55 protein-coding genes and 8 tRNA genes (2 of these 63 running past the window's edge) are annotated in these 53,615 nt (G+C 65.5%); 15 read left to right on the top strand and 48 right to left on the bottom strand.

What is annotated here, in order from left to right; genetic code table 11:
- A protein-coding gene (locus ACJ7C5_RS09495) for a flavin reductase family protein (protein WP_088025570.1) crosses the window boundary here: on the top strand, positions 1-77 show its final stretch. It extends 565 nt beyond the left edge of the window; only the last 77 of its 642 coding nucleotides appear in the window; its start codon lies beyond the left edge, outside the window; its stop codon occupies positions 75-77.
- A gap of 10 nt (positions 78-87) precedes the next feature.
- On the opposite strand, the gene ACJ7C5_RS09500 is transcribed toward ACJ7C5_RS09495, so the two are convergent.
- Entirely contained in the window at positions 88-609 is a 522-nt protein-coding gene (locus ACJ7C5_RS09500; protein WP_412703739.1) for a GNAT family N-acetyltransferase, read from the bottom strand.
- 107 nt (positions 610-716) lie between these two features.
- On the opposite strand from ACJ7C5_RS09500, the gene ACJ7C5_RS09505 reads away from it, so the two are divergent.
- Entirely contained in the window at positions 717-1,121 is a 405-nt protein-coding gene (locus ACJ7C5_RS09505; protein WP_412703740.1) for an NUDIX hydrolase, read from the top strand.
- A 72-nt stretch (positions 1,122-1,193) separates the two neighbouring features.
- Here ACJ7C5_RS09505 and ACJ7C5_RS09510 read toward each other — a convergent pair.
- From ACJ7C5_RS09510 to ACJ7C5_RS09520, 3 genes are all read right to left on the bottom strand, one after another.
- Positions 1,194-1,267 (bottom strand) — tRNA-Cys (locus tag ACJ7C5_RS09510).
- 66 nt (positions 1,268-1,333) lie between these two features.
- Positions 1,334-1,409 (bottom strand) — tRNA-Gly (locus ACJ7C5_RS09515).
- A gap of 142 nt (positions 1,410-1,551) precedes the next feature.
- Positions 1,552-1,627: transfer RNA gene (locus tag ACJ7C5_RS09520), tRNA-Gly, on the bottom strand.
- 130 nt (positions 1,628-1,757) lie between these two features.
- Between ACJ7C5_RS09520 and ACJ7C5_RS09525 the strand changes: the two genes are divergently transcribed.
- The 3 genes from ACJ7C5_RS09525 to ACJ7C5_RS09535 all read left to right on the top strand — a co-directional run bounded on the left by ACJ7C5_RS09525 (position 1,758) and on the right by ACJ7C5_RS09535 (position 3,143).
- A complete protein-coding gene (locus ACJ7C5_RS09525) occupies positions 1,758-2,159 on the top strand; it encodes a hypothetical protein (protein WP_412703741.1) in 402 nt (133 codons plus the stop codon).
- Positions 2,152-2,595, top strand: a complete 444-nt coding sequence (locus ACJ7C5_RS09530) for a hypothetical protein (protein WP_412703742.1) — start codon at positions 2,152-2,154, stop codon at positions 2,593-2,595. Before ACJ7C5_RS09525 ends, ACJ7C5_RS09530 begins: the two co-directional genes overlap by 8 nt.
- 107 nt (positions 2,596-2,702) lie before the next feature.
- Complete coding sequence (locus tag ACJ7C5_RS09535) at positions 2,703-3,143, top strand: hypothetical protein (protein ID WP_412703743.1); 441 nt, start codon at positions 2,703-2,705, stop codon at positions 3,141-3,143.
- A 10-nt stretch (positions 3,144-3,153) separates the two neighbouring features.
- On the opposite strand, the gene ACJ7C5_RS09540 is transcribed toward ACJ7C5_RS09535, so the two are convergent.
- Genes ACJ7C5_RS09540 through ACJ7C5_RS09555 form a run of 4 tightly spaced genes read right to left on the bottom strand, consistent with a single transcriptional unit; the run spans position 3,154 to position 7,403 of the window.
- Positions 3,154-4,068 carry an HlyD family secretion protein gene (locus ACJ7C5_RS09540; RefSeq protein ID WP_412703744.1) on the bottom strand — a complete coding sequence of 305 codons (915 nt, stop codon included), beginning with the start codon at positions 4,066-4,068 and terminating at the stop codon, positions 3,154-3,156.
- Complete coding sequence (locus tag ACJ7C5_RS09545) at positions 4,065-4,793, bottom strand: ABC transporter ATP-binding protein (RefSeq protein WP_412703745.1); 729 nt, start codon at positions 4,791-4,793, stop codon at positions 4,065-4,067. Before ACJ7C5_RS09545 ends, ACJ7C5_RS09540 begins: the two co-directional genes overlap by 4 nt.
- Before the next feature lie 10 nt (positions 4,794-4,803).
- Positions 4,804-5,943 (bottom strand): ABC transporter permease, encoded by a 1,140-nt coding sequence (locus ACJ7C5_RS09550; RefSeq protein ID WP_412703746.1) that lies wholly within the window; start codon positions 5,941-5,943, stop codon positions 4,804-4,806.
- Positions 5,940-7,403: an efflux transporter outer membrane subunit gene (locus ACJ7C5_RS09555; RefSeq protein ID WP_412703747.1), complete on the bottom strand. Its 1,464-nt coding sequence runs from the start codon at positions 7,401-7,403 to the stop codon at positions 5,940-5,942. The genes ACJ7C5_RS09550 and ACJ7C5_RS09555 overlap by 4 nt, the downstream gene beginning before the upstream one ends.
- 253 nt (positions 7,404-7,656) lie before the next feature.
- Between ACJ7C5_RS09555 and ACJ7C5_RS09560 the strand changes: the two genes are divergently transcribed.
- The gene (locus ACJ7C5_RS09560) at positions 7,657-7,941 is read left to right on the top strand and encodes a hypothetical protein (RefSeq protein WP_412703748.1); all 285 of its coding nucleotides are present in this window, start codon (positions 7,657-7,659) and stop codon (positions 7,939-7,941) included.
- 67 nt (positions 7,942-8,008) lie between these two features.
- Here the strand turns inward: ACJ7C5_RS09560 and ACJ7C5_RS09565 are convergent.
- The 17 genes from ACJ7C5_RS09565 to ACJ7C5_RS09645 all read right to left on the bottom strand — a co-directional run bounded on the left by ACJ7C5_RS09565 (position 8,009) and on the right by ACJ7C5_RS09645 (position 25,065).
- Positions 8,009-8,084: transfer RNA gene (locus ACJ7C5_RS09565), tRNA-Gly, on the bottom strand.
- 114 nt (positions 8,085-8,198) lie between these two features.
- Complete coding sequence (locus tag ACJ7C5_RS09570) at positions 8,199-9,482, bottom strand: type II toxin-antitoxin system HipA family toxin (RefSeq protein ID WP_412703749.1); 1,284 nt, start codon at positions 9,480-9,482, stop codon at positions 8,199-8,201.
- The gene (locus ACJ7C5_RS09575) at positions 9,475-9,792 is read right to left on the bottom strand and encodes a helix-turn-helix domain-containing protein (RefSeq protein ID WP_412703750.1); all 318 of its coding nucleotides are present in this window, start codon (positions 9,790-9,792) and stop codon (positions 9,475-9,477) included. The genes ACJ7C5_RS09570 and ACJ7C5_RS09575 overlap by 8 nt, the downstream gene beginning before the upstream one ends.
- Before the next feature lie 157 nt (positions 9,793-9,949).
- Positions 9,950-11,056, bottom strand: a complete 1,107-nt coding sequence (locus ACJ7C5_RS09580) for an NAD(P)/FAD-dependent oxidoreductase (protein WP_412703751.1) — start codon at positions 11,054-11,056, stop codon at positions 9,950-9,952.
- 137 nt (positions 11,057-11,193) lie between these two features.
- Positions 11,194-11,269 (bottom strand) — tRNA-Gly (locus ACJ7C5_RS09585).
- 236 nt (positions 11,270-11,505) lie between these two features.
- Positions 11,506-12,132, bottom strand: coding sequence for a CDP-diacylglycerol--glycerol-3-phosphate 3-phosphatidyltransferase (gene pgsA / locus ACJ7C5_RS09590; protein ID WP_012510614.1), 627 nt, complete (start codon positions 12,130-12,132; stop codon positions 11,506-11,508).
- A gap of 18 nt (positions 12,133-12,150) precedes the next feature.
- Positions 12,151-13,995: an excinuclease ABC subunit UvrC gene (gene uvrC / locus ACJ7C5_RS09595; RefSeq protein WP_412703752.1), complete on the bottom strand. Its 1,845-nt coding sequence runs from the start codon at positions 13,993-13,995 to the stop codon at positions 12,151-12,153.
- Positions 13,992-14,990 (bottom strand): NHL repeat-containing protein, encoded by a 999-nt coding sequence (locus tag ACJ7C5_RS09600; RefSeq protein WP_412703753.1) that lies wholly within the window; start codon positions 14,988-14,990, stop codon positions 13,992-13,994. Before ACJ7C5_RS09600 ends, uvrC begins: the two co-directional genes overlap by 4 nt.
- A 410-nt stretch (positions 14,991-15,400) precedes the next feature.
- Positions 15,401-15,889 (bottom strand): low molecular weight protein-tyrosine-phosphatase, encoded by a 489-nt coding sequence (locus tag ACJ7C5_RS09605; protein WP_412703754.1) that lies wholly within the window; start codon positions 15,887-15,889, stop codon positions 15,401-15,403.
- Entirely contained in the window at positions 15,886-16,659 is a 774-nt protein-coding gene (gene kdsB / locus ACJ7C5_RS09610) for a 3-deoxy-manno-octulosonate cytidylyltransferase (protein ID WP_412703755.1), read from the bottom strand. The genes ACJ7C5_RS09605 and kdsB overlap by 4 nt, the downstream gene beginning before the upstream one ends.
- A gap of 74 nt (positions 16,660-16,733) precedes the next feature.
- Positions 16,734-17,753 carry a tetraacyldisaccharide 4'-kinase gene (gene lpxK / locus ACJ7C5_RS09615; RefSeq protein WP_412703756.1) on the bottom strand — a complete coding sequence of 340 codons (1,020 nt, stop codon included), beginning with the start codon at positions 17,751-17,753 and terminating at the stop codon, positions 16,734-16,736.
- Positions 17,753-19,501 (bottom strand): lipid A export permease/ATP-binding protein MsbA, encoded by a 1,749-nt coding sequence (gene msbA / locus ACJ7C5_RS09620; RefSeq protein ID WP_412703757.1) that lies wholly within the window; start codon positions 19,499-19,501, stop codon positions 17,753-17,755. The genes lpxK and msbA overlap by 1 nt, the downstream gene beginning before the upstream one ends.
- The gene (locus tag ACJ7C5_RS09625) at positions 19,498-19,920 is read right to left on the bottom strand and encodes an ExbD/TolR family protein (RefSeq protein ID WP_004152323.1); all 423 of its coding nucleotides are present in this window, start codon (positions 19,918-19,920) and stop codon (positions 19,498-19,500) included. The genes msbA and ACJ7C5_RS09625 overlap by 4 nt, the downstream gene beginning before the upstream one ends.
- A 3-nt stretch (positions 19,921-19,923) precedes the next feature.
- Entirely contained in the window at positions 19,924-20,586 is a 663-nt protein-coding gene (locus ACJ7C5_RS09630) for a MotA/TolQ/ExbB proton channel family protein (protein ID WP_412703758.1), read from the bottom strand.
- A gap of 3 nt (positions 20,587-20,589) precedes the next feature.
- Positions 20,590-22,989, bottom strand: coding sequence for a DNA internalization-related competence protein ComEC/Rec2 (locus ACJ7C5_RS09635; protein ID WP_412703759.1), 2,400 nt, complete (start codon positions 22,987-22,989; stop codon positions 20,590-20,592).
- A gap of 59 nt (positions 22,990-23,048) precedes the next feature.
- Positions 23,049-24,392 (bottom strand): sensor histidine kinase, encoded by a 1,344-nt coding sequence (locus ACJ7C5_RS09640; RefSeq protein WP_094000115.1) that lies wholly within the window; start codon positions 24,390-24,392, stop codon positions 23,049-23,051.
- 1 nt (position 24,393) lies between these two features.
- Complete coding sequence (locus tag ACJ7C5_RS09645) at positions 24,394-25,065, bottom strand: response regulator transcription factor (RefSeq protein ID WP_088025551.1); 672 nt, start codon at positions 25,063-25,065, stop codon at positions 24,394-24,396.
- 145 nt (positions 25,066-25,210) lie between these two features.
- Here ACJ7C5_RS09645 and ACJ7C5_RS09650 point away from each other — a divergent pair, with 145 nt between their 5' ends.
- Positions 25,211-25,978, top strand: coding sequence for a MipA/OmpV family protein (locus ACJ7C5_RS09650; protein WP_412703760.1), 768 nt, complete (start codon positions 25,211-25,213; stop codon positions 25,976-25,978).
- Between the two features lie 30 nt (positions 25,979-26,008).
- Complete coding sequence (locus tag ACJ7C5_RS09655; RefSeq protein WP_019337170.1) at positions 26,009-26,293, top strand: hypothetical protein; 285 nt, start codon at positions 26,009-26,011, stop codon at positions 26,291-26,293.
- Between the two features lie 45 nt (positions 26,294-26,338).
- Here ACJ7C5_RS09655 and ACJ7C5_RS09660 read toward each other — a convergent pair whose 3' ends face one another.
- Entirely contained in the window at positions 26,339-26,479 is a 141-nt protein-coding gene (locus ACJ7C5_RS09660; protein WP_162838403.1) for a hypothetical protein, read from the bottom strand.
- A 182-nt stretch (positions 26,480-26,661) separates the two neighbouring features.
- Here ACJ7C5_RS09660 and ACJ7C5_RS09665 point away from each other — a divergent pair, with 182 nt between their 5' ends.
- Complete coding sequence (locus ACJ7C5_RS09665; protein WP_088025548.1) at positions 26,662-26,994, top strand: hypothetical protein; 333 nt, start codon at positions 26,662-26,664, stop codon at positions 26,992-26,994.
- Between the two features lie 98 nt (positions 26,995-27,092).
- Here the strand turns inward: ACJ7C5_RS09665 and ACJ7C5_RS09670 are convergent.
- The 3 genes from ACJ7C5_RS09670 to uvrB form a co-directional block, all read right to left on the bottom strand.
- Positions 27,093-27,167, bottom strand: a tRNA-Val gene (locus ACJ7C5_RS09670).
- Between the two features lie 98 nt (positions 27,168-27,265).
- Positions 27,266-27,340, bottom strand: a tRNA-Val gene (locus tag ACJ7C5_RS09675).
- A gap of 107 nt (positions 27,341-27,447) precedes the next feature.
- A complete protein-coding gene (gene uvrB / locus ACJ7C5_RS09680; RefSeq protein WP_094000116.1) occupies positions 27,448-29,472 on the bottom strand; it encodes an excinuclease ABC subunit UvrB in 2,025 nt (674 codons plus the stop codon).
- Positions 29,473-29,600: 128 nt separating this feature from the next.
- On the opposite strand from uvrB, the gene ACJ7C5_RS09685 reads away from it, so the two are divergent.
- Positions 29,601-30,125 carry a GspH/FimT family pseudopilin gene (locus ACJ7C5_RS09685; protein WP_412703761.1) on the top strand — a complete coding sequence of 175 codons (525 nt, stop codon included), beginning with the start codon at positions 29,601-29,603 and terminating at the stop codon, positions 30,123-30,125.
- 61 nt (positions 30,126-30,186) lie between these two features.
- Here the strand turns inward: ACJ7C5_RS09685 and ACJ7C5_RS09690 are convergent.
- The 11 genes from ACJ7C5_RS09690 to grxD form a co-directional block, all read right to left on the bottom strand.
- Positions 30,187-30,263, bottom strand: a tRNA-Asn gene (locus tag ACJ7C5_RS09690).
- A gap of 73 nt (positions 30,264-30,336) precedes the next feature.
- The gene (locus tag ACJ7C5_RS09695) at positions 30,337-30,750 is read right to left on the bottom strand and encodes a type IV pilin protein (RefSeq protein ID WP_088025545.1); all 414 of its coding nucleotides are present in this window, start codon (positions 30,748-30,750) and stop codon (positions 30,337-30,339) included.
- 23 nt (positions 30,751-30,773) lie between these two features.
- A complete protein-coding gene (locus ACJ7C5_RS09700; RefSeq protein ID WP_412703762.1) occupies positions 30,774-35,468 on the bottom strand; it encodes a pilus assembly protein in 4,695 nt (1,564 codons plus the stop codon).
- The gene (locus ACJ7C5_RS09705; RefSeq protein ID WP_097049164.1) at positions 35,465-35,956 is read right to left on the bottom strand and encodes a pilus assembly PilX family protein; all 492 of its coding nucleotides are present in this window, start codon (positions 35,954-35,956) and stop codon (positions 35,465-35,467) included. The genes ACJ7C5_RS09700 and ACJ7C5_RS09705 overlap by 4 nt, the downstream gene beginning before the upstream one ends.
- Positions 35,957-35,963: 7 nt before the next feature.
- On the bottom strand, positions 35,964-37,145 hold the full coding sequence (locus tag ACJ7C5_RS09710; RefSeq protein ID WP_125430898.1) for a PilW family protein: 1,182 nt from the start codon (positions 37,143-37,145) through the stop codon (positions 35,964-35,966).
- Complete coding sequence (gene pilV, locus ACJ7C5_RS09715; protein ID WP_049399922.1) at positions 37,145-37,615, bottom strand: type IV pilus modification protein PilV; 471 nt, start codon at positions 37,613-37,615, stop codon at positions 37,145-37,147. Before pilV ends, ACJ7C5_RS09710 begins: the two co-directional genes overlap by 1 nt.
- Positions 37,612-38,127: a GspH/FimT family pseudopilin gene (locus ACJ7C5_RS09720; protein ID WP_088025543.1), complete on the bottom strand. Its 516-nt coding sequence runs from the start codon at positions 38,125-38,127 to the stop codon at positions 37,612-37,614. The genes pilV and ACJ7C5_RS09720 overlap by 4 nt, the downstream gene beginning before the upstream one ends.
- A gap of 161 nt (positions 38,128-38,288) precedes the next feature.
- Positions 38,289-39,677: a nucleotide 5'-monophosphate nucleosidase PpnN gene (gene ppnN / locus ACJ7C5_RS09725; RefSeq protein ID WP_014036604.1), complete on the bottom strand. Its 1,389-nt coding sequence runs from the start codon at positions 39,675-39,677 to the stop codon at positions 38,289-38,291.
- 252 nt (positions 39,678-39,929) lie between these two features.
- A complete protein-coding gene (locus ACJ7C5_RS09730; RefSeq protein WP_412703763.1) occupies positions 39,930-43,151 on the bottom strand; it encodes a TonB-dependent receptor in 3,222 nt (1,073 codons plus the stop codon).
- 232 nt (positions 43,152-43,383) lie between these two features.
- On the bottom strand, positions 43,384-44,160 hold the full coding sequence (locus ACJ7C5_RS09735) for an SDR family NAD(P)-dependent oxidoreductase (protein WP_412703764.1): 777 nt from the start codon (positions 44,158-44,160) through the stop codon (positions 43,384-43,386).
- Complete coding sequence (grxD, locus tag ACJ7C5_RS09740; protein WP_012479674.1) at positions 44,157-44,468, bottom strand: Grx4 family monothiol glutaredoxin; 312 nt, start codon at positions 44,466-44,468, stop codon at positions 44,157-44,159. The genes ACJ7C5_RS09735 and grxD overlap by 4 nt, the downstream gene beginning before the upstream one ends.
- 130 nt (positions 44,469-44,598) lie before the next feature.
- Here grxD and ACJ7C5_RS09745 point away from each other — a divergent pair, with 130 nt between their 5' ends.
- A complete protein-coding gene (locus tag ACJ7C5_RS09745; RefSeq protein WP_088028296.1) occupies positions 44,599-45,177 on the top strand; it encodes a superoxide dismutase in 579 nt (192 codons plus the stop codon).
- 75 nt (positions 45,178-45,252) lie between these two features.
- Here ACJ7C5_RS09745 and ACJ7C5_RS09750 read toward each other — a convergent pair whose 3' ends face one another.
- The 3 genes from ACJ7C5_RS09750 to purE form a co-directional block, all read right to left on the bottom strand.
- Positions 45,253-45,594 carry a carboxymuconolactone decarboxylase family protein gene (locus ACJ7C5_RS09750; RefSeq protein ID WP_004152082.1) on the bottom strand — a complete coding sequence of 114 codons (342 nt, stop codon included), beginning with the start codon at positions 45,592-45,594 and terminating at the stop codon, positions 45,253-45,255.
- Positions 45,595-45,706: 112 nt separating this feature from the next.
- Positions 45,707-46,855, bottom strand: coding sequence for a 5-(carboxyamino)imidazole ribonucleotide synthase (locus ACJ7C5_RS09755; protein ID WP_412703765.1), 1,149 nt, complete (start codon positions 46,853-46,855; stop codon positions 45,707-45,709).
- Positions 46,852-47,355, bottom strand: coding sequence for a 5-(carboxyamino)imidazole ribonucleotide mutase (gene purE / locus ACJ7C5_RS09760; RefSeq protein ID WP_005412808.1), 504 nt, complete (start codon positions 47,353-47,355; stop codon positions 46,852-46,854). Before purE ends, ACJ7C5_RS09755 begins: the two co-directional genes overlap by 4 nt.
- A 58-nt stretch (positions 47,356-47,413) precedes the next feature.
- Between purE and ACJ7C5_RS09765 the strand changes: the two genes are divergently transcribed.
- The 4 genes from ACJ7C5_RS09765 to ACJ7C5_RS09780 all read left to right on the top strand — a co-directional run bounded on the left by ACJ7C5_RS09765 (position 47,414) and on the right by ACJ7C5_RS09780 (position 50,131).
- The gene (locus tag ACJ7C5_RS09765; protein WP_164117305.1) at positions 47,414-47,683 is read left to right on the top strand and encodes a Trm112 family protein; all 270 of its coding nucleotides are present in this window, start codon (positions 47,414-47,416) and stop codon (positions 47,681-47,683) included.
- Positions 47,680-48,531: a carboxylating nicotinate-nucleotide diphosphorylase gene (nadC, locus tag ACJ7C5_RS09770; protein ID WP_135966272.1), complete on the top strand. Its 852-nt coding sequence runs from the start codon at positions 47,680-47,682 to the stop codon at positions 48,529-48,531. Before ACJ7C5_RS09765 ends, nadC begins: the two co-directional genes overlap by 4 nt.
- A 180-nt stretch (positions 48,532-48,711) precedes the next feature.
- Positions 48,712-49,713 carry a DUF2272 domain-containing protein gene (locus tag ACJ7C5_RS09775; RefSeq protein WP_412703766.1) on the top strand — a complete coding sequence of 334 codons (1,002 nt, stop codon included), beginning with the start codon at positions 48,712-48,714 and terminating at the stop codon, positions 49,711-49,713.
- Positions 49,714-49,780: 67 nt separating this feature from the next.
- Positions 49,781-50,131 (top strand): DUF3301 domain-containing protein, encoded by a 351-nt coding sequence (locus ACJ7C5_RS09780; RefSeq protein ID WP_005415950.1) that lies wholly within the window; start codon positions 49,781-49,783, stop codon positions 50,129-50,131.
- An 87-nt stretch (positions 50,132-50,218) separates the two neighbouring features.
- Here the strand turns inward: ACJ7C5_RS09780 and ACJ7C5_RS09785 are convergent, their stop codons facing one another.
- From ACJ7C5_RS09785 to petA, 5 genes are all read right to left on the bottom strand, one after another.
- The gene (locus ACJ7C5_RS09785) at positions 50,219-50,671 is read right to left on the bottom strand and encodes a ClpXP protease specificity-enhancing factor (RefSeq protein ID WP_019659028.1); all 453 of its coding nucleotides are present in this window, start codon (positions 50,669-50,671) and stop codon (positions 50,219-50,221) included.
- 84 nt (positions 50,672-50,755) lie between these two features.
- Positions 50,756-51,373 (bottom strand): glutathione S-transferase N-terminal domain-containing protein, encoded by a 618-nt coding sequence (locus ACJ7C5_RS09790; protein ID WP_412703767.1) that lies wholly within the window; start codon positions 51,371-51,373, stop codon positions 50,756-50,758.
- 152 nt (positions 51,374-51,525) lie between these two features.
- Positions 51,526-52,275 carry a cytochrome c1 gene (locus tag ACJ7C5_RS09795; protein WP_032128878.1) on the bottom strand — a complete coding sequence of 250 codons (750 nt, stop codon included), beginning with the start codon at positions 52,273-52,275 and terminating at the stop codon, positions 51,526-51,528.
- Positions 52,268-53,527 carry a cytochrome b gene (locus ACJ7C5_RS09800; protein WP_032128877.1) on the bottom strand — a complete coding sequence of 420 codons (1,260 nt, stop codon included), beginning with the start codon at positions 53,525-53,527 and terminating at the stop codon, positions 52,268-52,270. Before ACJ7C5_RS09800 ends, ACJ7C5_RS09795 begins: the two co-directional genes overlap by 8 nt.
- On the bottom strand, positions 53,527-53,615 hold the final stretch of the coding sequence (petA, locus tag ACJ7C5_RS09805; RefSeq protein ID WP_010486121.1) for a ubiquinol-cytochrome c reductase iron-sulfur subunit. It continues 532 nt past the right edge of the window; 89 of the gene's 621 nt are visible here — the last part of the coding sequence; its start codon lies beyond the right edge, outside the window; it ends in the stop codon at positions 53,527-53,529. Before petA ends, ACJ7C5_RS09800 begins: the two co-directional genes overlap by 1 nt.

Here is a 53,615-nt window from a genome sequence, read left to right on the forward strand (position 1 = left end):
TCCGCCACTACCTGGGCGTGGGTGAACCAGTCGGGCGCAACTTCCGCGCACAGACGCCGGCACATGACCCGGCGTAGAGGCGGTGATTCAAGGTGCCGGCGATGATGGGTGGCTGGTCACTGAAATCCAGTACGACACCATGTCCACATAGCAGCCGTCGCGCTTCACCGCGCGCGGCTCGATGCCGAATTCGGTAAATTCCAACGATTCGTACAGTCCACGCGCGGCAGCGTTGTCTGCCAGCACCGTGAGCGTGAGCGACTCGATGCCATCCGCGCGTGCCGCCGCGAATGCCGCAAGGAACAGTTGACGGGCGATGCCGTGTCCACGATGGGCTGCGTCAACATGGACGCTGTGGATCTCCGCCGTGTGCCGCCGCGCCAACCGCGCCGGACGCACATAGCGCAGGAAGCCCGCCAGCATGCCGTCAACGAATGTGCCGAAGTAGCGCGTACCAGGATCAGCAAGCTGGGCGCGCATCACATCCGCCGAGTCATTCTGTGCCTCGGCCAGCGTGGACAGGAACGCAGCGGGCGACTCGCGAAGCGCCTGCAATCGTGCCTGCCAGAGAATGTCGGCATCGTCAGCGCTGAGTTGCCGGATAAGCATGCGACACACCTGTGAGCTTGTTGATGCACAGGTGCCCAGCCTAGCGCGGGTTCGCCTGATACGGCGTGCATGCAAGAATGAAGTCAGCCCCTTCTTCATTCTCCGCCATGACTGAACTGCAGATTCCCCGCGTTGGATGCGGCGCCGTCGTCCGTGATGCCGACGGCCGCATCCTGCTGATCCAGCGCGGACGCGATCCGGAGCGCGGGCACTGGGGCCTGCCCGGCGGCAAAGTCGACTGGATGGAAACGGTGGAGGCTGCCGTGGTCCGCGAAGTCCGCGAGGAGACGGCGTTGGAAGTGACGCCGCTGCGCCTGCTGTGCGTCGCCGATCATTTCGAGCCGGCGCTTGCGCAGCACTGGGTTGCGCCGATCTTCGAGGCTCGGACACCTGCCGGCGCCGAGGCATCCATCCAGGAGCAGGGGGTGCAGACCGGCCTGGGCTGGTTCGCGCTGGATGCCCTGCCCCAGCCGCTGACGCAGGCCACGATGCAGGCGTTGGCCAGGCTGTAGTAAATATTGATCCGGGCAGGTGCTGGCAGCGGACAAACAAAAAAGCCCTGACCGGAGTCAGGGCTTTTCAATTGGAGGCCTCAAGCGGAATCGAACCGCTGTAAACGGATTTGCAATCCGGTGCATAGCCACTCTGCCATGAGGCCAACGTACTGCGCGCCAGGAACAGGGCCCTGACAAGACAAAACCCCATGATGGGGCCTGTCGGAACATGGAGCGGGAAACGAGACTCGAACTCGCGACCTCAACCTTGGCAAGGTTGCGCTCTACCAACTGAGCTATTCCCGCGTAAGCCGACATGGTACCGGAAATCCGGAACACACACCAGCGATTTCACCTTTCTGACTGCGCGTAAAGCCTTGTGGCCCAACGTGCCCCGCCTTGCCGTGGCGGGAGAAAAACAAGGCCCCTACCGGGGCCCTGTAGAATCTGGAGCGGGAAACGAGACTCGAACTCGCGACCTCAACCTTGGCAAGGTTGCGCTCTACCAACTGAGCTATTCCCGCAGATTCCGTTCGACCTGCGTCGAAGGAGCGCTATTGTGTCCAAATTCCTTCACGCCGTCAACAGTCTTCACATCATGCGGTCACGGGCGTCCGCACTGGGGTACGCTGCCCCGCCCAGCCCCGTGCGCCCATGTTCCTTCGCGGCAAGCCCCTGTTGATCGCCCTGCTGCTGCACCTGGTGGTAGCGCTGCTGTACTGGGCACTGATTCCGCTGGGAATAAACTGGTACCGCGACAATTTCGGCTTCACCTCGCATCGCGACATCGGCTTGGGCATCGCCCAGTTCCATCTGTTCTATCTGTTCATCGGCGTCCAGCCGCTGATCGCGGTGTTGCGTCCGCTGTTCGCCAAGCTGTTGGTGCTGGCGATCCCCTTGGCGTTCGCCAGCTGGACGCTGATGCACAACCACCCGCTGCGCCTGCTGTACTTCACCGTCGGGCCCGGCCTGCTGGCACTGGCCGCGATCGTCACATCCGCGTGGTATGCATCACGCAACCGCCTGCCCGCCACCACGGACACCGCCGATGCCTAGACGCTACGTCCGTCTGTTTTGGCTGCTGGTCGCGTTGACCTGGCTGGCGCTGATCGCCGCACTGGTCAATGCCGGCTTCACCCCGGACTACTGGTTGCTGCACCGCTTGGAAGGCGCCGAACTGTCCTACCCGACCAGCACCGTCATCGTGTTCGCGTTGCTGGGAACGGTGGAGCTGGTAGTGGCCGCCTTGATCGTGCGGCCGTGGAAACTGAAGCGGCTGTGGCTGCGCCTGTTGATTGCCTTCGTTCTGCTGCTGGCGTGGTCGGTACCGTGGATGCTGTCGGCCATGCATCAGCCGCCGGTGCACGGCATGCATCTGCTGTGGTTGCTGCTGCTGGACGTTGGGCTGCTGCTGGCGCTGTGCGTGGTGTCGCTGGTCAGTGTCCTTAAAAGCCTTTCCCGCAGGAAGAAGGCCCGGAACGCGGCTCCGTAAGCCATTGGATCCGAGGCCTTCACCGTTTCATTTTCGGATCTCTTGCATGGATTGCAGTACGCCGATAGCTGAATGTTGAGGATCCGCCAGCGACGCGCGCTTGAATCGTGCCCCTGCCCATCGCATTCCGTGCCGTCCCTGCCTTCTGGCTGTTCGTATCACTCATCTGGCTGCTGCTGGTTGCTGCGCTCATCCATGCCGGATTCCAGCCGGATCATTGGCAGCGGCCTTACACCGAGTCCGGGACGCTGCCCTACCCCATCGGCTCGGTGATCACGTTCGCGCTGATCGTCCTCGTGGAAATGACAGTGCTGTGCCTGGCTGTGCAGCCATGGCGGTTCCGCTGCCTGTGGCTGCGGATGCTGCTCGGCATCCTTCCGTGGCTTGCCTGGACGGCCTATTGGGGCGCGATTTCCATGCATCAATCACCCGTGCGTGCCGTGCATATGCTCTGGCTGCTCGGCATGAGCGCCCTCCTGCTGCTTGCACTGCTCGTGGTTGTGCCGGCCTCGCTTTGGCCTAGCCTGCGACGTTGGCTCGAGAACTGAGGCCCGCGCCCTACTTCCGGAACTCCACCCGCACGTGCTGGCCGAAGCGGGCCTTGGCCTCGCCGTCGAACTCCAGCACACACTCCACCACCTTGGCCACGCCACGCCCGGCATCTTCGGGCAGGCGTGCCTGCGCGAACACCGGGCTGATGCGCACCACGCGTGCAGACGGCAGCGTGCTGGTGTTCTCGGCACCATCGCTGTCCGGCACGACGGTGGCCTTCATGCCCACCTGCACGGCATCGGCGTAGGCGGCACTCAGTTCTGCACGCACCTGCAGCGGACGCGCCGGCAGCAGCGAGATCGCCGGCTTGCCCGCCTGCACGAATGCGCCAAGGCCCGGCACCTGGCCGACCACGGTACCGGCTTCCGGCGCGCTCAGCGACATCTGCTGCAATTTCAGTCTGGCGTGCTCCAGCTTGTGCTGGGCCATGTCGACCTGCGCACCGGCCACGTCGACATCGGCGCGCACACCGGCCAGTTGCTGCTTGGCTGCATCGGCCTGCTGGTTGGACGACACGCCTTCGCTGGCGCCGGTGGACAGGCGAGTCGCATTGCGCTCCAGTTCGCGCAGCTGCGCCTGGCTGCCCTTCAGGCGGTCATTGGCCAAAGCGAGATCGGCGGTGGCCATCGCCACCTCCTGCTGCAGCAGGGCTCCATCCAGCGACAGCAGCAACTGTCCCTTCTTCACCGTGGCGCCCTCCTTCACCGGCGCGGCGGTGATCGAGCCATCCACGGGCGGCGCCAGCGCGATCAGGCCACCCTCGACGTCGATGATCCCGCGCGCCACCGCGACCTTGCCGGCGGTGGCAGCGCTGGCTTTACCTGCAGGTGCTTGGGCAGGGGCGTCCTTGGAACAGGCGCCGAGCAGCAGTGCCGCGGACAGGGCCAGGCTGAAGGAAAGCAGGTGCGACGTCTTGATCATTGGGCGGACTCTACAGTTTCGTTCTGGCGGCGGTCATCACGGACCATGCCGTCTTCCATGGCGATCACCCGATCGGCATGCCGGATCAGGCGCGGATCGTGGCTCACGCACAGCACGGTGGCGCCATGCGCACGTGCGTAGCGATGCAGGATGTCGATCACGCGCTGGCCGTTCTCGGCATCCAGCGCGCTGGTGGGTTCGTCGGCGAAGATCAGCGTCGGCGACTTGGCGAAGGCGCGGGCAACGGCCACACGCTGCTTCTCACCGCCGGACAGCTGCGCCGGTCGCATGTGGCTGCGGTGGCTGAGGCCCACCTCTTCAAGTGCCCTGCGGGCCAGCGGTTCGCTTTCGCGATTGCTCATGCCGCGGTAACCCAGCGGCAACTGCACCTGCTCCAGCGCGGTCAGCGCCGGGAACAGGTTGAAGCCCTGGAACACGAAGCCGACATGGTGCAGGCGGAAGCGCTCCACTTCGCTGCGCGTCATGTGGCCCACATCCTGGCCGAGTGCGTGCACGCGGCCGCCATCGGGCGACGACAGGCCGGACAGCAGCGACAGCAGCGTGCTCTTGCCGCAGCCGGAGGGGCCCGACACCAGCGTCAGTTCACCGGGATAGATGTCCAGCGACAGGCCGCGCAGCACCGGCACCTGTACATCGCCGGACATGAAGCCCTTTTCCAGTGCGTCGGCCTGCAGGGTCGGGGCGACGGCGCGTATGGAAGTCATCGGCCGGTCCTCAGCGCAGCAGCAACGAGGGATCGGAGCGGACGACACTGCGTACCGCCATGATGCTCGACAGCATGGCCATCACCGCGACCAGCGCCACGCAGCCGATGATCACCATTGGTGTCAGCTGCACCGGAACGCGCTGGGTCTGTGCGATCAACAGCACGACGGTGCTGAACGCCGCTGCCAGCAACATGCCCACGCCGCCGATCAGCAATGCCTGCTCGAACACCACCCGCGCCAGCGCATAGCGCCCGGCACCGAGCGCATTGAGCGTGGCGTATTCGCGAACCGAGCCGGCCACCACCGAAGCGAACGACTGGTTGGTGATCACCGCGCCGACGAAGCAGACGATGACGGCCATGAACAACACCGCGATGCCGGCACCGGTATCGAACAGCCAGTACTGCTGCGAGCGGCTGGCGAATTCCGGCGCGGTCCAGAACTCGACCGGCGTGGCCTGCCCCATCGACGCGGCCAGACGATCACGCACGCCGTTGGCCAGGTCCGGCGAACGCAGACCCGCCACGAAATAGGTACTGCCCTCGTGTGGATCGGTACCGGCGATGGCGCGCGCGGTATCCAGCGAGGCCAGCACGTTGACGCCACCCAGGCCACGAAGGCCCGGTTGTGCGGCGACCACGCGCACCGCCTTGCCATTGATCCACGCACGGTTGTTCTGCAGGTCCACGCCCAGCGTATCCAGATCGGCACTGTCGACGATCACCGCGCCCGGCTCACGCAGCTGTGCGCGCAGGTCGGCAGGGAGGATGCGCGCGAACATCATCGCGTCGTCCTGGGTGGAGATGCCGGACAGGTACACCGACACGTTGCCGGTACCCTGCGCGCCGGACCGCCATTCGCCATCGACCCACTCGTAGGGCTCCACGCGGGTGATATCCGGATCCATGCGCAGATGGCTTTCCACATCCGCGCTGATTGCATGGCCGTAGTTGACACTCTGAGTGCCGGGGAAACCGGCCCAGATGTCGGCCGAGGATGCCTTCACGTAGATCGCGGCGGTACCGAAGATGCCCAGCACCAGCGCCGCCTGCACGATCAGCAGCACGCCGGCGAAACACATCGCCAGCACCACCGGCAGGAACCGGCGCCACTCGTAGGCCAGGGTCTTGCGAGCCAGTGCGATCATTGCGCCTCGCCCTCAGCCTCGACTGGCAGCGGTGCGCCGCCCAGGGCGCGGTACAGCGAGGCGAATGCGAGCACGCGCGCGCCCTGCGCACCGATCAGATCAGCCTGCGAGGCGAGCGCGGCACGCTGCGAGTCGAGCCCATCGAATTCGCTCGACAGGCCCAACTGCACCTGCCGCGCCTGGCGCTTGACCTGCTGGCCGGCGGCGTCATCGGCCGCGCGCAGCGACTGGATGCTGCTGTCCTGGCGTGCAAGGCTGCCCAGCGCGCCCTCCACTTCGCTCACGCCTTCCAGTACCGCCTTGCGGTAACTCAGCAGTGCAGCGTCCAGCTGCTTTTCGTCGGCATGGAAACGTGCACGGCGTTGGCCCCAATCCCACAACGGAATATCGACGTACGGGCCGATCGACGGACTGGAGTCGGAGTTGGAGCGGGCGTTCTGGGTGAGGTTGTAGGCATACAGGATGGAGCCGCCAAGGCTGACCCGCGGATACATCGCGGCGCGCGCGGAGCCCTTGCTGGCGGCAGCCTGCATCACCTCTGATTCGGCCAGCAGGATCTGCGGACGGTGGCGCAGCAGATCGGCGGGCACCTGCTGCAGCGAGAACGCACCCAGCTTCGGTGGCGTGCGATAGGCGCGCCAGGCCGGATCCGGACCGTCACGACCCAGCAGCAATGCCAGCGCACGGGCCGCGTTGTCGGCGTTTTCCCGAGCCTGTGCGATGGCAGCGCGGGTGGCGGCCTGGCGTGCACGCAGGCGATCCAGCTCGCCCGGCTCATCCAGGCGCAGGCGCTGGCGGACCAGGGCCAACTGTTCGCCACGGTCATCCACGGTCTGCTGCCGGGCCAGCAGGTCCTGCTGGGCCTGTGCCACGGTCAGGTCCAGATAGCTGCGCACCACGTCGGCAATCACCGCCACCTGTGCGGCACTGCGCAGCGCCTCGGCATTGCCGGCCGAGGCCTGCGCGCTCAGCTGCGCGCTCTCGGCGGCGCCGAACAGGCCCAGGTCCCAGATCGCTTCGATGCCGGCATGAAAGTAGGTATCGACTGCGGCGGCGTCCTGTACCTGCTTGGCGCTGGCCGAGATTTCCGGCAGGAAACGCGAGTCGGACGTACCAGCGACAATCCGAACAGCCTGCAGGCGAAGGGTCGCCTGCTGCAGGTCGAGATTGCCGGCGACCGCCTGATCGACCAGGCCATCCAGCGCCGGGTCGGACAACACTTTCCACCACTGTCTGGCGTCCACTGCCACGCCCTGGCCCTGCGGCACCTGGGTCCAGGTGCTGGGCGTGCGGTCCGGCAGGTCCGGAACAGTCACCGACATGCAACCGGCCAGGGCCAGGCTTGCCAACAACGCACCGGGGCGCAGCACTGCATGCAGGGAGAGTCCGCGCCCGGTCCTGGGCACTGCCACTGAAGTGATACGCCTGACCACCAGCCCGCCAACGTGTAGAAGGAGCATGAAGGCTACCGTGCGATTGTGGAGCGAACATGGAGAAATCGTCCGAAAAAGGTCACAGCACGCGTGCGGTTCAGGCAACGCCGACCCAGTCTTTCACTAGGCTTTCAATGTGTTCCCGGCACGGAACACTGGACGACTTTCACGGCGTATTGCACATTGCGGCATTGCCTTGCTTCGATGCTGCCCGACCGTGAAACTCCCTCGCCGCTGGCTGCTGATTGGCTCAATCACGACAGCGACTGTCGGTGTGATCATGCTCGTCCTGACCACCCCACTGGTCTCGAACGCCACGCTGCTACTGATGGAACGCAGCAACTTCATTCCCGCCGAATCCTCGATCTTCACCTTCGAGCCGTATGCCATCAACCAGGGCTCGTCGAACTACTGGTTGTACGGAAAGGATCGCACCTACTACTACCACTTCACCTACGAAGATGACGTTCCCTACGTCTACATCCCGCAGGACAACCGCTGCCCCGGTTTCGACCGGCAGGATGCCCGGACCTGGTGCAGCGCCCTGCCCGGCAAGCCACGCTAGCGCGGCAGTGGTGCAACCGGTGTGACAAACGAAAAACGCCCCCTTTCGGGAGCGTTTTTCTTGAATCTGGAGCGGGAAACGAGACTCGAACTCGCGACCTCAACCTTGGCAAGGTTGCGCTCTACCAACTGAGCTATTCCCGCAGATTTCGTTCGACCTGCGTCGAAGGAGCGCTATTGTGTCGATATTGCTGCACGGCGTCAACAGGAATTTTCACGTGAAGTGAAGGGCGGCGTTCAGGCGCCTGGGCCCGGACCTCAGGTCCGCAGGCCACGCCGGACTTGCTGCAGCAGAGCCACGTTCTCGTTGATGCGCCCTTGGATCATGCTCAAGGTGTCTTGAGCAATAACGTTTGAATACATGCCGTTGGCGATTTCGGTGAATTGGCTGGCCACCTCGCAAATGCCGTCAATCGCCAGACTGGCGTCACCCTGCTGCACTTCTGCTTCCTCGGCAAGCCGAAGCATGTCAGCACGGGAAATCGCCAGTGCCTCCCCCATGACGTCCATCTGGTGATATCCGTTGGGTCCCTCGCAGAAGGTCACGTCGTAGGCCGGGGCCAAGCGCCATTGCCCATCCGGCGACATGATGTAGGCAAAATTCTTCGGATGGTCGTCCCGGTTGTTGAAGGCGACGTTGAAGACCGCACGCTCGAAGGCCACGGCCATTTGCCGCACGTCATTGGTACACAGCTGGGTCGCGCGCAGGAAGTTGACATAGTCCAACGCCCCCGCCGCCTGGTAGTTGGCGCCCGTGAACGCGGCAAGACTCTGCATGGGTACACGCAACCCGTCGTGGCGATCAAAGCGCTTGCTGGCGAACGCGGCCAGCCCATTGGGCAGGCTGAAGTACTGCGTGTCCGGGGTCTCGATGCCGCACCTGCGCAAGCACTCGGCGTAGACCATTTCAATGGCGCACACCTCGGCATGCTCTTCTCTGGCCGGGAACTTGACCAGCCAGGCTTCGAACCCTGGCCCGGCGGTCGTGGTGAACCCACCCAGATGCGGATCGCGATAGACAAGTGCCTTGGGCCTTGCACCTTGGGGTGAGCCGCCCACCAGCAGCAAGGTCTGCAGAAATTCGCCACCGTCTCCCCGGAGCACCTCCTGCACTTCGGCGGCAAGCTGCTCCAGCGGGATGTGGACCTGCGGCGCCTCGCCCTCGGGCGCCACAGGTTCAAACGTCATGGCCCCCATCGCGTTGCCACCGATGTAGGCCAAACGCTGGAGCGGGCCGATGCGTGCTGTGTTGATCCTGCGGCGCCTGAACATGCGGTCCATCAGCAGCATCCCCCAGCCGTCTGGCAAGGCGTCATACACGGGCCCGGGCAGTTGAAGTTGATGGTCCGGAAAATCCCGCCGCAACGGAGGGCCGGCCAGCGGCAGCTTGTACGAAGACAGCTCCAGCCCCCTTTGCCTGGCCTCGTTGCTGTACTCGAACGCGATCAGAGGGCGGCCGGTCAGGGCGGTGGTGGAGACCAGCGTTCCCCAGAGCCATCGCTCTCCCCACCCCTCGTAGAAGACATTCACTTGCTCAGGCATTGCGGGGCTTCCTCTTCGTCCGGAGGCGATTCGCGGCCTCTTCGTAGCGCCGAATGTCTTCGATGCTGTCCAGCTTTGGCTGGAACAGGCCTTCGAGTTCGTTGATCCGACCAAGGACCATCGCCACGCGGACCACCGCCTCGAAGCCAACATTGCGCCCGGCCTCCAGGTTGGACACGGTGTTGGTCCCGATGCCGGCACGCCCGGCCAGCTCCGACTGTGTCATGCCCAACGCCATGCGCTCTGTGCGCAAGCGCTCGCAGAGTCGCTTGACGACCTCGCCGGGCTTGCTGAAGCCCAAATCCAACATAGCGCTCACCACCCTCTTCCCATGCCAGTTGGCAGCCAAATTATAGAATCGGCACCACCCCTGTTCAATGAATTTAATTCCCTAATTTTGTGTCTTATATGCGTATTCATGCAAATAACTACAGAATCATGGAATTATATTCCCATCGAAATGCGCATCACGTGCGCAGGCCACGTCGGTGGAAGTAGACCTGCTCAGCGATGCGCCGCATGGCCGCCGTGTGCAGCAGTGCGTTGAGCGGCCAGTCGGCCTGCAGATGATCCATCGCCCAGCGCAGCAGGCGCTTGCCATGGAATGCCGGCGCCACCTGCCGCGCCACCCGTTCCGCTTCCGGCCCTTGCCCACGCAGATGGCGGGCAATCGCCTCGCCGACCGCCCAGCCGTGCCGCCACGAGGAATGGATGCCGCCAGCCGAGAGCGGCGAGACGATGCCCGCCGCGTCACCGGTCAGGATCAGGCGAGGGCCGGTGATCGGGCCGTCCGGCCGGCCGCACGGCACCAGACCGGCGCGGGTGGCCGAAGGACGCGCCGAGGGCGGAATGCCGACCACATCGCGCACATGCTCAAGGAAGCCATCGATATCTGGCGGCCGCACCTGGTTCGGGTCATGGCGCAGCGCCAAGCCGACCTGCAGCCCGGTCGGGTTCTGTGCGACCCAGCCGATGTAACCCGGTGCAAAGCGCTTGCTGACGAAGCAATGGAGTGCGTCGCCCTGCGGCAACTGGAGGCCGGCGAACTCACGTTCGACGCCGTAGAGGTTGTCACGCACCTGGCCGAGGCCGGTGCGCTGGGCAACGCGTGAGCGTGCGCCATCGGCGCCGACCAGGTAGGCGCACCGCCCTGCCCCTTCCACCTGCCAGCCGTCACCACTGCGATGGGCGTCGGTGAAGGACTGCTGCAGGCGCAGGTCCACGCCATTCGCGCGCAGCTCGCTGGCCAGCCAGCGCATCAGGTTCGGCGTATCGGTGGTGAGGAAGTAATAGCCCGGCGCGGCCAACAACACGCTGCGCAGATTCGGCGCATACAGCCGCACATTGGCAACGCGTTGCACCAGGTATTCGGGCATGCGCCCCAGCCAGGTCTGCTCCATCGCTTCCTTCACCACGATGCCGGTGGTGTGCAGGCGCTCGCCGGGATCGGATTTGCGTTCAAGCACGCAGACGCGCAGGCCGTACTGCGCGGCGGCCAACGCGCAGGCAGCGCCGGCGAAGCTTGCACCGACAATGACCAGATCGTGGTCGTAGGCGGAGGATTGATGAGGCATCGCGGCGTCACCCTTGGAACGAAGGATGCAGCATCCAGCATTCATGTGGTGGGGCGATGGAGCGACGGTGAAGTGACAATGAAGCGCGTTGGGCGCAAACGAAAAACGCCCCCTTCCGGGAGCGTTTTTCTTGAATCTGGAGCGGGAAACGAGACTCGAACTCGCGACCTCAACCTTGGCAAGGTTGCGCTCTACCAACTGAGCTATTCCCGCTTGGGAGGCGAAATTTTACCTATTCCAAGGATGGCGTCAAGCGCTTTTTTCAGGGCCTGCGAGGCGCCCAGCGCCACGTATCCACGCATGGCGTGGATCTACTACAGCATCTCTGCAAACCGATAGTTCCGTATCATCCGTGGATGCAGCATTTCCAGTAGATCCACGCCATGCGTGGATAGACGCATCGATGGGGTCAGAGCCCTTTCCTGCGGAAAGGGATCCGACCCCGGGGCTCAGTTGCCCAGCTTCTTCTGCCGCGCACGCTCGCGCGCCGCGCGCTCGTCATCGCGCAGGCTCGGCCAGGCGGCGTGCAGGTACTGCAGGCCCGACCACAGGGTCAGCACGGCGGCAATGGCCAGAGTCCAGTCGCCGATGTGGAACACCGGCCAGCCCATCCAGATGTCTTCCACCGGCACGTTCGGGGCCACCGAATACAGCAGGCACAGCAGCGCAACCATCTGCGCGGTGGTCTTGACCTTGCCGATCATCGCCACGCGTACCTTGGCGCGCTGGCCCAGCTCGGCCATCCACTCGCGCAGCGCCGACACCGCTATCTCGCGGCCGACAATGACCGCTGCCCAGAACGCCATCCACGGCGTCGGGTGGCCCTGCACGATCAGGAACAGCGCCACTGCCACCATCAGCTTGTCCGCGACCGGGTCGAGGAAGGCACCGAAGGCCGACTCCAGCTGGTAACGGCGAGCAATCCAGCCGTCGAGCCAGTCGGTGATCGCGGCCAGGCCGAAGATCGCCGCCGAAGCGAAGTTGGTCCAGGTGTAGGGCAGGTAGAACACCAGCACCAGCACCGGGATCATCACGATCCGCAACAAGGTCAGCCAGGTGGGCAGGGTCAACTTCATGCTTGCGTGCTTCTCTCTCTACTCGGCCGGATCAGGCGTGGCCAACCCGTGCAGGTTAGCGTAGATACGTGCCGCGAGGGCGTCATTGATGCCTTCCACCTTGGCGATTTCCGCTTCACCAGCGGCTTTCAGGCCTACAAGACCACCGAAATGCTTGAGCAGGCTGGCACGGCGGCGGGGGCCGATACCGGGAATGTCCTCCAGCTTGCTGGTCATCCGTGCCTTCTGGCGGCGACCGCGGTGGCCGGTGATGGCGAAGCGGTGCGCCTCGTCGCGCACCTGCTGGATGAACTGCAGCGCCGGATTGGCCGCGCCCGGGCGCAGTTCGCGACCATCGGGCATCACCAGCGCTTCGTGGCCGGCGCGGCGTTCCACGCCCTTGGCCACGCCCACCAGCAGCACGCCTTCCACGCCCAGGTCGGCCAGCGCGGCCTGCGCCTGAGCCAACTGGCCGGCGCCGCCGTCGATCAGCAGCACGTCCGGCAGCACACCCTGCTCTTCCACCGCACGGCGGAAACGGCGGTCGATGGCCTGGCGCATGGCGGCGTAGTCGTCGCCCGGCTCGATGCCGCTGATGTTGAAGCGGCGGTACTGCGCGCGCACCGGGCCGGCGGCGTCGAACACCACGCAAGAGGCGACGGTGGCCTCTCCCATCGTATGGCTGATATCGAAACATTCGACACGCTTGACCGGCTCGGCCAGGCCCAGCATGTCGCGCAGCGCATCGCTGCGCGCGTGCTGCGCGTTGCGGCTGTTGAGTTCGGTGGCCAGGGTCAGCTGCGCGTTGCGGCTGGCCAGCTCCACGTAGCCGGCGCGCTCGCCGCGCACATTCCACTTCAGTTGCACCTTGCGCTCGGCCGAGGCCGACAGCGCGGCGACCAGCAGGTCGGCGTCGGGAATCTCGCGATCCAGCAGGATCTCGCGCGGCGGCTCGAATTCGATGTAGTACTGCGAGACGAACGCGGCCAGCACTTCCTCCGGGCTTTCTTCGCCGTTGGTGCGCGGGAAGAACGGGCGGGTGCCGAGGTTGCGGCCATCACGGAAGGCCAGCAGCAGCACGCAGGCCTGCGAACCCTGCATGGCCACCGCCAGCACGTCGAGGTCCGCGGCGCGACCATCCACGTACTGGCGGGTCTGCATGCTGCGCAGTGAAGAAATCAGGTCGCGCAGACGCGCGGCCTGCTCGAACTCCAGCGCCTCGCTGGCGGCCTGCATCTGCTCGCCCAGCTCGCGGGTCAGCTCGTCGCTCTTGCCTTCCAGGAACAGCGCGGCGCGGCGCACCGATTCGGCGTACTCCGGCGCCGGCACCAGCTCCACGCACGGCGCACTGCAGCGGCCGATCTGGTACTGCAGGCACGGCCGCGAGCGGTTGCGGAACACGCTGTCCTCGCAGCTGCGCAGCTTGAACAGCTTGTGCATCAGGTTCAGCGTTTCACGCACCGCGGTGACGCCGGGATACGGCCCGAAATAGCGCCCGGGAATGGCACGCGGGCCGCGATGCAGCGCTATGCGCGGCCAGTCCTCGCGGGTCAGCAGCACATGCGGATAGGTCTTGTCGTCGCGCAGCGAGACGTTGTAACGCGGCGACAGCGACTTGATCAGCTGGTTTTCCAGCAGCAACGCCTCGGCTTCCGAGCGCGTCACGGTCACGTCCATGCGCGTGATCTGCGAGATCATCGACATGATCCGCGCGTTCTTCGGGCTGCCGTTGAAATAGCTACCGACACGGTTGCGCAGCGCGCGCGCCTTGCCCACGTACAGCAGGGTGTCGTCCGCAGCGTACATGCGGTACACGCCGGGGGCGGTGCTGAGCTGGGCCGCGAAGGCCTTGCCGTCGAAGACCGGAGCGGGAACGTCGGTCATTCGCTGATCGGCACTTCGCTGAGCACGCCGCTGTCGGGGTCGAATCGCAGCACGGCGTGGGCGTCGGTCTCGGCGATCCACACCGCTCCGGCGCCCACTGCCAACCCGGCCGGGCCATGCAGGCGGCGCGGCAGTGGCTGGGTGGTGAGTTCGCCACCACCCAGGCGCAGCGTGCGCAGGCGGCCGTTGCCGGTATCGGCAATCCACAGCAGCGGCGCATCCGCGCTCAATCCGATCGCCTGCGGGAACTGCAGGCTGGCCTGCGCGCGCGGGCCGTCTTCACTACCGAAGCGCCACGGTCCCTGCCCGACCAGCGTCTGCACCAGGTCGCCGCGCAGTTGCAGTGCACGGATCGAGGATCCCAATGCATCGGCCACGTACAGCACCTGCTGCACCACGGCCAGCGCGGTTGGCTGGGCAAAGGCAGCAAGATGGCCGCTGCCATCACGTTCATCGATGGATCCACTGCCGGCGCGCCATTGCAGGCTGCGCTGGCCCAGGTGGTAGCTCCAGATACGGTTGTCGCCGGCCATCGCGATGTGCAGCTGGTTGTCGGCGATGGCCAGGCCGACCGGATGGTCCAGCGAGACCTGCCGCGCCTGCGCGACCGGACCTTCCACCGGCGCACCGGGACGCCCGTTGCCACACAGCGTGTCGACGATGCCGGTCAGCAGGTTGATGCGGCGCACTGCGTGGTTGCCGGTGTCGGCGACGTACAGCGAATCGCGTTCCAGCACCAGCGCCTGCGGGCGGTGGAACGCCGCTTCGGCCAGGTTGCCGTCCATGAAATCAGCGGTGCCCAGCCCGAACTGGCGCAGGATGCGGCCGCCATGGCTGCATTCAAGGATGCGGTGATGGCCGCTGTCGGCGATGTACAGGCGTTCGGTACTGACCGCCAGGCCGAGCGGGAAGCGCAGCGCCTGTCGGGGTTCCGGGTGCAGTTCGCTGCCGCCGCGCGGCGGCGCCGACGGTGCGCCCTGGCACAGCGCGTTCAAGGCACGCTCCAGCTCACCGGGTACACCCTGCCCCACCAGCCGTTGCTGCTCGCGGCCCTGCGCATCCAGCAGCACCAGGGTTGGCCAGGCGGTGATGCCGAAGCGGCGCCAGCCGTCCCAGTCGGCATCGAGCAGCACGGGCATGGTCAGCCCCTGGCGACGCAACAGCTTCAGTGCGGCACCGGCGTCGCGTTCGAAGTCGAAGCGCGGCACCTGCAGCACCAGCGGCTGCAGCTTGCCGGGGTGGCGCGACAGCCATTGGCCGAATTCGGCCAGGCGTTGTGCGCTCCAGGCGGAGGCCGCGTTGACGAACAACAGCGCCACCGGCCGACCGCGCAGTTCGGTCAGGGTGCAGGGGGTGGCATTGAGCCAGGTGGCGAACTCGGGCAGGTCCGGGACGGGCTGGACGTTCATGGCCCGATTATGCCGGAGTCGGTGTCATGCAACAGTCGTGCCACGGCACGTTTTGCAGCATTGTCGACCAATGTCCAGACCTGTTCGAAATGATCACTGCCGCCGGTGTAGGGATCCGGGATCGCCATCGGGCCCTCTCCACCCGACCAGGGCAGGTAGAGTGCCAGGCGTTCGCGCTGGGCAGATGTGGCCAAGCGACCGGCATCACGCAGGTTGGCCTCGTCGGCGCACAGGATCCAGTCGAAGCGGTCGAAATCCGCGGCCTGCAGCTGGCGCGCACGCAGGCCGCCGATGTCCACACCGTGCCCGGCTGCGCAGGCGATCGCACGCCGGTCCGGCGGCTCGCCCACGTGCCAGTCGCCGGTGCCGGCCGAATCGACCTGCACCCGCCCGGCCAGCGGCGAGGCCTCCAGGCGTGCGCGCAACGCACCTTCGGCCATCGGCGAACGGCAGATGTTGCCGAGGCAGACGACCAGCAGCTTCATCGCGCGGCCATTGCCTGCAGCAACGCTTCGGCGCGCTCCAGGTCCTCGGGCGTGTCGATGCCCGGCGGGAACGGTTCGGGCGAGATCGCCACGCTGATCGGGAAGCCAGCTTCCAGCACGCGCAGCTGTTCCAGCGATTCGATCTGCTCCAGCTGACCCGGCGGCATTGCCGCGAACTGCTGCAGGAAGCCGGCACGGTAGCCGTAGATGCCGATATGGCGCAGCCAGTTGTGACCGGCCGGCAGCGTGTCGCGGCTGCGTGCGAAGCCATCGCGATGCCAGGCGATCGGCGCACGACTGAAGTACATCGCCTCGTTGCGCACATTGCGCACCAGCTTCACCACGTTCGGGTCGAACAGGGTGTGCGCGTCCTCGACGGTCGTGGCCAGGGTCGACATCGGCGCATTGCCTTCAACCAGCGCCTCGGCCACCGCGCCGATACCCGCCGCGGGGGCGAATGGTTCATCGCCCTGCAGATTGACCACCACGGTGTCGTCAGACCAGCCGGCGATGCGCGCGCACTCGGCCAGGCGGTCGGTGCCCGACGCATGTGAGGTCGCAGTCATCGCCACCTTCACTTCGGCCAGCCCGGACAGTGCGTCGGCGATGCGCTGGTCGTCAGTGGCAACCCAGACCTCGCCGGCACCGGCCTGCAGCGCGCGGCGCGCCACGTGCAACACCAGTGGCTCACCGCCCAACAGGCGCAGCGGCTTGCCCGGCAGCCGCGAGGCGGCATGGCGGGCCGGAATGGCGACTACGAATTCGGTCATGGGGCGGTACTCGGCAGGCTCGTTACAACGGGAATGCGGCCGGCGGCGCATGAATGCAAGCGCCGCCGCGCCACTCAGTTCGGTCGCAGCTTGTCCAGGCGGTCGGTCAGCGCCACCCAGAACGCGGCAGGCAGCTCGGCGCGCAGCGGGACCGCGTAGTGCCAGTCATTACCGAACGCACGGCATTTCACCGCGTCCTTTTCGGTCATCAGCACCGGCAGCTGGCTGCCAAAGGACAGGTCCTGCGGCTGATAGGCCTGATGGTCAGCGAAGGCATGCGGCACCACGCCGATGCCGCGCGCGCGCAGCATGTCGAAAAAGCGCTGCGGATGCGCGATACCGGCCACGGCGTGCACGCGCTGGCCCTTGAAGTACGACAGCGGACGGGCACGGCCTCCGGCCAGCGGTTGTGCGCTGTCGATGTGCAGGGCCATCGGCCACTGGCCGAAGCCGCAGGCCTGGGCGGCCGTTTCTTCATCGGCCTGGCCGAGATTCACCACACGGAAATCGCACTCGCTGGCGCGGCTGACCGGCTCACGCAGCGGCCCGGCCGGAATCATCCGGCCATTGCCGTAGCGGCGCTGCGCATCGACCACTTCGATTTCGATGTCGCGCGCCAGCCGATAGTGCTGCAGGCCGTCGTCGCAGACGATCACATCGCAACCGGCCTCGATCAGCGCCTTGCCGGCAGCAACGCGGTCACTGTCCACGCGCACCGGCACGCCGGTCTTCCAGGCGATCAGCACCGGTTCGTCACCGCCCTTGGCGGTCGGCGTATCGGCCTTCACCCACAGCGGTTTGTCGGCATCTTCGCGACCGTAGCCACGGCTGGCCACGCCCGGCTTCCAGCCAGCCGCGCGCAGGCGCTCGACCAGGGCGATGGTCAACGGCGTCTTGCCGGTGCCACCGGCGGTGATATTGCCAACCACGATGACCGGCACCGGCAGCGTGTAGTGCTTGCGCCAGCCACGCCGATAGGCCCGGCGGCGCAGCGCGGTGACGCCGGCATACAGCGGCGCCAGCAGGCGCATCGCCCACGGAACCGGGCTGCCGTCGTACCAGTACGGCGGGGTCTGGGTACCCTTGCCGACCATCAGTCCTGCCTTTCGCGGAACTGCATGCTGTGCAGATGCTGGTACAGGCCACCCATGGTGAGCAGCTCCTTGTGGGTACCGCGCTCGACGATGCGACCGTGGTCCATCACCAGCACCAGGTCGGCATGCTCGATGGTCGACAGGCGGTGCGCGATGACCAGCGTAGTGCGCTCGGGCATCAATCGCTGCAGCGCGTCCTGCACCAGACGCTCGGATTCGTTGTCGAGCGCCGCAGTGGCTTCATCGAGGATCAGGATCGGTGCGTCGCGCAGGATCGCGCGGGCGATGGCCAGGCGCTGGCGCTGGCCGCCGGACAGCAGCGCGCCGTTTTCGCCCACCGGGGTCTGCAGCTGCTGCGGCATGCGTGCGATGAATTCCCATGCATTGGCCGCCTCGGCCGCCGCGCGGATCTGCTCCTCACTGGCCTCCATGCCGTAAGCGATGTTGGCGGCGATGGTGTCATCGAACAGCATGACCTTCTGCCCCACCATCGCCACCTGGCGACGCAGGTCGGCCAGCGGATAATCATCCAGCGCCACGCCATCAAGGGTGATGCGTCCGCCACTGGGCTCGTAGAAGCGTGGCACCAGCCGGATCAGGCTGGTCTTGCCGCTGCCGGAGCGGCCGACGATGGCGGTGACCGTTCCGGGCTTGGCAACGAAGCTGATGTCGTCCAGCGCAATGCCACTGTCCTCGCGGTAACGCAGCATGACGTGGTCGAAGGCCAGTTCGCCACGCACGCGCTGCACCGTCTTGCGGCCCTCGTCGCGCTCCACCGGCATGTCGAGAATGCTGAACAGACGCTCGGCAGCCGCCACGCCGCGCGAGATCGAGGTCTGCACGCTGGTCAGACGACGCAGCGAAGGAATGATCGCCATCATCGAGGTCATCAGGCCCATGAACTGGCCCGCATTGAGACGACCGGCCAGCGCTTCGCGCGTAGACACCCAGACGATCACCGCCAGCGCCAGTGCGGCCAGGAACTGGACCACGCTGGACGCCGCGGCACGGGTGACTTCCACCTTCATGTTCAGCGACAGCATGCGGTTGGCCAGGCGCGAGTAGCGCGAGATCTCATGCTGCTGGGTGCCATGCACCTTCACTTCCTGCTGCGCGGCCAGCGACTGCTCGGCGGTCTGCGCCATCGAGCCCATGCCGTCCTGGATGCCCCGGCTGATGCGGCGGTAGCGTTTGCCCACGAAGGACACGATCACGCCGATCAGCGGCACCACCACCAGCATCGCCACGGTGACCTTGACGCTCATCTGCAGCATCACCGCCAGCATGGCGATGATGGTCAGGGTATCGGCCACCACGGTCTTGAGCGCGTCGGCGCTGGCCTGGGTGACCTGTTCGGTATCGAAGTTCAGGCGGCTGACCATCACCGGCGTCGCTTCGGTATCGAAATGCGAGGACGGCAGATGCAGGTACTTGGCCAGCACCTGTTCGCGCAGGTCGCGCACCACGCTGCGGCCGGTCTTGGCCAGCGCATAGTCGCTCACCCAGGTGGCGACGCTGCGCATCAGGAACAGGCCGAGGATGGTCAGCGGCAGTACCACGGCCGCGCGCGGCTGCGGATCAACGAAGCCTTCGTTGACCAGCGGCTCCATCAACTTGGTGAAGTGATAGCCGGCCAGGGCTTCGACCGCCATGGCGATGACCGCAGCCACCATGAACACCAAGTAGGCACGGGTGTACCCCAGCAGACGTTTGTAGATCGGCCACACCGGCGCGTGATTGGAACTCATGGACGCACCTCGGGTGCTGTTGCAATGGCAATACGGCGGAAGCCGAGCTGGCCCAGCGCATCCTGCGCGGTCACCACGGCCTGGTAGGGAGTGCGCGCGTCGGCACGCAGCAGCACGGTCTGCTCGCGATCGCTGCCGGCCACGGCGGCGATGGTCTGCTTGACCGACTCGACGTCGCTGCGCAGTACTTCCTGGTCATTGATGAAGTAGCGGCCTTCGGCATTGATCAGCACGCTGAGCGAACGCGGCGGCTCGTTGGTCTGCTGCTGGCTGGCGGTCGGCAGCTGCACCTGCAGCGTCGAACGCGCATCGAAGGTGGTGGTGACCACAAAGAAGATGATCAGCACCAGAATGACGTCGATCAGCGGCACCAGATCGATATGCGGCTCATCCTGGGATCGGTCGTTGCCGATACGCATCGATCAGGCCTTCGCCGTGGCGGCGCCGGCCGGACGCGCGGCCGGGCCCGGGTTCATCACCCCGGGGCGGCCGTCGAGCGTATCCAGCAGCGCGCTGGCTTCCTGCTCCATTTCCACCACGTAGCCGTGGATGCGGCCCTTGAAGTAGCGATGGAACATCAGCGCCGGGATGGCCACGATCATGCCGGTGGCGGTGCACACCAGCGCCTTGCCGATGCCGCCGGCCAGCTGGTTCACGTCGCCCACGCCGTGGTCGAGGATGCCCAGGAACATCTGGATCATGCCGATGACCGTGCCGAGCAGACCCAGCAGCGGGCCGGCCGAGGCGATGGTGCCCAGCGCGTTCAGGAAACGCTCCATGCGGTGCACCAGGTGGCGGCCGGTGTCTTCAATGCGTTCGCGGATCTGGTCGCGCGGGCGGTTGCGCGCTTCCAGTGCGGCGGCCAGCAGCGCGCCCAGCGGCGAGTTGGTACGCAGGGTCTGCAGGTGTGCCGGATCAAGCTTGCCGCGCGCAGCCCAGTTGCGCACTTCCTGGCCGAGGCCGGGCGGCAGCACTTCAGTTCGCCGCAGGGACCAGAAACGCTCCAGGATGATCGCCAAAGCCAGTACGCCCAACAGCAGCAGCGGCACCATCGGCCAGCCACCGGCCTTGACCAGTTCCCACACGTTTCAACCCTCCGGCCCAATGGCCGCTTGTTCGATCGGCGATAGGATAGCAGCCGACCGCGCCCGCCCAGCGGCATCCCACCACCGGGATGCGTGGATACGCTGTTCACGCAGCTGCAGCCCTTGTGCACCAAGCCATACGCGGATCGCCCCGGAGTCGGCCGTGGCCAGCACTTCCGCCCCCTGCGCCTGCCAGCGCTGGACCACGTCCTGGCGTGGATGGCCGAAGCGGTTGCGGTGCCCGGCCGAGACCACCGCCAACCGTGGCGCCACGGCGGCCACCCACGGCGCGCTGGAGCTGCCACCGCTGCCATGATGCGGCACCAGCACCACATCCGCCTTCAATGCCGCCGGAGACGCGTGCAACAGCACCTGCTCGGCCGGGCGGCCGATGTCGCCCGGCAGCAGGACCACGCCATGACGGCTGGCGACGCGCAGCACGCAGCTGTCTTCATTCTCGGCCTGCCGGCTACCCGGTGCCGGGTGCAGCACCTGGAAGTCGACACCATCCCACTGCCAGCGCATGCCCTGCTGGCACGGCCGGGCCCCGCCGATGGCGCTGCCGGGCGGCGCCATCAGCTGCAGCCCAGGCAATTGCCGGCGCAGGCTCGGCAGGCTGCCGGTGTGGTCCAGATGGTCATGGCTGAGCATCGCCTGCTGCGGCGGCCCCTGCCCCAGCGCACGCAACACCGGCACCAGGATCCGCTCATTGCCATCGCCTCCGGTCGGCGGCCCCACGTCGTACCAGAGTGCGTGCCGCGCCGTGCGCAGCAACACCGCGGTGCCCTGGCCAACATCGTGCACCAGCAGCTCCAGTTCCCCTTCGGCCGGTGCATGCCGGGCGGGCCACAACAGAGGCAGGCACAGCAGCAGGCCCGCCAGGCCACCGCCGGCGCCGCGTGGCAGCAGCCACCAGAACACCCCCAGCAACGCCGCCGGTACTGCCCAGCGCGGCGCCTCGGCCAGCCACCACATCGCCTGCGGGTGCAGCGCAAGTGGCTGCAGGGCCTGCCAACTGAGCTCGAACAGCCAGGCAGCGGCACGCCAGGCCCAGCGCCCGGCGCCGTCATGCAGCGCGTGCAGGCCGGTACCCAGCAGCGACAACGGCACCACCAGCAGCGTCCACCATGGAATGATCGGCAGATTGACCAGCGGGCCCAAGCGCGCGGTGCCGCCGAACAAGGCCACGCATAGCGGCAGCAGGCCGAGGCTGGCCACACCCTGCGCAGCAAGGAAGCCGCGCAGGCCACCGCCGACGCCCTCCGGCCCGGTCCGCGGCAGGCACCACAGCAGCCACAGCACGCCACCAAAGCTGAGCCAGAACCCGGCCGACAACACCGATAGCGGCGCCGGCAGCAGCATCACCATCGCGGCCAGGGCCAGCCCCTGCCCCGCACCTACCGGGCGACGTCCGGCACGGGCCAGTGCCACCAGCCCGATCATCAGCGCCGCGCGCACCGTTGGCAGCGCGCCGCCGGCCGCCACCGCGTAGGCGGCTGCGGCCAGCGCCGCACCCCACGCCGCCGCCTGCGGCCGGGGCCAGTACCGTCCCAGCAGCGGACACAACCACCACGACAAGCGGCACAGCAGTACGCCGAAGCCAGCCACCACACCCACGTGAAACCCGGAAATCGCGACCAGATGGGTCAGGCCCAGCGCGCGCAGGTGCTCCCAGTCGGCATCGGACAGTCCGCGAGTGTCGCCCAGTGCCAAAGCCTGCACGAATCGCGCGGCAGGATGTGCCACCTGCGTGGCGATGGCGTCACTGCTGCGCTCGCGCCAGGCTGGCAGGCCCTGCGCGGGCACGCGCTCATGTGCAGCGCCCGGGTCGCGCACCGTTCCATTGCCGGAAATACCTCGCAGCAATGCATGGCGTTCGCCATCGAAGCCACCCGGATTGATCCGCGAGCGTGGCGCACGCACGCGCAACGACAACTGCCAATGCGATCCCGCACGAACCGCATGACGTCCGCCCTCGGCCTCGTGCGCTGACGATCTGCGCCACGGGTCGTTCCAGGTGATCTGCAGGCGCCTGCCACGCAACGCTGGCAAGGTATCGGCCTCATCCACGTGCAACACGAAACGCGTGTAGCCGGGCCCGCTCTGCGGAAGATCAGCCACCCGCCCGCGCACCTGCACATCCTGCGGCGGCGCGCCGGGTGGCAGCTGGCCGTGCAGGGCCCAGTGCCCGTGCAATGTTGCCCATGCCAGGCCGAGCACGATCGCAGCCCAGGTGCGGCCGCGCCAGCGCAGCAGCCAGCCCGCGCCACCGGCAACCGCCATCGGCACGCTCAGCCACAGCGGCAGCAGCGCCGGCATCTGCACACAGGCCAGCGCGCCCAGCACCAGACCGGCGGCGCAGCCGGGGCCGAACAGGGCCGGTGCGGAACGTTCGGAAACCATTCCACCAGCCTGCCGCCAGGCGTAACAGGCTGCCTATCGGGGATTTACCTGCGTGGCTGTCAGCGCCGGACGGTGCCGCGGTGGAAGTTGACACGGAAGCTGGCGCCGCCGCCGGCGGCCTCGCCAACACTGACCGAGCCGCCGTGGTGCTGCACGATTTCCTTCACCAGATGAAGGCCCAGGCCACTGCCGCTGCCCGCCGCGCGGAGGCGATGGAAGGGCTCGAAGATCGCTTCGCGGTCGCTCACCGGAATGCCGGCGCCCTGATCGCTGACTTCCAGCAGGCCGCGCGTGTCCAGGCGCACGCAGATGGTGCCGCGCCCGCCGCCGTGGACGATGGCGTTGTGCACCAGGTTGGCGATCACCCGGCCCAGCGCCAGGCTGTCGCCGTGGATCCACACCGGAGCCTCCGGTGCATCCACTTCGAAGCCATAGCCAGCACCGACCACCAGTGGCGCCAGATCAGCGGCCGCCTCACGCACCAGCAGCGCCAGGTCCAGCCGCTGCAGCGCGCCGACGTTGCGATCGAGCCGCTGCAGATCCAGCAGGTGCTCGGCGACGTTGCCCAGCCGCGCCACGTCGGTCAGCAGCTGCGACTTCAGCTCACCCTGTGGCAGCTGCGACAGGCGCGCCTGCACCACCGCGATCGGCACCCGCAGTTCGTGCGCGGCATCGGCGAGGAACTTGTCACGCGCGGCATACCCCTGCTGCACCTTGTCGATCGCGTCGTTGAAGGCTTCCACCAGCGGTGCGACCTCGGTCGACACCAGCTGCGCATCCAGACGCGCACCCGGCTGGCCGATATCCAGCTCCTTGGCCTGCTGTGCGGACCGACGCACGCCACGCATCGCACGGTGGATCACGGTCGGCATCACCAGCAGCGTGACCACGATCAACGGCAGGAAGAACCACAGGCCGATCAGGCGCAGCACCATCAGCGCGCCATCCAGCAGCCCGCCCTTCGGTGCCCCGCCCACCATCACCGTGATGCGCCGCCCATCCTCGTTGCGGATCATGACCCGCGCCACGTCCAGATAGGGCGGCACCAGTGAACCCAGTTCGGTTGCACCCACTGTCGGCAAGCGTGCCAGCAACGGCGCGTGGATCGCGGGAATCGTGCCGCGCTCCAGCCACATGCCCTTGTCATCGACCGCCGCGAACCAGAGGTTGCCACCGGCCCCAGCGTTGAGCTTTTCCCAGCGCGCCTGGTCCAGCACCAACCTGCCACCTTCGCTGTGCACGGCTTTGGCCACTGCCTCGGCAGTGAACATGTCCATGCCCCAGGAGTCCTTGTCGCCCCAGGTCAGGATCAGCGCGACCACCGCGAACAGCACGGTGAAGGCCTGCGCCAGGAACAACCGCCAGGCCAGGCCAAGCGTAATGGAGCGGATCGGACGGGCCATCTCAGGCCTCCGCCAGCAGGTAGCCGACGCCCCGGATCACATGGATTTCAACGCCCGCCCCGGCCTGCTGCAGCGCCTTGCGCAGCTTGGAAATGTGCGCATCAAGCGCATTGGACTGGATCTCATCATCAAAACCGTACACCGCCGCCTCCAGTGCGCTGCGGGTGACCGTGCGCCCCTGGCGCATCGCCAGCGCCTGCAGCACCAGCACCTGGCGCCGGGGTAGCGCCAGCGGCTGGCCCTCCACCTGTGCCTGCAATGATTCGAAGTCGAATTCCAGCCGGCCCAGCCGCAGGCTCGGCGTCACCATTGCCGAGGGCCGCCGCGAGACTGCACGGATGCGCGCCATCAGTTCTTCGATCGCCACCGGCTTGACCAGGTAGTCATCGGCACCGACGTCCAGCCCCTCGACCTTGTCCGACAACGTGCCCTTGGCGGTCAGCATGATCACCGCCAGGTTCGGGCGCAGTGCGCGCGCGGTGGCAACGAAAGCCACGCCATCGCCATCGGGCAGCTGGCGGTCGAGCAGCATCAGCTGGTGCACCGGCTCGCGCAGCGCGAGCGCGGCCTCGGCCAGGTTGCCGACCACGTCGGCGACCACGCCCTGCCGCTCCAGGCCCGATTGCAGGGCACGGGACAGATCGGGATCGTCTTCGACCAGGAGGATGCGCATCAGGGGCTCGGCTACCGGAAACGGTGCCGATCATAGTGCCTGGCGCCGGATTTGGGCGCCTTCGCGTGCCGATTGCCAAGGCGCAATGTTCTGACAATGTTGTGCCCACACCATGCACAGCCATCCCCCGCAAAGTGGCTGATCGATGCCGTCGCTGTCCCCGACCCTGCTGCGCCCGTTGCTGTTCTCCGCTGCCATCGGCCTTCCGTTGATCGCTCACGCCGCCGACCGGAACACGGGGGTGCTGGCCGGTATCAGTGCCGGCGCGACCTCAGGGGCCTACGCCCACTACGACGTCAAGCCGCTGGTCGTACCGTCCATTGCCTGGCAGGGCGAGCGCTTCTTCGCCAGCCCGGGCTCGCTGGGCATGTACCTGTACAAGCGCGAGGGCCTGCGCCTGTCGGCGGCGGTCACGCCCTACACGCTGCGCTTCAAGACCGACGACGTGAACGACCCTCAGCTGCGTCGCCTGCACAGCCGGCAGATGTCTGCCATGGCCGGCATCAATGGTGAATACAGCGCCGACTGGGGCATCGTCGAGGCCAGCGTGATGCGCGAGGTCACCGGGCACGGAGGTGGCATGGAGTCGCGCCTGCACTACAGCTATCCCATCCAGGCCGGCCGCTTCACCTGGGTACCCAGGGTCGGCGTAGTGCACTCCAGTGCGCGCCTGCTCGACTACTACTACGGCATTACCGACGAAGAAGCGCTGCGCTCGGGACTTGCCGCCTACAACCCGGGCAGCGCGACATCACCGAGCCTGCAGATCGCGGTCAGTACTCCGCTGGGCACGAAGTGGCGCGCGACCGGCGTCGTCGCCAACCAGTGGTTCGGCGATGCCGTAAAGGACAGCCCGATGGCCCGTCGCGGTACGCAGACCTCGGCCTTCATTTCCCTGATGCGCTCGTTCTGATCGAGCGCCCGCAACGGACAAGGACCCCCCATGGCCTCCGTCTCCCCTGCTGCTGAAGCGCACGCGATCCTGCGTGCCCCGGACCTGGACAGCGCCGAGCGCGCCTACCTGGGGCTGCTGCCCGACCTGGAACACGTGAACGCGCTGACGCGCCGCGCACTGGGCCTTTCGCGTGCTGCCGATGCAGCGCGCGGCTACGCGTTGTCGATGACGCTGGTGGGATTGCGCCTGCAGGAACTTGAGATGGGCGAAGCGACCGCAAAGGAACATCGCCAGGCCACACTGCGCAGCCTGCGCCAGGCCTTCAGCGCCTGAGCGCAGGCCAGCAATGCCGCCGGTGCTGCAGGGCAGCGGGAAGGCTCAGCGGAACGTGGTCCACGCCAGCACTGCCGCCAGCAGGGCCACCCAGATCACCGCCTTGAAGGTACCCTCCAGCATGTTGCCGCCGAACAGCAGTTCGAAGAAGGGATTGGGCCTGGAAACCGGGACGTGATCGCTCATGCGGCAGCTCCTTGCAGTGACGGCGCGATTGCGCGGTAGACCGCAGTCTACGCCTGCACTGCCCGGATTCATCGCCCCCCGACCGTCTTTGGCGGTTCAATTCCGGCCTTCGTCGCAGGCCGGCTGCAGCACCCCACATGTCATGCCAGCCTGCGTGCACTTTCCCGCTGGAGCACCGTGCCATGCCGATGCTTGCCTTGATGCTGCTGCTCTCCAGCCTGTTCAGCGCTGGCAACGAGCCCACTGAAGCGGCCCTTCGCAGCCAGATCCTGCGTGCCGAAACCCAGCAGCCGGAAGCCGTACGACAGGATTGCGGTTCGCCCTCCCTGCTGCTCTACCGGCTGCGCCAGGACCGGGTCCTGAGGCTGGCCAACCAGCCCCTGCAACACCAACCCGCCGATGCCCAGCCCACCCGTGGTGCGACGGTTCGCGTTGCCCAGCTCTGGGAGCGCGTGGACGGTCACTGGAAGCTGCAGCGGATGATCAGCGTCGAAGATCTGGTCGTGCAGCGCTGACCATGTGCAACCGTGGTCGATGCCTAAAACGAAAAAAGCCGGCCCAGGGCCGGCTTCCATCGTGATCCACCGCTGCACCGGCAATGCCGGGAGCCAGGTGGTGGGCGGTACAGGGTTCGAACCTGTGACCCCTACCATGTCAAGGTAGTGCTCTACCGCTGAGCTAACCGCCCATCTTGTTCTTGCCGCCCGAAAGCTGGCCTTGCTACGTAAAAACCCGGCGCCAGGGCCGGGCTTTGCAGTTCACGACAGCCCCCTTCCGGAGACTTCGTGGTGGGCGGTACAGGGTTCGAACCTGTGACCCCTACCATGTCAAGGTAGTGCTCTACCGCTGAGCTAACCGCCCGTTTTTGCTTCTGAACGTCCGCGATTGCGTCGGTGCAGGCCGCGTATATTACGGATGCCGGCCGTGAAGCGCAACACTTTTGTGAAGAAGATGCTGCACTGCCGCGTTCAGCCCAGACTCGCTTCCTTCAGCTGCCGGATCTGGTCACGCACGCGCGCGGCATCCTCGAACTCCAGGTCCTTGGCGTGCTGGTACATCTGCTGCTCCAGCGCCTTGAGACGGGACGCCAGCTGGGCCGGGCTGAGCGATCGATAGTCACCCCCCTCCTCGGCAACGCCGGGCCTGCCCTTGCCCTTGCCCTTCTTTGCTTCCTTCTCGGCCGCATCGGAGCGCGCACCCTCCAGCACGTCGGTGATCGGACGCGCCACCGAGCGCGGCACGATGCCGTGCTCCTCGTTGTACTCGACCTGCTTGGCACGACGGCGGTCGGTCTCATCGATCGCGGCCTGCATCGAACGGGTGATCTTGTCCGCATACAGGATCGCCTTGCCACGCACGTTGCGCGCGGCACGGCCGATGGTCTGGATCAGCGAGCCGGTGGAACGAAGGAAGCCCTCCTTGTCGGCATCCAGGATCGCCACCAGTGATACCTCGGGCATGTCCAGGCCTTCGCGCAGCAGGTTGATGCCCACCAGCACATCGAACTTGCCCAGGCGCAGGTCGCGGATGATCTCCACGCGCTCGACTGTGTCCACGTCCGAGTGCAGGTAGCGCACGCGGATGCCGTGCTCGGTCAGGTATTCGGTGAGGTTCTCGGCCATGCGCTTGGTCAGCGTCGTGACCAGCACCCGGTCGCCGGCCTTGATGCGCGCGTTGGCTTCGCTCATCAGATCGTCGACCTGGGTCCCCACCGGGCGGATCTCCACCACCGGGTCGATCAGGCCGGTGGGACGTACGACCAGTTCGGTGATCTCGTCACCGGCCTCGCGGTATTCATAGGGGCCCGGCGTGGCCGACACGTAGATGCTGCGCGGGCAGCGCTCTTCCCACTCCTCGAAGCGCAGCGGCCGGTTGTCCAGCGCCGAGGGCAGCCGGAACCCGAACTCGACCAGCGTTTCCTTGCGTGATCGGTCGCCCTTGAACATGGCGCCGATCTGCGGAATGGTCACGTGCGATTCGTCGATCACCAGCAGCGCGTCGGCCGGCAGGTAGTCGAACAGGGTCGGCGGCGGTTCGCCGGCGTTCTTGCCGGTCAGGTGCCGGGAGTAGTTCTCGATACCGTTGCAGAAGCCGACCTCGGCCATCATTTCCAGATCGAACTGGGTGCGCTGCGCCAGGCGCTGCGCTTCGACCAGCTTGTTCTGCGCGTACAGCTGCTCCAGCCGCTCCTTCAACTCGACCTTGATCGTCTCGACCGCCGCCAGCACGCGCTCGCGCGTGGTGGCGTAGTGGGTCTTCGGGTAGACCGTGAAGCGCTGCATGTTGCGCAGCGTCTCGCCGGTGAGCGGATCGAACAACGTGATCTTCTCGACCTCGCCATCGAACAACTCCAGGCGCAGCGCTTCGCTGTCCGACTCGGCCGGGAATACGTCGATCACCTCTCCACGCACGCGGAACGTACCGCGCTGCAGCTCGTACTCGTTGCGCGTGTACTGCAGCTGGGTGAGGTGGTTGATCAGATCGCGCTGGTCGATGCGCTCGCCCTTGGACAGGATCAGGCGCAGCGACAGGTAGTCTTCCGGCGCGCCCAGGCCGTAGATCGCCGACACCGTCGCCACCACGATCGCGTCCGGGCGCGACAGCAGGGTCTTGGTCGCCGCCAGTCGCATCTGCTCGATGTGCTCGTTGATCGAACTGTCCTTCTCGATGAAGGTGTCCGACGACGGCACGTAGGCTTCCGGCTGGTAGTAGTCGTAATAGCTGACGAAATACTCGACCGCGTTGTGCGGGAAGAACGCCTTGAACTCGCCATACAGCTGCGCCGCCAGCGTCTTGTTCGGCGCCATGATCAGCGTCGGCTTCTGCACGTTCTGGATGACGTTGGCGATGGTGTAGGTCTTGCCCGAGCCGGTGACGCCCAGCAGGGTCTGCTTGGCGATGCCCGCCTCGAAGTTGCTGGTCAGCTTGGCGATGGCATCAGGCTGGTCGCCCGCCGGCGAGTACGGCGAGACGAGTTCAAAACGGTCGCTCATGGTGGTGCCAGTTCCCGGGAGTGGTGAGTATACGGGGCATGGAGTGACGGCCCGCTGAGGGGTTTCCGGGCAGGTGAGCGCGGCGTTGGCTGATGGTGAATGCCCCGGCGTACGTCGAGGCTGGAGGCATGTCCCTTCGCCATCGCCCTGCCCGGCTCAACCGCGGGCTCCATCTGATCGAGCTGCTGATTGCCGTCATGGTGTTGGCGGTCCTGCTGGCGTTGGCCTGGAGCCCTTGGCAACGCACGCTGCGGCACCTCCAGGCGGAAACGCTGCGCACCGAACTGGTCGCCAGTCTGGCGATGGCACGCAGCGCCGCCATCACCGAGCGCCACCGCGTGACGGTCTGTGGCTCATCGGATGGCATGACCTGCGACCAGGCATGGAGCCAGGGCTGGCGGGTGCAGGTCGAACCGGCCAACAGCGCAACTGGCATCGCAAGGGAACTGCGCGTGCACAGGGCACGCCAGCGTCATGTCGACCTGCGCACCAGCGATCATCGGCCCGACGTACGGTTCCGGCCCGACGGCCGCAATGCCGGCACCAACCAGTCCATCGTGCTGTGCGTGGACGGGCAGGAGCACAGCCGCGTCATCATCAGCGTCCCTGGACGGGTCAGGAGCCAACGCCCGCAAAGGCCCACCGCCTGCTGAAGTCCGCAGCGCCATCGTGAAGACGAAAAAAAGCCGCGATTTCTCGCGGCTTTCTCGAATCTGGCGCCCGAAGTTGGACTCGAACCAACGACCCCCTGATTAACAGTCAAGTGCTCTAACCGGCTGAGCTATTCGGGCGGGGTGCGCATTTTAGCCAGCGTTTGCAGGGGAGTGCAAGCCTTTTATGCAACGCGACCCAAAGGCCTGCCCTTTACCAGCATCCGGGCCCCTTGCTGGCATTCGGCGTCTTTCGTCCAGCCTGGTCCAGGCTCAGTGTGCCGCAATCGTCCTTCTTCTGGATCTCGGTCGGTGCCGCCTGGAGGGTAAAGGAGCTGCCATTCGGCGTTCCCACATAGGAAAGCGTGTATCTGGCGGTACCGTCTCGTGGCGATTGCGAGAACGGCAGCGTCATGCCCGCATAGGTGTTCTCCACGGTATGCCGCCGCTCAAGCATCTGCGCCAGCTCGACCAGATCGGCCTTGGCCTGGGCACGATTGGCCTTGCGCACATAGGCCTGGTACGAAGGCAACGCGATGGCAGCAAGAATGGCAACCACGGCCACGGTGATCATCAGCTCGATCAGGGTGAAGCCGGTGGCGGTTCGACGCCTGCTGTACACATGCATGGGCAACCTCGATATCGGATTCATCAACGGATCTGCCGCCACGACTGTCGTCCACAGGGCCGAGGCATGTAAAGCGGATCGGCGCCGGCCGCACGCAGCACGAACGTACACTGGCTGGCCTGCAGCATCTTGTCGACCGTGCATCCCGTGTCGCCCGGTTTGCAGGGCGTAAGCTTGGGCACAAAGATGTTGGTGTCCTTCACTGGCGGGCCCTGGCTGAGGTCACCCTTCTTGGTCAGGGCGACACCACCGCAGTTGCCGGTGCACAGCGCTTCTCCGCCGATCGTTGGGCTCAGGCCGGACATCTGGCCGCCACCGGTCAGCAGGTTGAGACCGTACAGCCAGTTCACGCCACCGCCGCTGCCGCAGATGGCGGTACCCGGCACATAGGACGTGAAGAACACGATGCCGTTCTGCACACGGGGGTTGCCGACGAAGCGCTCGCCTTCGACTGCCGATCCGGCCTGCAGGTCCACGTACCAGCCGCGGGCCGAACCGTAGTTCACCGCATTGCGGGTGACATCACGCAATTGATAACCGCTGGCCGATGTACCGGTAGTGATCACCTGCTGTACCAGGTTGTCGCGCGTGCCGACCGCACTGGCGAGGTTGTCCCAGATGCCATACAGCGACTGCACTGGCGAAGTGCTGCTGACCGCATTGTCATCGGCGGCGAAGTACTGGCCGGTACCGAAGAACAGGCTGATGCCACCGCCTGGGCCCGTGCTGATCTCGATGCCGCTCATGATCGGCTGCGGGCTGTTGTTGCGCGTAGCAGTGAACAGCGGCGTTCCAGACAGGGCGATGTTCCAATCGGTCGGATCGGTGCTGGAAAGATCAAACTTCCAGATATTGCCCTGCATGTCACCGCCATACACCGTGTCGGTGATGCCGTCATTGTTCTTCAACGCCACCGTGGCGATGTTGATCAGGCCGTTGCGTGCCGCGTACTTGGCACCTACCGGCGAAAGCCGCTTGAGCACCTTGCCGCTCTGGATATCGACCACGAACAGCGCTGCCTTGCCGCTGGTGGAGTTGACGCCATTGCCGAAGATCGCGACGAAACGCGGCGCAGCATTGGCATCGGCGCCCTTCACCGCCACCACAGCCGGCTTGCCCAGCACGAACCCAAGATCCGACTCCGTCTTGCCCGAGACTTCCCACAACACACTCGATGCACCGAACGCGGTCGGATCGCTGACATTCAGCGCGAACACAGAGCCATTGCCTACGCTCGCCGCATTGGGCGCCTTGCTGGAGCCACCACCACCCGTAGTGCCCACCAGCACCGTGTTCCAGGCATCCCCGTAGTAGACGTCGGACGACGTCAGGGGGCCATCCACGTAGTAGCGATGCCCATACTTGGGATTGGCCAGCTCAGCGATGTGCTGCATCGCAGCTGAGGGAATGAAGGCCAGCTCTTCGGTGCCGCCGGATGCCCCGTTCGAACCGTTGAAACCATGCACCATGCCGTCATTGGCGCCAACATAGATCATCGTCGGCGGCCCTGATGTCGCACGCTTCGCTTTCAGGAAGCTGTCATAAGACGTGCCCAGCGTCGCCTTCCACTTGACTGTCGACTGCCTCGCCCAGCCTGCATAGCCGAAGTCATCCGTTTTGGAGACGATCTCGGTGGTGGAATTGACGATGTCACCCAACGGCGATGTGCGCGAACGCAGGCCACTCACCGCTGCACCCCGCAGATAGTTGACCAGATTGGTCGAGGTCATCTTGCCGAACCAGGCAGGAATCGAGTCGCTGAATCCCAACGCAGACAGCTTCGCCCGCTCATCGGTGCCCGGCAGATTGGTGGCCAGGAACTCGGTCGCATTGACCGGGGTCACCGTGCCATCGGATGCAGTACTGGTAGGGGACGTCGCCATGTAGATGTGACGCGTGGCACTGCCGATATTGCTTGAGGCCTTCCACAGCACGGCACCATCTGCACCTTGGCCGTCAACCTGGGTGGCAATGACATCACCGGTCCAGTCCACGGTGCCAGAGGGCACGCTGTAATGGGACGATACGGTGAACGAGTTGGTCGAAATGCGCGCGCCACTGCCGCTGCCACCGACCGGCGCATCACCTTCCGCTGCACTGTTGAAGATCGCCTCCAGCGCCTCCTTCAGCTTGGTCGGATTGCGTGCCAGGAAGTAGTTATCCGGCACGCCTGGCTTCTTGCTGTCCCACTTCTTACCGGCCGGGACACCGTACTTGGCGGCATACCAGAGCGGGCTTTCAAGCTGGCCAGCGGCACCACTGGCCGCCTTGTACTTGATCACGATCGGGCGGTTCCACTCGGCAAAGCTGTATGGGAAGTCCGCTGTCGACGACAACACGGAGCCGTTCTTATTGCCCCGGCGCAACGCCAGTCGCTGGACCGTTTCCTTTGCGTTCGACCCAGAAATCGTATAGCCAGTCAGCATCGCATTGCCTGCGTATGCAGACAGATTCTCGATGCGAATCAGCACTTCGTCATCCCTCACCTTTCCGGCGAGATTCGTACCGACCCAGTCGTCATCCCTGGTTGTGGTGTAGTTGCACAACCTTCCACCAGCTGCCGCATCGACGCTCCGCTTTGCATCGGCCCGCCAACAAATATTATTGAAACCAGAATTACTATCGCACGCCGCACCTACGCAATAGCTCAGCATCGAAACAACGTCATTGTCATGATCGTTGCCCCACAGCGAATCCTCCCATACCAGCGAGAAACTGCCAGACGTGCCATTGGCTTCGTACCTGCGGCCATAAGTATTGACCGGATTGGTCGTGGAGATCTTCGTGCCCACCCCAACAGACCCAAGGAAGCAGCTACGCCAATTTCCAGAGGAACTGGTGGCACCCTCACTCGTATTCGCCTGGCACAGCGGCGCCAAGCTGATCACCCGATCCCCAATTTTGATATCGAACTTGGGCAGATTCTCCGCCATGGCCACCGCATAGGTGGTTGCGGTCACTTTGTAACTCGAGGGTTTACCCTGCACGCCGGGGCGCAGGTCAACGCTTGCCGCACCCTTGGCCATGCCAGCCATCAGATAACTGCCTTCCATTGTAGGAATATCCGGGCAGATACCTCGAGCAGTACTGAGACTACCTAGAACGCGCCCTTCGCAGATGTCCTCATGGGTGTTATTCGCATTGCTTGCAGTTGCCGTGTTTCGGCCGACCATCCACGACTTTCCGGAAATCCCCTCCGCGGTACCGATTGCATTGGTCTGCGCCACAGCATCGATTGACGCGGGTAGAGTGCCGATATTGTCCCCATCAAAGGACGGCAAACCAGAAGACAGGACGAGGATATTGCAGGTTGCACAATAGGAGTTCCCTCCTTTTGCCGGCTCCCGATAGGGATCGGCCCAGCTGATCGACTTGGGCAGGCCGGAAAGCTCACCAGTAGTCACCCCGTATGCACCCGTGGCCGCAGAGTTCGCAATGTAGCGAAGTGCTTCTGCGTACATTTCTGCCAATGGATTACCCCAGGCACTGCACTTCTGCGAGCCAGCACCAGGATTGTCGAGGATCAACTTTCCATCGGTGCCGGCTCGATTCAGAATGCCGTACCGATCGCAGTCCGTCCAATTGTTCGACCAATTCCACTTATCGAGACGGAAGTTGGAGATTGCATTGATTACCCCTTCATCATCCGCCTTGGCGTTACCGACGAGATTGAGGTAGCAGAACTGTCCCGTGGATAGATTGATTTCGTCACCGGCCGAACAGAAAGTGGTGCTGTTGCCCGCCAGCTTGCCGATGTTGCGACGAAGCACGCCGCCGTCGCGAGGGTTCGCGTAGGAACCACTGATCAGACCAAAGCGCAGTCGACCACTTTCGCCATAGGTCTGCAGGAGACCGGCAGGTTTGTATCGATCGGTCGTGCCATCGCTGTACTTCCGACAATTGCTTTCGCGTACGGCGGAGCTTCCGGAGTCGCATACTTCCACGCGGACGGTGTAGTCCGTTGCCGAGCGGGGGATGTCAGCGTAGCCGTCCGCGTTGCTGGCTCGGCCGGTATCGCATTGATTGCTGGCTGTCGATGCCCACTCGCTCAAGGCGCCCGCAGCCACTCGCATAAGTGGTGCACCCGTTGCCGAGCGCGTCGCACTGCAGAAGCTGAAAGTTGTCGAGCTTCCTGGGACGTTGGCAAACTCGCGGAGATTCGTGCCGCTGTAAACCTTGACCCAGGCATGCAGGTCGCTCGGTATCGGCGCACGCTCCAGTACGGTTTTCTCTTTCGTGTCAGTAAAGCGCTGTCCTCCATACAGGACACTTCGCATCACATCCAGGCGACTCATCGTCACCCAGTTCAGGAAATTTCCTGACCAGAGTCCCGCCGTGCAGCTGTGCCCATTGGCCCCAGCGGCAGCCTTGGATGCCTTGAAGACATCACTGGCGTAGCTGTAGCACAGCTTCGAATCGAAATACCCGCCGTACTCGAACGTGTCCAGGTAGGTTGTGTCGAGCACCCCGTCCTCATCCAGGTCGCTGTAGTCGCTGTAGGCCTTGTTGAACAGCTGCTCGTCGCGCGACATCACCATCATCATCAATGGCGGCTGGCTCTGCTTGCTGTACAGCGGCTCCTGCGCGATGTCGTAGTCACCAAGCGCGGCCTGCAGCGGAATGATCAACGCGGCAAGGCCGGCAAGCGCAGCAACACCCACACCGGCCCGCAGCCAGGTGGAGGAACGAAGTCGAAGGAAACGGCGCTCGCTGTTCATGGGATGAAGATCGTGTCGATGACCGCACTGGCGGACGCATTGGAGGGATCGTCACTGGCAAGCGCCGTGACCTGGTAGATGTTCCCGGTTTCTTCGTTCTGTCGGCCGCCGGTGCGCCGGCTGGACGCTGCAAAGCACTTGTCGATGCGACGCGTGTAGGTGGACTTGGTTTCACTGAGACCATCGGCCCACGTCTGCGGATCGTAGGAGGGACTGCACTCCTCCTGGTTGGCCTTGAAGATGCCGCCGTCAGCCAGTGCCTTCTCGATGGATTTCTCGGTCTGCCGGGCGTCGGCCTCAGCGTTCTGGAAGGCAACGTTGCTGCGCAGATAGTTGGCGGCCATCCGTTCCTGCATGCTCGTGACCTGCATGCCGGCGATACCCAGCAGGGCCATCAGTACCAGCATGATCAGCACGACATACAGCACCGCGCCGCGCTGGGAACGCGGAGAATGCAGAGAGCGGCGGCGGGCGGGATGGGTACGCATGGTGGCCTCAGTTGCCATACAGGCGATTGCGCAGAGCGATCGTGCTCTGGTAGGCGGCGCGCATGCGGCCGTCAGAGGGCGCGGTATAGGTCACGCCGAGCGCACTCAGCGGCGCACTCGAACTAGCCTGGACAGATGCGGCCGGATCTGGACTGGAAACCACCAGCCCCAACTGCACCGTGCCCACGCGCTGCCAGCCGCGCGAGGCCGGCACGATGGAGGCCTGAACATCGGTCGCGGTACCCTGGCGATCGATGTAGCCGGTCGGCGAGACCGTGCTCAGACCGTGATCCTGGCCATACAGGAGCTGCATGTTCTCCACGCCTTCGACCAGCGCCTCTGCCGGTCCTGCCACCAGGGCAGCACCCGGCTTGGCGGTGAATCGAAGGCGATACAGCGAGGATTGCTTGGTCGTAGCGTCGTAGCCCACGTACAGGATCGACGTCTCGGCGCGATACAGCACCGCCTGGCCGGGCTCGTAGTTGCGGGCGATGGCCACGTCGTTGTTGGGTGCAGTGCCCACCGTCACGGTGCCGGCCTTTGCGTCGATCGCACGAGCCTGGAAGACCGTGGCGGAAATGCAGTCGGCCACACCGAACAGCCCCGGGTCGGTAACGCCGCTATCAAGCACTGCAAGACGTTTGGGATCAAAACTGAAAACCGGCTGGGCAACCGTTCCGGCTACCGCCGTGACCGGCACACCGGTCGGCACCAGATAGCGCAGAGCGACGATATCGCTGCCGTCGACCCGGTTCTTGATGGCCGCGGCGAACTCACTCGGCAACGCCGGGGAGTACTTGTTGCCCCCCGTTGACGGCGTTGCCGCCAACGTCAGTGCGTCGCCCGGCTTGGTATCCGTTGCTTCATAGCCCTGGATCGACCGCGCGAAGTCCAGCGCGGGGTGGCCTCCCGCAGCGAAGGTGGTTGCCAAGGTGCCCTGCGGATCATGCGCCTGATCGTTCACGCAGCCGAAGTGTCCCGCCATGCGCAGTTCGCGTTGCAGGGAATCCATCGCGAAACGGCTGTTCTCCTGGACCCGCGCCAGCCCTTCAGACAGCTGGTAGGCCGTGCGTGAAGCGGCAAACACCTGGACCACGCCCAGCATGATGATCAGGCCGATGGTCAGGGCGATCATCAACTCGATCAACGACAGGCCACTCATCGCTTGGCGGGAGCGCATTCTGGTCATCACAGCAGGCTCTCGGCAGCAAAGGTGGTGTCAGCCTTCGAATCGGGATTCCAACGCTCATCGCCCCAACTGACCGACACCCGTACCCGGCCGTCGTTGACGGTTACCGTTCCGGATGCCGAGTCACCCAGTGCGCGGCCCAGGCGGCAGCGCCAGTCGCGGGTGAAATCATCCTTGCCGATATCCTTGCCGATGGACGGCGCGCAGTCCCCCTTGCCGGTGGTAGCAGCATAGGTACCGGCATAGCTGAGCGCGTTGATCCGGTTGGCCCGGATCTGATCAAGCAGCTCGTACCCCAGGTTGGTGGCCTGGGTGCGGTAGTTCGCGCTCTGCACGAACCGTACATTCATCGTCTGCAGCAGCGCGAAGCCCAGCAGGCCGATACCCATCACCAGGATCGCGATCATGACCTCGATCAGGGTGAAACCGCCCTGCGCCGTACGGTGCGGCTGGAAGCCGATCCTTCTCATGAGCAACTCTCCTTCAACAGCCGGACCTGTCCCGTAGGCGATATGCGTAGCGTCCGCTGCAGGGGCTGGTCGCCACACTTCTCAGGGCGAAGTGTCACATCCACTTCCGCGTTGGCGCGATTGCGGCCACGTCCATCGAAGCCGATGGTCAACGTTTCGGTTGCGGACTTCATGGTCGGGCGACCTTCGCTGTAGCGCAGCACGTTCTCACCGGAATCAAGCGACCCGTTCCCGTTGCGATCCTCCCAGACCATCCAGCCGTCGGCCCAGCTGCTGCCATCACATTCCTTGCCCGCTGTGGATGCGCATACAGCCCCACCATGCGTGTTCTTTATTGCCTCGGAACGGGCAAGTGCCAGCGACGCGATCAGTTCGTTGGTCGTCGTGGCCACACGATTTGAGCGGATCGTGCTCTGGAAGCTGGGATACGCAATGGTGCTCAGGATCGCCAGTACGGCAACCGTGACCATCAACTCAACCAGCGTGAAGCCGTTTTGCCGGCGCAAAGACATTGGACGCTCCCCAGCGTGTTGGTGGCCACGATGGGCCATCGCCCTGCCACCGGCAAGCGGCGGCAGGATGAACGGTCAATCCGGGGCGACGGGCGTCAAAGGCTTGACGACCCGCCCTCCCCTGCCGGTGCCGGCGCGATCCCCATCGCGCCGGCGCAGGCTCAGGCCAGCACCTGGTAGCAGGGCTGGTATTCGCCGGAGATCTTCATCCGGCGCTGCTCGACGAAGGCGCGCAACAGCGCATCCAGCGCCTGCATCATGTCCGGGTCGCCATGGATCTGGAACGGGCCGAACTGCTCGATGCGGCGCATGCCGTCTTCCTTCACGTTGCCGGCCACGATGCCCGAGAACGCCCGGCGCAGGTCGGCAGCCAGCGCGTGCGGCGCACGCCCGTGGTGCAGGTCCAGCGCTGCCATCGCCTCGTGGGTCGGCACGAACGGCTGCTGGTACTCCCACGGAATCTCGATCGACCAGTTGAAGAAGAACGAATCCTTCTGCGCCAGGCGGTGCTCGCGCACGCGCTTGATGCCGTTGGCCATCTTCTTGGCCACCGCCACCGGGTCACCGATGATGATCTCGTAGCGCTCGGCGGCCTCATCACCCAGGGTCAGGCGGATGAAGCGATCGATCTGCTCGAAATACGGCGCCGCGACGGTCGGGCCGGTCAGGATCAGCGGGAACGGCAGGTCCTTGTTCTCCTCGCGCAGCAGGATGCCGAGCAGGTACAGGATCTCTTCGGCGGTGCCGACGCCACCAGCAAACACGATGATGCCGTGACCGATGCGGACGAAGGCCTCAAGGCGCTTCTCGATGTCCGGCATGATCACCAGGTGGTTGACGATCGGGTTCGGCGACTCGGCGGCGATGATGCCCGGCTCGGTCAGGCCGATGTAGCGCGTCACGGTACGGCGCTGCTTGGCGTGGGCAATGGTGGCACCCTTCATCGGGCCCTTCATCGCGCCCGGGCCGCAGCCGGTGCAGATGTCCAGGCCGCGCAGGCCCAGCTCGTAGCCCACCTGCTTGGTGTACAGGTATTCGTCGCGCGAGATCGAGTGGCCGCCCCAGCACACCACCAGGTTCGGGTCGCCCGGGTTGAGGATGCGCGCGTTGCGCAGCAGGCCGAATACCGCGTTGGTGATGCCTTCGGACGATTCCAGCTCGGCCGCGTAGGCCGGGCCCATCTCGATGGCCATGTAGGCCAGGTCGCGCACCACTGCGAACAGCAGTTCGGCGACGCCGCGGATGATCTCGCCATCGACGAAGGCCATCGCCGGTGCGTTGACCAGATCGATGCGCACGCCGCGATCCTGCTGCGCCACCTGGATGTCGAAATCGGGATACAGATCGCGCGCCGCGCGCGGATCGTCAGAGGCGCTGCCGCTGGTCAGCACCGCCAGCGCGCAGCGGCGCAGCAGTTCGTGCATGCCGCCGGCAGATGCATCGCGCAGGCGCGCCACTTCGGCCCGCGACAGCACATCCAGCCCACCGCGCGGGTAGATCCGCGCATCCTGCACCGGCAGTGCACGGGCTGATTTTTCGTTCGTGGTCATGTCCAATTTTTCGCTTCCTTCAAGGTTTCCGACTGTACTGCCGCCCCCTTAAAAAGCAAAACGGCCGGGAAGCCCGACCGTTGGATGTGTGCTTCCCGCGTTCGCCTTTCCGGGACCGCATCGGCGGCGTTGGCACCGCGCACATTTCTGGATGCTACGCCGATGCCCGATGGCCTGCAAGAACTTTCGCCTGAACGGAAAACGGCCGGGTTTCCCCGGCCGTTTTCACTTACTGCTTCAGGCTCTGACGGATCAGAACTTGTACTTCAGGGTCAGCTGCATCGACCAACGCGACACGGCGGTGTTGCCCTTGTCGTTGTTGTTTTCCTGCACCTGCGCGTTGTCGGTCGAGCCAGTGAACGAGTACACGTACTTGCCGGTGGCCGGATCGATACCCGCGTAGTTGGCCACGCGACGGGTCGAGTAGAAGCCGTAGTCGTCGATCAGGCCCCACTTCTTGTTCAGCAGGTTGCCGACATTCATGATGTCCAGGGCGACTTCACCCTTGTGACCCTTCATGAAGCCCGGGAATTCCTGGCTGACACGGACGTCGAAGCTGTTGACCCACGAAGCGCGGTGCGAGTTCGCCGGGACCACGCTGCCACGGTAGGCATCGAGTTCCGGGTTCTGCGCCAGCCAGTCGAAGAACGCCTTCTCCATCGTGGCGCCGCCGGTGAACTTCACGTCGCCCGGGCCCTTCGGCACGTAGAACAGGTCGTTGGTGGTCGCACCGTCGCCGTTGGCATCGTTGTAGAAGATGTAGCTGTACGGACGGCCCGAACGGCCTTCGTAGAACAGGCCGACGCGGGTGGCGTTGTCACCGAAGAAGTTGTGCTTCCACTCCAGGGTGCCGGTGATACGGTCCTTCATCGCGTAGCGCGAGTTGTAGGCGACGTTCTCGTTGGCGTTGAAGATCAGCGTGTTGTTCCAGTTCGAGGTGTTCTGCGAGCTGGACAGCGGGCTGACTTCGGTCGACTTGGTGTAGGTGTAACCCAGCGACCAGCCCCAGTTCTCGGTCAGCGGCTTGGCCAGCGAGAAGGTGGCCTGGGTGCCGCGGCCCTTGTCGGTGTTGCGCAGGACCAGCACATCGCCGATGTCGGTCGGACGGTTGGCACGGTCAGTCGCATTCTTGGTACCGGTGGAGATGCCGTAGTCGACACCCTTGTCGATACGGGTATTGGCCGAGTTGCGGCCCGCATCATTCCAGTAGATCGCACGGCCGTCCTGGCCGGTAGCGGTCGGGGCCGACACGTCCAGGCGGTCGAAGTAGATGCCGTCCTTGACCTTGGTGAACAGCAGTTCGGCCGACGCCACGATGCCGTACCACGGCAGCTCATGGTCGAACGCCAGGTTGGCCTTCCACACCGACGGCAGGCGGGTGCCCGGCGCGATGATGTCGACGTTCTGACGGGCCGAAGCCGGGCCACCGGCCGGGATGTACGGGTTCTGGCCATCCGGAGTGAAGGCACCGGCCGGGATGCTGCGCTCGTCGTACTCGATGTAGTTCAGGCCGGTGTTCTGGTAGGCACCTGCCAGCCACACGTTCGGGGCGGCGCCGCCGAACAGACCCACGCCACCGCGCAGCTGGGTCGGGCGCTCGCTGTCGAAGGTGTAGTTGAAACCGACGCGCGGCTGCACCAGGTTCTTGTCCACCAGCTTGGTATTGTTGAAGCCGTACAGCTGCTCGATGCGCGGGTTGTACAGGCGCTGGGTGCTGAAGTCAGGCATGTCGATACGCACGCCGAACATCAGGTTCAGGTTGTAGTTGATCGCCCAGGTGTCCTGGATGAACACGCCGGTGTTCTTCAGGGTGAAGTCGGCCGGGATGTCACTGCGGCTGCCATCGGCGCGCGGCGCGCGCAGCTGGTAGCGCGAGGCCTTGCCTGCCAGGAAGTCGTTGACGCTGTTGAACTCGTACACGCCGTTGAGGTTGCGGCCGTAGAAGTTCATCAGCTCGTTCTTCGAGTAATCGAAACCGAACTTGACGGTGTGGTCACCGATGTACCAGGTACCAGCACCGAAGGCGCTCAGTTCCTTCGACTCGACGATGTTGACGTGGGTGTTCTGCTCGGTACCGACGTACAGCGAGTCATTGCCCGACTTGATGCGGATCTGCGGCATGTCGACCAGCGGAACGCGGTTGGCCGAGTAATCCTTGTGCGAGACCTTGAACTCGGTCGAGAAGTTCTCGGACCAGTCACTGAACAGTTCACCCATCCAGGTTTCGTATTCGGTCGGCTGCTGGTACCAGAAGTTGCTCAGCGAGATGGCGCTGCTGCTGACCTGCGGGAAGCGAACGACGTTCTGCTCCATCTTGTTGTAGCGCAGGGCCGCACGGTGGTTCTCGTTGATGTTCCAGTCCAGCTTGACCGCGTACTCTTCGATCTCGGTCTTGCTGTTCGGCGCCGACAGGCTGCCCGGGTCGTAGCCCAGCTTGCCCAGGAAGTTCTGGACATCGGTGATCTGCTGCTGGGTGATGGTGCCACGGCCGATCGGCGTGTCGCTCAGGGCGACGCCAGCGGCTGCGCGCTCATACTTTTCATAGTTGGTGAAGAAGAACAGCTTGTCCTTGACGATCGGGCCGCCGAAGGTCATGCCGTAGGTCTTCTCGTCCTTGAAGCCGTTGAAGTCCTGCTTGTCACCTTCCAGACGCGAACGGACCATGTCCTTGTCGCGGTAGGAACCATAGATGGTGCCGTGGAATTCATTGGTACCCGACTTGGTGACGGCGTTGATCACCGCACCGGTACCACCGGAAATGGTGGTGTCGTAGTTGGCCAGGTCGATGTTGATTTCCTGGATGGCGTCCATCGACACCGGCTGACGCTCGGTCGGCAGGTTGTTGGAGCCCAGGCCGAACGGATCGGAGGCGCTGATGCCGTCGATGCGGATGGCGTTGTAACGGGTGTTCTGGCCACCGGCCGAGATCGCGCCGTCAGCCTTGCTGACCTGCGAGATGCGCGGGTCCAGACGGATGTAGTCCTGGATGTTGCGGCTGGCCGACGGCAGCGCATCCATCGTTTCGCGGGTCACGTTGGTGCCGGTGCCCATCTTGTTGGCGCTGAACAGGTCCAGGCCGCCGGCGGTGGCGACAACGTTCACGGCGTCCAGGTTGGTAGCAGCCAGGTCACCGCCGAGGTTGGCGTTGACGGTGTTGACCTGGTTCAGGTTCAGGTAGACACCCTCCTCGGTCTTGGTGCCTTCACCGGACTTGGTGATGGTGATGGTGTACGGACCACCCACGCGCAGGCCGCGCGCGTTGTAACGACCCGCCGCGTCGGTGGTGGCACGCGAAACGGTGCCCGACTCGGTGTGGGTGATGGTGACTTCGGCGCCGGCGACCGGCTGGCCTGCGGCGGACATCACCTGGCCGCCGACACCGGCGGAGGTGCTGCTCTGGGCGAAGGCGGGAGCGGCGGCGAGTGCGGCCACGAGACCAAGGGTAAGCTTGGACATCCGGAGTGGGTGGGTCATTTTTCGGTAGCCTCGATGCGAGTTGGCGATGGCGGAAAAAAAGCGCATCCAAACAGCCCTGCGGGTGGCTGGTCGGAGAGTTATCTGGGGTTCCCTACCGCTTGGCTGAAGGCAGCCATAACGGTTAACACTAGATTAACACGCTACGCCATCAATGTGACGGTTGTGCGACAAACGGCACCGGATCGCAACGCAATCGTGACGGGTTCTTCACCCCGCCTTTCCCCGGGCCTCACCCAGCCTGGGGTGCCTCGCTGGCATCAAGAATCCTGCCCCGCCAGGCATGCCCTGCGCTGGACAGCAGGGTCACGGCCGCAGCAGCGGCGGCCTCCGGACCCTGGGCGGCCGGGTCCTGGTCTACCGAGTAGGCCCGGGCCCGCAGGGCCGTGCGCAGCGGGCCGGGGTACAGGCCACTGACCCGTACCGGGCTGCGGCCGAGTTCGTCGTGCAGGCTGGCGATCAGGCCACGCAGGCCATGCTGGGCCACGCCGTAACCGCCCCAGTAAGCCTGCCCGACCCGTTCGGGTGCATCCGCTGCAAACACCAGCGCTGCGTCTTCGCGCTGCCGCAGCAGCGGCAGGCAAGCCTGGGCCAACCAGGCGGGCGCAGTCAGGGTGACATGGATGGCACGGGCGAAGCTGGCCGGGTCGGCCAGTTCAAACGGGGTCAGGCCCGGGAAATGGGCGGCACAGACCAGCAGGCCGTCCAGCCGCCCGAGCTCGCGCTGCAGGGCCTGGGCCAGTTCGGCGTAGTCATCCGGGCTAGCGCCTTCCAGATCCAGCGGATACAGCAGCGGCTCCGGGCCAACGGCCTGGACCTGGGCGTAGACACGGTCCAGGCGGCGCGGCTTGCGGCCCAGCAGGACCACGGTGGCCCCGGCGGCGGCGGCGGCAACAGCCGCAGCACTACCCAATCCGCCACCGGCGCCGGCAATCAGCACAACGCGATCCTGCAACGGGCGGCCATCGAGCGCCCCGTCGGTCGGTGACGTCGATGGCCAGGCACTCATCCCTGTGTTGCCTCTTCGACGATGCGCTTGAGCTCGCCGGCTTCGAACAGCTCCAGCACGATGTCGCAGCCGCCGATCAACTCACCGTTGATGAACAGTTGCGGGAACGTCGGCAGGTTGGAGAATCGCGGCAGGTTGGCGCGGATCTCGGGTTCTTCCAGCACGTTGACGGTGCGCAGGGTGACAGCGCCGGCCGCCATCAACGCCTGTACGGCGCGGCTTGAGAAGCCGCACATCGGGTATTGCGGGGTGCCCTTCATGAACAGCACGAGCGGGTAACGATCGACCTCGGCCTGGATTTGCTGCATTACCGCCACAACCTCACTCCTTGCTTCGCCGGACAAACCGACCGCGGTGGTCGGCTAGACTGCCCACGGTAGCCGCCATTGTAAGCCGATGGAACCGGCTGCCGCCGCCCCTCTGGCCACGAACCTGTCCATGCCTGTCGAATTGCCTGCCCTGCCCTACCTTCCCGGCTCCCTGCAGCCGCACCTGTCCGCACAGACCGTGGAACTGCACCACGGCCGCCATCACCGCGCCTACGTGGATGCGGTCAATGCCGGCATCGTCGGCACCGAATGGGAGGAAGCGTCGCTGGAGGAGATCGTCCGCCATGCCCAGGGCACGCTGTTCGATGCGGCCGCCCAGGCCTGGAATCACGGCTTCTACTGGCAGTGCCTGCGTCCGCGCGGCGGCGGTGAGCCGCAGGGGCGGCTGGGCGAGCTGGTCAAGCGCCAGTTCGGCGACGTGCAGCGCCTGCGCGAGGAGTTCAACCGCACCGCGCTGGGCCTGTTTGGCTCCGGCTGGGTATGGCTGGTGCAGCATCCTGGCGGGCAGCTGGGCCTACAGGCCACCCGCAATGCCGGCACGCCACTGACCGGTGAAAGCACGCCACTGCTGTGCTGCGACGTCTGGGAACACGCCTACTACACCGACTACCAGAATGATCGCGCCCGGTATCTGGACGCGTTCTGGCAGATGGTCAACTGGGAATTCGCCGAGAGCCAGCTGCGCTGACCCCCTGTAGAGCCGAGCCCATGCTCGGCTGGCCGGACAGCAGCCGAGCATGGGCTCGGCTCTACAGATGAAGCTTCACGCGCTCTCATGCGCGGCCACCGCGTCCATGACCCGCGCCGAATACACCAGCGCCGCGCCGGCATTGAGCGACACCGCCACACCCAGCGCCTCGGCGATTTCCTCGCGGCTGGCGCCATGCTTCAGCGCCGCATCCACGTGCACGGTGATGCAGCCGTCGCAGCGGGTGGTGACCGCCACCGCCAGTGCGATCAGTTCGCGGGTCTTGGCATCAAGATGATTGGTCTGGGCCCCGGCGTTGGCCAGGGTGGCGTAGCCCTTGACCGTGTCCGGCGAGAGCTTGCCGATCTCGCCGATGCGGCCCTTCAGTTCCTTGCGGTAGGCATTCCAGTCGAGCATGGTCGTGACTCCTGTGAAAGGAGCTCCACGCTACCACCGGGAGTGTTGCACCGATGCCTGCACCGGCGCGCCACATCGTTGCATTGCCGGCCAGCGGCCGGCACTACCGGGTTCAGCGGTTGCGCAGCGCGTGTACCGCCGGCGCTACCTGGGCCTGGCGACCCAGCTCCAGACCCACCTGGTCCAGCGCATCGGCCAGTGCATCAGCAGCATCATCGCGCAGCGTGGCATGACCGACCTTGCGGCCCTCACGCGGCTCCTTGCCATAGTCGTGCCAATGGCCACTGGCCTGAGCCAGCACCGGCGCGGGGTCCGGCATCGCGCCCAGCCAGTTCAGCATGCAGGCATGGCCGAGCATGCGGGTGCTGCCCAGTGGCAGGCCCAGCACGGCGCGCAGGTGGTTCTCGAACTGCGAGGTCTCGCTGCCTTCGATGGTCCAGTGGCCGGAGTTGTGCACGCGCGGCGCCATCTCGTTGGCCAACAGCTCGCCATCGCGGCAGAACAGCTCCAGCGCGAACACGCCGACGTACTGCAGGTGCTCGGCGACGCGGCGGGCATAGCCGATCGCGGCCTGCTGCTCGGCGTCGGCCAGCACGGCCGGGGCCACGCTGGCCGACAGCACGCCGTCGACATGCCAGTTACCAGTGACCGGCCAGGCCTCGAAGCTGCCATCGCGGCCGCGCACGGCGACCACGCTGACCTCGCGCTGGAAGGCCACGAAGCCCTCCAGGATCAGGCCGGTACGCTCGACCTGCGCACCCAGTGCATCCCACGCGGCGTCGATGTCGGCTTCGCTGCGCAGGCGGAACTGGCCCTTGCCATCGTAGCCGAGGCGGCGGGTCTTCAGGATGCACGGCAGGCCGAACTCGGCGGCCTTCGCAGCCAACTCGTCACGGCTGCGGATGTCAGCGAAGGCCGGCAACGGAATGCCCAGCTGCTGGAACAGGGTCTTTTCGCTCAACCTGTCCTGGGCCACCGCCAGCGCAGCCGGCGGCGGATAGACCGGCACGCGGTCGGCCAGGAACTGGGCACTGTCGGCGGGCACGTTCTCGAAATCGAAGGTGACCACGTCGACCTTGGCGGCGAAATCCGACAGCGCCTGGCGGTCATCGAAAGCACCGACGGTGAGCGGCGCCAGCGGGCCGCTGCAGGCGTCAGCTGCCGGGTCGTACAGTTCGAAGCGCAATCCCAGCGGCGCACCGGCCAGAACCATCATGCGGGCGAGCTGGCCGCCGCCCAGGATGCCGACGGTCAGGCTCATTGGCGCGGATCGTCGTGGGCCATCACGTCTTCGGTCTGGCGCGCACGGAAAGCGTCGAGCGCCTGGCCGATCGCCGGCTGGTCGCTGGCCAGCATCGCGGCGGCGAACAGCGCGGCGTTGGAGGCACCGGCATTGCCGATGGCGAAGGTGGCAACCGGAATCCCGGCCGGCATCTGCACGATCGACAGCAGCGAATCCATGCCGTTCAGGGCCTTGGACTGCACCGGCACGCCCAGCACCGGCACGGCGGTCTTGGCGGCGATCATGCCCGGCAGATGGGCGGCCCCGCCGGCACCGGCGATGATCGCGCGCAGGCCTCGCGGGCCCGCCTGCTCGGCGTAACTGAACAATACATCCGGCGTCCGATGCGCGGACACCACCTTCACTTCGAACGGAACACCCAGGGCTTCAAGCTTCTGGGCGGCGTGCTGCATGGTTTCCCAGTCGGAACGGGAACCCATGACGATGCCGACAAGCGGCGCGATCGGGTTGGGGGTCATTGGCCGTCACCTGCCTTAAAGACGTATTCTAGCCATCTTCCACGCAAGACGAAGAACCATGGATCGCAAGCTGCTCGACCTGCTGGTGTCGCCGGACACCCGCCAGCCCCTGTCCCTGCTGGATGGCAAGGGCCTGGAAGCCCTCAACAAGGCCATTTCCGCCGGCGCGGTGAACAAGGCTGATGGCAATCCGCTGGCGCAGCCGCTGCGCGAAGCGCTGATCACCCGCGACCGCAAGCAGGTATTCCGCGTCGACGACGGCATCCCGGTGCTGCTGGCCGAAGAAGCCATTCCCACCGCCCAGATCGCCGACTTCCCGACCGCATGAGCACGCTGCCGACGCCGGATGCGGCCGTTGTCGCCGCCGATGTCGCGCGTGCTCTGGCCGAGGACCTGGGCAGCGGTGATGTCACCGCCGCCCTGCTGCCCGACCAGGCCGACAGCGCTTACCTGCTTTGCAAGCAGGACGGGGTGATTGCCGGCCGCCCCTGGTTCGATGCCACCCACCGCGCGCTCGACCCGGACGTGCGCATCGACTGGCAGGTTTCCGAAGGCGACGCGGTCACCGCAGGCACCGTGCTGGCCCTGCTGCACGGGCGCAGCCGCAGCCTGGTCAGCGCCGAACGCACCTCGCTGAACTTCCTGCAGACGCTGTCCGGCACCGCCACGACCACCGCCCGTTACGTGGCGGCCGTGGCCGGTACCGGCACGCGCATCCTCGACACCCGCAAGACCCTGCCCGGCCTGCGCCTGGCGCAGAAGTACGCGGTGCGCTGCGGCGGTGGCGAGAACCATCGTTTCGGCCTGTACGACACGGTGATGCTGAAGGAAAACCACATCCGCGCTGCCGGTTCACTGGCCGCCGCCGTGGCGGGCGCACGCCGGCAGTGGCCCGCGCTGCCGCTGGTGGTCGAGGTGGAGGATCTGGCGCAGCTGCGCCAGGCGCTCGAAGCCGGTTGCGAACGCATCCTGCTGGATGACTTCAGCCCGGACCTGCGCCGCGAGGCAGTGCGTATCACGGCAGGACGCATCCCGCTGGAAGTATCCGGCAGCGTGGGCCTGGGCGGCCTGCGTTCGATCGCCGAGGACGGCGTGGACTGCATCTCCATTGGCGGCCTGACCAAGCACGTGCAGGCGATTGATCTGTCGCTGAAGCTGGGCCCGCCGCCGGGCTGAGGCCTGCAAGACCTTGTAGAGCCGAGCCTGCGCTCGGCGGCTTCTCGATCTGCAGCGAGCCCCACACGCGCTCCAGACAATGAGCCGAGCATAGGCTCGGCCCTACAGGATCCGTTCGCCTTCACGGCTCGGCCACGGCGTCCTCTGCGACGCTGCGGGCATCCCCCACAGGAGCCGCGCATGCGCCGGATGCTCTTGCCTTCCTGTCTGCTGCTCGCGGCAGCCCCCTTGTCCGCAGCGGCCGCCGAAGCCTGCGATGTACCACCGCGTTTCGGCCTGAGCCCATTGGCGGTGGCCATCCGCAACACTGCCTGCAACGAGCACCGGCTCTGGTACCGGCCCTTCATCGATCGCGATGGCCGCGCCGCCAGCCTCAGTGTCACCGAGGCCGAAAGCGATCACCTGGCCGACAACGGCCTGATCGCCTGGCAGCGCGTGGCAGGCTACTGGCGCAACAGCGGCACCCTCAACGCGATGGGCAGCATCGCAGGCGCCAGCAGCTGCCTGGCACCGCTGGGCACGCGCTACACCGACAGTGACTGCCGCGCCTTCCTGGTCGACAACCCGTGGTCGGCCGCCTTCATTTCCTGGGTGATGGTGCAGTCCGGCGTTCCCGGCTTCAACACGTCGCCACGCCACATCGACTACATCCGCGCCGCGTACCAGGGCGGCCCCTCGGGCGTGCCGTACCGGCTGGTCGATCCCGCGACCGCAAAACCCGCACCGGGCGACCTGCTGTGCTTCCTGCGCGACCGCAGTACCACGCTCAGCTACAGCGGGCTGGTGCAGGCACTGGGCAACGGCTCGGTGGGCCACTGGAAATCGCATTGCGAAGTAGTGGTGGCCGCCAACCTGGGGGGCGACCAGACCCTATACCTGGTCGGTGGCAACGTGATGAACACCGTGGCGATGCGGTTGCTGCAGCTGGATCGTACGGGGCTGATCAAGCTGCCTCCGGCACGCGAGCGCAACAGCACCGGCATCGACCCCAGCTGCACGCCGGGCCGCGAGGACGAATGCAGCTTCAACCGGCAGGACTGGGCAGCGCTGCTGCAGTTGACCGCCACATCACCGCTGGTGATGCCCTCGCCCACTGCGACGCCGATGCAGCCCGCCCCGGCACCGCAACCGGTCATCGTGCCCGCGCAGCCGGTGTCTGGCGAACCACAACCACAGCGGTGAATGCAGCGCTTGATCCAGCGCGCGTTCGCCGCCATCTTTGCCGGATCGACCTCTGACGGCTGACGCCATGCCCACCCTGCTGCTGTTGCTGATTGCCGGCGGAATCATCTACTTCTTCTGGAACGCCGCACGTTCGGCCGCCGAGCGCGCGGTCGAGCTGGGGCGCAATGCCTGTCGCGCTGCCGATGTGCAATGGCTGGACCAGGCGGTGCACGCTACCGGCCTGCGGCTGTCGCGTGGCGAGGATGGACGGCTCGGTTTCGAGCGCACGTTCAAGTTCGAGTATTCCTACGATGGCATCGATCGCCACGTGGGCCGCATGGTGCTGCGTGGCGACCAGCTGATCTCATTCACTGGCCCGGGCGCGGCGCGGATCAGCCAGATCCGGCCGGACGTGGAGGATGCCGAGGATGTGTAAGGGCTGAAGGTGTGCCGACCAACGGTCGGCACCCACCGGTAAATCCTGCAAAGGAAAACGCCGCCTATCGGGGCGGCGTCGGAAACATTACTTGACCACGCGCAGGTTCGGGCGGCCCTTCGGCGGCGGACTGGCCGGCGGCGTATCGTCCGGCGGCGTGCCTTCCTCATGCAGCAGTTCGTCGCTGGTCGGTGCGGTTTCGCTGCCCGGAATGTCATCCGGCAGCGCCATGCCCTGCCCGGTCTCGCGGGCGTAGACGGCCAGCACGGCGCTGATCGGTACCTGCACCGGATAGCTGGTACCGGAGAAGCGCGCCGAGAAGCTCACCATCTCGTTGTCGATCATCAGCCGCACGACAGCACGTTCGGCGATGTTGAGCACCACCCGGCCATCCTTGACCGCCGAAGGCGGCACCTGCACGCCGGGGACGCCGGCGTCGACCAGGATGTGCGGGGTCAGCTGGTTGTCGTTGATCCATTCCACCAGCGCCCGCAGCAGGTACGGGCGGTGGCTGGTCATGTGGAAGAAGTCTTCGGTCATGCGTGAAGTGTACGCGCCCGGCGCCCTGCCGGGGCAGATCGCCTGCACGCCGGTCGGCGTGCAGACGGGTAAAGCAAGGCGGGATCAGCCCGGCAGATCGCGCAGCTTCTTTTCCTGGTCGGTCAGGCTGCGGACAAAACCCGGATGGCGGAAGATGCGGTTGCCGTAGTCTTCAATCGCCTTGCCGTCCTTCGGCAGCGGCACATCCAGCGACTGCAGGCGCCAGATGATCGGCGCCATCGCGCAGTCGGCCAGGCTCATCTCCGGGTTGAGGAAGAACTTGCTGGCCTTGAACAGCGGCAGCGAGGCGGTCAGCAGTTCCTTCAGGCGCTTGCGCCCTGCTTCGGCCTGGGTCTTGTTACCCAGCTGGATGGCCTGCACCTGCGGCACCCAGTCGTGCTCGATGCGCAGCATGGCCAGGCGGATGCGCGCACGCGACAGCGGATCGACCGGCATCAGCGGCGGATGCGGGTAGCGTTCGTCCAGGTATTCGCTGACCACCGACGCGGCGTACAGCACCAGCTCGCGCTCGACCAGGGTCGGAACCGAGTGGTACGGATTGAGATCGATCAGGTCTTCAGGCGGGTTCTGCGGATCGACCGGAACGAAGTCGAAGGTGACCCCCTTGGCCGCCAGCACCAGGCGTACACGGTGGCACAGTACATCGTCGTTCGAGGAAAACAGCGTCAGTGTATTGCGCATGCGTACGCTCGCCGCCATCAAAGGCTCTCCCACGACAGGAGACCGCCTGCCGCATCGGCGCCGCCGGCACCGTGCCAGCGATCGACTCCTCCCCGAGTGTGCAACCGACCATCACAAAAGCCAATAGGCCCGTGCGATGGCCGGGGGCAGATTCAGTGAACGTCCTTCCAGTATTCCTTCTTCAACAGGTACAGCAGGAAGGTCAGCAGGGCCAGGAACAGGATCACCCACACGCCCAGCTGCTGGCGCTTGAGCGCGGCCGGTTCGCCGGCATATTCGAGGAAATTGGTGATGTCCCGCACTGCCTGGTCGTACTGTCCGGCATCGACGTTGCCTGGCGTTTCCAGGCGCAGACCGGTCACCGGCGGATCCATGCCCGGCGCCTCCGGTTTGCCATGCACGGCATGCTGCAGGCCCTGCATCTCCCACAGCGGGTTGGGCATGGAGGCGTTGGCGAACAACGCGTTGTTCCAGCCCAGCGGCCGGCTGCTGTCCAGGTAGAACGACTTGAGGTAGGTGTAGACCCAGTCACTGCCGCGCACACGCGCAATCAGGCTGAGGTCCGGTGGCATCTTGCCGAACCACTTCTCGGCATTCTCCTTGGGCATCGCCACCGGGATCGGGTCGCCGATCGCCGAGCCGGTGAAGTTGAGGTTGTTCATCACCTCTTCCTCGGTCAGGCCCAGGTCCTGCGCCATCCGCGAATAGCGCAGGTACTTCAGCGCATGGCAGCCGGAGCAGTAGTTCATGTACAGCTGCGCGCCGCGCTGCAGCGAGGCGCGGTCACCGAGGTCGTTGCCGGCCTGCAGCAGCTTGGTGCCGCCTTCGGCGGCGGAAGCCAGGAAACTGCCCAGCATCAGGGCGGCCGTCAGGGCCAGCCGGACCATCCAGCGTTCAGTCATGGGTGGTCACCCTCTCCGGTACCGGCTTGGTCCTGTCCAACCTTGTCCATAGCGGCATGGTGATGAAGAACGCGAAGTACAGGAAGGTCAGCACCCGCCCGATGTACGTCTCGTGCACGTCGGTACCCGGGCCGGAACCAATCACGCCCAGCCACACGAAGCACACCGCCAGCACGCCCAGCATCACCTTCGAGATCCAGCCGCGGTAGCGCACCGATTTCACCTTCGCCTTGTCCAGCCACGGCACCAGGAACAGGATGGCGATGGCCGAGAACATCACCAGCACGCCGCCCAGCTTGTTCGGCACCACGCGCAACATCGCGTAGTACGGCGTGTAGTACCAGACCGGCTTGATGTGCTCCGGGGTCACCAGGCGGTTGGCCTCGGTGAAGTTGTCGTGCTCCAGGAACAGGCCGCCGAAACCGGGCGCGAAGAAGATGATGAAGGCGGCGATGATCAGCAGGAAGCCGGCGCCGACACCATCCTTGAGCGTGTAGTACGGGTGGAACGGAATGCCGTCGGCCGGTGCGTTCGGCGACCAGCGGTTGCCCTTCGGCCCCTTCTTGATCTCCACACCGTCCGGGTTGTTCGACCCCACTTCGTGCAGCGCGCCCAGGTGCAGCACCACCAGCAACAGCAGCACCAGCGGCAGTGCGATGACGTGCAGCGCGAAGAAGCGGTTGAGCGTGGCGTCACTGGGCAGGTAGTCGCCCATGATCCATTCGGTCAGGCCGTTGCCGATCACCGGTATCGCGCCGAACAGCGAGATGATCACCTTCGCGCCCCAGAACGACATCTGGCCCCACGGCAGCACGTAGCCCATGAAGGCTTCGGCCATCAGCACCAGGTAGATCAGCATGCCCAGGATCCACACCAGCTCGCGCGGCTTCTGGTAGCTGCCGTACAGCAGGCCGCGGAACATGTGCAGGTAGACCACGATGAAGAACAGCGAGGCACCGGTGGAGTGCATGTAGCGGATCAGCCAGCCCCACTCCACATCACGCATGATGTATTCGATGGAGCCGAACGCCTCGGCGGCGTTGGTCTTGTAGTGCATCGTCAGGAAGATGCCGGTGACGATCTGGTTGACCAGCACCAGCAGCGCCAGCGAGCCGAAGTAGTACCAGATGTTGAAATTCTTCGGCGCGTAGTACTCGCTGACGTGCTTGCGGTACACCGGCATCAGGCCCGGCGCGCGGGCGTTGACCCAGTCGGCCACGCCGCTGGCGGTACGGCTGAGGATATTGGCCATCAGGCAGCCCCCTGCGGATCAACACCGATGATGATGGTGTTGTCGTCCTGGTAGTGGTGCGCGGGCACCTTCAGGTTGATCGGCGCCG

Origin of the sequence: Nocardiopsis yanglingensis (assembly GCF_045809185.1) — a bacterium.
Taxonomy (GTDB): domain Bacteria; phylum Pseudomonadota; class Gammaproteobacteria; order Xanthomonadales; family Xanthomonadaceae; genus Stenotrophomonas; species Stenotrophomonas yanglingensis.

What these genes read in the sequence shown, in the direction of transcription:
- ACJ7C5_RS09500 (WP_412703739.1), bottom strand. Translation starts at nt 609, where the DNA reads ATGCTTATCCGGCAACTCAGCGCTGACGATGCCGACATTCTCTGGCAG.
- ACJ7C5_RS09505 (WP_412703740.1), top strand. Translation starts at nt 717, where the DNA reads ATGACTGAACTGCAGATTCCCCGCGTTGGATGCGGCGCCGTCGTCCGT.
- ACJ7C5_RS09525 (WP_412703741.1), top strand. Translation starts at nt 1,758, where the DNA reads ATGTTCCTTCGCGGCAAGCCCCTGTTGATCGCCCTGCTGCTGCACCTG.
- ACJ7C5_RS09530 (WP_412703742.1), top strand. Translation starts at nt 2,152, where the DNA reads ATGCCTAGACGCTACGTCCGTCTGTTTTGGCTGCTGGTCGCGTTGACC.
- ACJ7C5_RS09540 (WP_412703744.1), bottom strand. Translation starts at nt 4,068, where the DNA reads ATGATCAAGACGTCGCACCTGCTTTCCTTCAGCCTGGCCCTGTCCGCG.
- ACJ7C5_RS09545 (WP_412703745.1), bottom strand. Translation starts at nt 4,793, where the DNA reads ATGACTTCCATACGCGCCGTCGCCCCGACCCTGCAGGCCGACGCACTG.
- ACJ7C5_RS09550 (WP_412703746.1), bottom strand. Translation starts at nt 5,943, where the DNA reads ATGATCGCACTGGCTCGCAAGACCCTGGCCTACGAGTGGCGCCGGTTC.
- ACJ7C5_RS09555 (WP_412703747.1), bottom strand. Translation starts at nt 7,403, where the DNA reads ATGCTCCTTCTACACGTTGGCGGGCTGGTGGTCAGGCGTATCACTTCA.
- ACJ7C5_RS09560 (WP_412703748.1), top strand. Translation starts at nt 7,657, where the DNA reads ATGCTCGTCCTGACCACCCCACTGGTCTCGAACGCCACGCTGCTACTG.
- ACJ7C5_RS09570 (WP_412703749.1), bottom strand. Translation starts at nt 9,482, where the DNA reads ATGCCTGAGCAAGTGAATGTCTTCTACGAGGGGTGGGGAGAGCGATGG.
- ACJ7C5_RS09575 (WP_412703750.1), bottom strand. Translation starts at nt 9,792, where the DNA reads ATGTTGGATTTGGGCTTCAGCAAGCCCGGCGAGGTCGTCAAGCGACTC.
- ACJ7C5_RS09580 (WP_412703751.1), bottom strand. Translation starts at nt 11,056, where the DNA reads ATGCCTCATCAATCCTCCGCCTACGACCACGATCTGGTCATTGTCGGT.
- pgsA (WP_012510614.1), bottom strand. Translation starts at nt 12,132, where the DNA reads ATGAAGTTGACCCTGCCCACCTGGCTGACCTTGTTGCGGATCGTGATG.
- uvrC (WP_412703752.1), bottom strand. Translation starts at nt 13,995, where the DNA reads ATGACCGACGTTCCCGCTCCGGTCTTCGACGGCAAGGCCTTCGCGGCC.
- ACJ7C5_RS09605 (WP_412703754.1), bottom strand. Translation starts at nt 15,889, where the DNA reads ATGAAGCTGCTGGTCGTCTGCCTCGGCAACATCTGCCGTTCGCCGATG.
- kdsB (WP_412703755.1), bottom strand. Translation starts at nt 16,659, where the DNA reads ATGACCGAATTCGTAGTCGCCATTCCGGCCCGCCATGCCGCCTCGCGG.
- lpxK (WP_412703756.1), bottom strand. Translation starts at nt 17,753, where the DNA reads ATGGTCGGCAAGGGTACCCAGACCCCGCCGTACTGGTACGACGGCAGC.
- msbA (WP_412703757.1), bottom strand. Translation starts at nt 19,501, where the DNA reads ATGAGTTCCAATCACGCGCCGGTGTGGCCGATCTACAAACGTCTGCTG.
- ACJ7C5_RS09625 (WP_004152323.1), bottom strand. Translation starts at nt 19,920, where the DNA reads ATGCGTATCGGCAACGACCGATCCCAGGATGAGCCGCATATCGATCTG.
- ACJ7C5_RS09635 (WP_412703759.1), bottom strand. Translation starts at nt 22,989, where the DNA reads ATGGTTTCCGAACGTTCCGCACCGGCCCTGTTCGGCCCCGGCTGCGCC.
- ACJ7C5_RS09640 (WP_094000115.1), bottom strand. Translation starts at nt 24,392, where the DNA reads ATGGCCCGTCCGATCCGCTCCATTACGCTTGGCCTGGCCTGGCGGTTG.
- ACJ7C5_RS09645 (WP_088025551.1), bottom strand. Translation starts at nt 25,065, where the DNA reads ATGCGCATCCTCCTGGTCGAAGACGATCCCGATCTGTCCCGTGCCCTG.
- ACJ7C5_RS09650 (WP_412703760.1), top strand. Translation starts at nt 25,211, where the DNA reads ATGCCGTCGCTGTCCCCGACCCTGCTGCGCCCGTTGCTGTTCTCCGCT.
- ACJ7C5_RS09655 (WP_019337170.1), top strand. Translation starts at nt 26,009, where the DNA reads ATGGCCTCCGTCTCCCCTGCTGCTGAAGCGCACGCGATCCTGCGTGCC.
- ACJ7C5_RS09660 (WP_162838403.1), bottom strand. Translation starts at nt 26,479, where the DNA reads ATGAGCGATCACGTCCCGGTTTCCAGGCCCAATCCCTTCTTCGAACTG.
- ACJ7C5_RS09665 (WP_088025548.1), top strand. Translation starts at nt 26,662, where the DNA reads ATGCCGATGCTTGCCTTGATGCTGCTGCTCTCCAGCCTGTTCAGCGCT.
- uvrB (WP_094000116.1), bottom strand. Translation starts at nt 29,472, where the DNA reads ATGAGCGACCGTTTTGAACTCGTCTCGCCGTACTCGCCGGCGGGCGAC.
- ACJ7C5_RS09685 (WP_412703761.1), top strand. Translation starts at nt 29,601, where the DNA reads ATGTCCCTTCGCCATCGCCCTGCCCGGCTCAACCGCGGGCTCCATCTG.
- ACJ7C5_RS09695 (WP_088025545.1), bottom strand. Translation starts at nt 30,750, where the DNA reads ATGCATGTGTACAGCAGGCGTCGAACCGCCACCGGCTTCACCCTGATC.
- ACJ7C5_RS09700 (WP_412703762.1), bottom strand. Translation starts at nt 35,468, where the DNA reads ATGAACAGCGAGCGCCGTTTCCTTCGACTTCGTTCCTCCACCTGGCTG.
- ACJ7C5_RS09705 (WP_097049164.1), bottom strand. Translation starts at nt 35,956, where the DNA reads ATGCGTACCCATCCCGCCCGCCGCCGCTCTCTGCATTCTCCGCGTTCC.
- ACJ7C5_RS09710 (WP_125430898.1), bottom strand. Translation starts at nt 37,145, where the DNA reads ATGACCAGAATGCGCTCCCGCCAAGCGATGAGTGGCCTGTCGTTGATC.
- pilV (WP_049399922.1), bottom strand. Translation starts at nt 37,615, where the DNA reads ATGAGAAGGATCGGCTTCCAGCCGCACCGTACGGCGCAGGGCGGTTTC.
- ACJ7C5_RS09720 (WP_088025543.1), bottom strand. Translation starts at nt 38,127, where the DNA reads ATGTCTTTGCGCCGGCAAAACGGCTTCACGCTGGTTGAGTTGATGGTC.
- ppnN (WP_014036604.1), bottom strand. Translation starts at nt 39,677, where the DNA reads ATGACCACGAACGAAAAATCAGCCCGTGCACTGCCGGTGCAGGATGCG.
- ACJ7C5_RS09730 (WP_412703763.1), bottom strand. Translation starts at nt 43,151, where the DNA reads ATGACCCACCCACTCCGGATGTCCAAGCTTACCCTTGGTCTCGTGGCC.
- ACJ7C5_RS09735 (WP_412703764.1), bottom strand. Translation starts at nt 44,160, where the DNA reads ATGAGTGCCTGGCCATCGACGTCACCGACCGACGGGGCGCTCGATGGC.
- grxD (WP_012479674.1), bottom strand. Translation starts at nt 44,468, where the DNA reads ATGCAGCAAATCCAGGCCGAGGTCGATCGTTACCCGCTCGTGCTGTTC.
- ACJ7C5_RS09745 (WP_088028296.1), top strand. Translation starts at nt 44,599, where the DNA reads ATGCCTGTCGAATTGCCTGCCCTGCCCTACCTTCCCGGCTCCCTGCAG.
- ACJ7C5_RS09750 (WP_004152082.1), bottom strand. Translation starts at nt 45,594, where the DNA reads ATGCTCGACTGGAATGCCTACCGCAAGGAACTGAAGGGCCGCATCGGC.
- ACJ7C5_RS09755 (WP_412703765.1), bottom strand. Translation starts at nt 46,855, where the DNA reads ATGAGCCTGACCGTCGGCATCCTGGGCGGCGGCCAGCTCGCCCGCATG.
- purE (WP_005412808.1), bottom strand. Translation starts at nt 47,355, where the DNA reads ATGACCCCCAACCCGATCGCGCCGCTTGTCGGCATCGTCATGGGTTCC.
- ACJ7C5_RS09765 (WP_164117305.1), top strand. Translation starts at nt 47,414, where the DNA reads ATGGATCGCAAGCTGCTCGACCTGCTGGTGTCGCCGGACACCCGCCAG.
- nadC (WP_135966272.1), top strand. Translation starts at nt 47,680, where the DNA reads ATGAGCACGCTGCCGACGCCGGATGCGGCCGTTGTCGCCGCCGATGTC.
- ACJ7C5_RS09775 (WP_412703766.1), top strand. Translation starts at nt 48,712, where the DNA reads ATGCGCCGGATGCTCTTGCCTTCCTGTCTGCTGCTCGCGGCAGCCCCC.
- ACJ7C5_RS09780 (WP_005415950.1), top strand. Translation starts at nt 49,781, where the DNA reads ATGCCCACCCTGCTGCTGTTGCTGATTGCCGGCGGAATCATCTACTTC.
- ACJ7C5_RS09785 (WP_019659028.1), bottom strand. Translation starts at nt 50,671, where the DNA reads ATGACCGAAGACTTCTTCCACATGACCAGCCACCGCCCGTACCTGCTG.
- ACJ7C5_RS09790 (WP_412703767.1), bottom strand. Translation starts at nt 51,373, where the DNA reads ATGCGCAATACACTGACGCTGTTTTCCTCGAACGACGATGTACTGTGC.
- ACJ7C5_RS09795 (WP_032128878.1), bottom strand. Translation starts at nt 52,275, where the DNA reads ATGACTGAACGCTGGATGGTCCGGCTGGCCCTGACGGCCGCCCTGATG.
- ACJ7C5_RS09800 (WP_032128877.1), bottom strand. Translation starts at nt 53,527, where the DNA reads ATGGCCAATATCCTCAGCCGTACCGCCAGCGGCGTGGCCGACTGGGTC.